The 57,671-nt window shown below is 62.4% G+C and carries 44 protein-coding genes (1 of these 44 running past the window's edge); 26 read left to right on the top strand and 18 right to left on the bottom strand.

The window, feature by feature from the left end; all coding sequences use genetic code 11:
- A protein-coding gene (locus tag J4E58_RS22850; RefSeq protein ID WP_087092155.1) for a DUF5801 repeats-in-toxin domain-containing protein crosses the window boundary here: on the top strand, positions 1-11 show its 3' portion. Its footprint begins 8,800 nt before the window's first position; 11 of the gene's 8,811 nt are visible here — the last part of the coding sequence; its start codon lies beyond the left edge, outside the window; the stop codon is at positions 9-11.
- Positions 12-255: 244 nt separating this feature from the next.
- Here the strand turns inward: J4E58_RS22850 and J4E58_RS22845 are convergent, their stop codons facing one another.
- The 5 genes from J4E58_RS22845 to J4E58_RS22825 form a co-directional block, all read right to left on the bottom strand.
- A complete protein-coding gene (locus J4E58_RS22845) occupies positions 256-972 on the bottom strand; it encodes a LuxR C-terminal-related transcriptional regulator (RefSeq protein WP_087092156.1) in 717 nt (238 codons plus the stop codon).
- A gap of 573 nt (positions 973-1,545) precedes the next feature.
- Positions 1,546-2,943 carry a TolC family outer membrane protein gene (locus J4E58_RS22840; RefSeq protein ID WP_172963036.1) on the bottom strand — a complete coding sequence of 466 codons (1,398 nt, stop codon included), beginning with the start codon at positions 2,941-2,943 and terminating at the stop codon, positions 1,546-1,548.
- 3 nt (positions 2,944-2,946) lie between these two features.
- The gene (locus tag J4E58_RS22835; protein ID WP_087092158.1) at positions 2,947-4,260 is read right to left on the bottom strand and encodes an HlyD family type I secretion periplasmic adaptor subunit; all 1,314 of its coding nucleotides are present in this window, start codon (positions 4,258-4,260) and stop codon (positions 2,947-2,949) included.
- Positions 4,253-6,028 carry a type I secretion system permease/ATPase gene (locus J4E58_RS22830; protein WP_087092159.1) on the bottom strand — a complete coding sequence of 592 codons (1,776 nt, stop codon included), beginning with the start codon at positions 6,026-6,028 and terminating at the stop codon, positions 4,253-4,255. Before J4E58_RS22830 ends, J4E58_RS22835 begins: the two co-directional genes overlap by 8 nt.
- A gap of 478 nt (positions 6,029-6,506) precedes the next feature.
- Positions 6,507-7,400, bottom strand: a complete 894-nt coding sequence (locus J4E58_RS22825) for a DMT family transporter (RefSeq protein WP_087092160.1) — start codon at positions 7,398-7,400, stop codon at positions 6,507-6,509.
- Between the two features lie 159 nt (positions 7,401-7,559).
- Between J4E58_RS22825 and J4E58_RS22820 the strand changes: the two genes are divergently transcribed.
- The 6 genes from J4E58_RS22820 to J4E58_RS22795 all read left to right on the top strand — a co-directional run bounded on the left by J4E58_RS22820 (position 7,560) and on the right by J4E58_RS22795 (position 14,731).
- Complete coding sequence (locus J4E58_RS22820; protein WP_087092161.1) at positions 7,560-8,993, top strand: PLP-dependent aminotransferase family protein; 1,434 nt, start codon at positions 7,560-7,562, stop codon at positions 8,991-8,993.
- 416 nt (positions 8,994-9,409) lie between these two features.
- Positions 9,410-10,099 (top strand): class I SAM-dependent methyltransferase, encoded by a 690-nt coding sequence (locus tag J4E58_RS22815; protein ID WP_087092162.1) that lies wholly within the window; start codon positions 9,410-9,412, stop codon positions 10,097-10,099.
- A 13-nt stretch (positions 10,100-10,112) separates the two neighbouring features.
- Positions 10,113-11,042, top strand: coding sequence for an isopenicillin N synthase family oxygenase (locus J4E58_RS22810; RefSeq protein ID WP_158247362.1), 930 nt, complete (start codon positions 10,113-10,115; stop codon positions 11,040-11,042).
- 24 nt (positions 11,043-11,066) lie between these two features.
- The gene (locus tag J4E58_RS22805) at positions 11,067-12,434 is read left to right on the top strand and encodes an NAD(P)-dependent oxidoreductase (RefSeq protein ID WP_087092164.1); all 1,368 of its coding nucleotides are present in this window, start codon (positions 11,067-11,069) and stop codon (positions 12,432-12,434) included.
- The gene (locus J4E58_RS22800) at positions 12,431-13,534 is read left to right on the top strand and encodes a mandelate racemase/muconate lactonizing enzyme family protein (RefSeq protein ID WP_087092165.1); all 1,104 of its coding nucleotides are present in this window, start codon (positions 12,431-12,433) and stop codon (positions 13,532-13,534) included. Before J4E58_RS22805 ends, J4E58_RS22800 begins: the two co-directional genes overlap by 4 nt.
- A 36-nt stretch (positions 13,535-13,570) precedes the next feature.
- A complete protein-coding gene (locus J4E58_RS22795) occupies positions 13,571-14,731 on the top strand; it encodes an aromatic ring-hydroxylating dioxygenase subunit alpha (RefSeq protein ID WP_087092166.1) in 1,161 nt (386 codons plus the stop codon).
- Here J4E58_RS22795 and J4E58_RS22790 read toward each other — a convergent pair.
- The gene (locus J4E58_RS22790; RefSeq protein ID WP_087092167.1) at positions 14,714-15,619 is read right to left on the bottom strand and encodes a LysR substrate-binding domain-containing protein; all 906 of its coding nucleotides are present in this window, start codon (positions 15,617-15,619) and stop codon (positions 14,714-14,716) included. The two genes, J4E58_RS22795 and J4E58_RS22790, sit on opposite strands and share 18 nt — an antisense overlap.
- A 91-nt stretch (positions 15,620-15,710) precedes the next feature.
- Between J4E58_RS22790 and J4E58_RS22785 the strand changes: the two genes are divergently transcribed.
- Genes J4E58_RS22785 through J4E58_RS22765 form a run of 5 tightly spaced genes read left to right on the top strand, consistent with a single transcriptional unit; the run spans position 15,711 to position 23,897 of the window.
- A complete protein-coding gene (locus J4E58_RS22785) occupies positions 15,711-16,646 on the top strand; it encodes a DMT family transporter (RefSeq protein ID WP_087092168.1) in 936 nt (311 codons plus the stop codon).
- 37 nt (positions 16,647-16,683) lie between these two features.
- The gene (locus J4E58_RS22780; RefSeq protein ID WP_087092169.1) at positions 16,684-20,763 is read left to right on the top strand and encodes an SDR family oxidoreductase; all 4,080 of its coding nucleotides are present in this window, start codon (positions 16,684-16,686) and stop codon (positions 20,761-20,763) included.
- Positions 20,760-21,767 (top strand): NAD(P)-dependent alcohol dehydrogenase, encoded by a 1,008-nt coding sequence (locus J4E58_RS22775; RefSeq protein WP_158247361.1) that lies wholly within the window; start codon positions 20,760-20,762, stop codon positions 21,765-21,767. Before J4E58_RS22780 ends, J4E58_RS22775 begins: the two co-directional genes overlap by 4 nt.
- A 27-nt stretch (positions 21,768-21,794) precedes the next feature.
- Positions 21,795-22,427, top strand: coding sequence for an adenylyl-sulfate kinase (cysC, locus tag J4E58_RS22770; protein WP_256583199.1), 633 nt, complete (start codon positions 21,795-21,797; stop codon positions 22,425-22,427).
- Positions 22,428-22,454: 27 nt separating this feature from the next.
- Entirely contained in the window at positions 22,455-23,897 is a 1,443-nt protein-coding gene (locus tag J4E58_RS22765) for an FAD/NAD(P)-binding protein (protein WP_087092171.1), read from the top strand.
- Between the two features lie 507 nt (positions 23,898-24,404).
- Here the strand turns inward: J4E58_RS22765 and tagQ are convergent.
- The 12 genes from tagQ to tagH form a co-directional block, all read right to left on the bottom strand.
- The gene (tagQ, locus tag J4E58_RS22760; protein WP_087092277.1) at positions 24,405-25,343 is read right to left on the bottom strand and encodes a type VI secretion system-associated lipoprotein TagQ; all 939 of its coding nucleotides are present in this window, start codon (positions 25,341-25,343) and stop codon (positions 24,405-24,407) included.
- Between the two features lie 144 nt (positions 25,344-25,487).
- The gene (locus tag J4E58_RS22755) at positions 25,488-27,152 is read right to left on the bottom strand and encodes an SUMF1/EgtB/PvdO family nonheme iron enzyme (RefSeq protein WP_256593402.1); all 1,665 of its coding nucleotides are present in this window, start codon (positions 27,150-27,152) and stop codon (positions 25,488-25,490) included.
- 55 nt (positions 27,153-27,207) lie between these two features.
- The gene (locus J4E58_RS22750) at positions 27,208-28,395 is read right to left on the bottom strand and encodes an ABC transporter permease (RefSeq protein ID WP_087092173.1); all 1,188 of its coding nucleotides are present in this window, start codon (positions 28,393-28,395) and stop codon (positions 27,208-27,210) included.
- Positions 28,395-29,111: an ABC transporter ATP-binding protein gene (locus tag J4E58_RS22745; protein ID WP_087092174.1), complete on the bottom strand. Its 717-nt coding sequence runs from the start codon at positions 29,109-29,111 to the stop codon at positions 28,395-28,397. The genes J4E58_RS22750 and J4E58_RS22745 overlap by 1 nt, the downstream gene beginning before the upstream one ends.
- Complete coding sequence (locus J4E58_RS22740; RefSeq protein WP_087092175.1) at positions 29,111-32,179, bottom strand: serine/threonine-protein kinase; 3,069 nt, start codon at positions 32,177-32,179, stop codon at positions 29,111-29,113. Before J4E58_RS22740 ends, J4E58_RS22745 begins: the two co-directional genes overlap by 1 nt.
- 28 nt (positions 32,180-32,207) lie before the next feature.
- Positions 32,208-32,933, bottom strand: coding sequence for a PP2C family serine/threonine-protein phosphatase (locus J4E58_RS22735; RefSeq protein ID WP_007930444.1), 726 nt, complete (start codon positions 32,931-32,933; stop codon positions 32,208-32,210).
- Between the two features lie 34 nt (positions 32,934-32,967).
- Positions 32,968-33,660 (bottom strand): type VI secretion system-associated protein TagF, encoded by a 693-nt coding sequence (tagF, locus tag J4E58_RS22730; protein ID WP_087092176.1) that lies wholly within the window; start codon positions 33,658-33,660, stop codon positions 32,968-32,970.
- Positions 33,657-37,169: a type VI secretion system membrane subunit TssM gene (gene tssM / locus J4E58_RS22725; RefSeq protein WP_087092177.1), complete on the bottom strand. Its 3,513-nt coding sequence runs from the start codon at positions 37,167-37,169 to the stop codon at positions 33,657-33,659. Before tssM ends, tagF begins: the two co-directional genes overlap by 4 nt.
- The gene (locus tag J4E58_RS22720) at positions 37,166-38,533 is read right to left on the bottom strand and encodes a DotU family type VI secretion system protein (RefSeq protein WP_087092178.1); all 1,368 of its coding nucleotides are present in this window, start codon (positions 38,531-38,533) and stop codon (positions 37,166-37,168) included. The genes tssM and J4E58_RS22720 overlap by 4 nt, the downstream gene beginning before the upstream one ends.
- 6 nt (positions 38,534-38,539) lie before the next feature.
- Positions 38,540-39,874, bottom strand: coding sequence for a type VI secretion system baseplate subunit TssK (gene tssK, locus J4E58_RS22715; protein ID WP_087092179.1), 1,335 nt, complete (start codon positions 39,872-39,874; stop codon positions 38,540-38,542).
- 21 nt (positions 39,875-39,895) lie between these two features.
- Positions 39,896-40,366, bottom strand: a complete 471-nt coding sequence (gene tssJ / locus J4E58_RS22710) for a type VI secretion system lipoprotein TssJ (protein ID WP_087092278.1) — start codon at positions 40,364-40,366, stop codon at positions 39,896-39,898.
- A gap of 107 nt (positions 40,367-40,473) precedes the next feature.
- The gene (tagH, locus tag J4E58_RS22705) at positions 40,474-41,877 is read right to left on the bottom strand and encodes a type VI secretion system-associated FHA domain protein TagH (RefSeq protein ID WP_087092180.1); all 1,404 of its coding nucleotides are present in this window, start codon (positions 41,875-41,877) and stop codon (positions 40,474-40,476) included.
- Between the two features lie 365 nt (positions 41,878-42,242).
- On the opposite strand from tagH, the gene tssA reads away from it, so the two are divergent.
- From tssA to J4E58_RS22635, 14 genes are all read left to right on the top strand, one after another.
- Positions 42,243-43,289, top strand: a complete 1,047-nt coding sequence (tssA, locus tag J4E58_RS22700; RefSeq protein WP_219735360.1) for a type VI secretion system protein TssA — start codon at positions 42,243-42,245, stop codon at positions 43,287-43,289.
- A 65-nt stretch (positions 43,290-43,354) separates the two neighbouring features.
- Entirely contained in the window at positions 43,355-43,870 is a 516-nt protein-coding gene (tssB, locus tag J4E58_RS22695; RefSeq protein WP_087092181.1) for a type VI secretion system contractile sheath small subunit, read from the top strand.
- A gap of 15 nt (positions 43,871-43,885) precedes the next feature.
- Positions 43,886-45,379 (top strand): type VI secretion system contractile sheath large subunit, encoded by a 1,494-nt coding sequence (gene tssC, locus J4E58_RS22690; RefSeq protein WP_053261652.1) that lies wholly within the window; start codon positions 43,886-43,888, stop codon positions 45,377-45,379.
- Positions 45,380-45,476: 97 nt separating this feature from the next.
- Entirely contained in the window at positions 45,477-45,965 is a 489-nt protein-coding gene (locus J4E58_RS22685; protein WP_009044340.1) for a type VI secretion system tube protein Hcp, read from the top strand.
- Positions 45,966-46,040: 75 nt separating this feature from the next.
- Positions 46,041-46,472: a type VI secretion system amidase effector protein Tae4 gene (locus tag J4E58_RS22680; RefSeq protein WP_172963038.1), complete on the top strand. Its 432-nt coding sequence runs from the start codon at positions 46,041-46,043 to the stop codon at positions 46,470-46,472.
- Complete coding sequence (locus tag J4E58_RS22675; protein WP_087092183.1) at positions 46,469-46,912, top strand: hypothetical protein; 444 nt, start codon at positions 46,469-46,471, stop codon at positions 46,910-46,912. Before J4E58_RS22680 ends, J4E58_RS22675 begins: the two co-directional genes overlap by 4 nt.
- A 163-nt stretch (positions 46,913-47,075) precedes the next feature.
- A complete protein-coding gene (tssE, locus tag J4E58_RS22670) occupies positions 47,076-47,591 on the top strand; it encodes a type VI secretion system baseplate subunit TssE (protein ID WP_007923472.1) in 516 nt (171 codons plus the stop codon).
- Positions 47,588-49,447, top strand: a complete 1,860-nt coding sequence (gene tssF / locus J4E58_RS22665; RefSeq protein WP_087092184.1) for a type VI secretion system baseplate subunit TssF — start codon at positions 47,588-47,590, stop codon at positions 49,445-49,447. Before tssE ends, tssF begins: the two co-directional genes overlap by 4 nt.
- The gene (gene tssG / locus J4E58_RS22660) at positions 49,429-50,463 is read left to right on the top strand and encodes a type VI secretion system baseplate subunit TssG (RefSeq protein ID WP_062822735.1); all 1,035 of its coding nucleotides are present in this window, start codon (positions 49,429-49,431) and stop codon (positions 50,461-50,463) included. Before tssF ends, tssG begins: the two co-directional genes overlap by 19 nt.
- Positions 50,456-53,179, top strand: a complete 2,724-nt coding sequence (gene tssH, locus J4E58_RS22655) for a type VI secretion system ATPase TssH (RefSeq protein ID WP_087092185.1) — start codon at positions 50,456-50,458, stop codon at positions 53,177-53,179. Before tssG ends, tssH begins: the two co-directional genes overlap by 8 nt.
- Positions 53,180-53,209: 30 nt before the next feature.
- A complete protein-coding gene (locus J4E58_RS22650) occupies positions 53,210-55,435 on the top strand; it encodes a type VI secretion system Vgr family protein (RefSeq protein ID WP_087092186.1) in 2,226 nt (741 codons plus the stop codon).
- An 18-nt stretch (positions 55,436-55,453) separates the two neighbouring features.
- On the top strand, positions 55,454-55,900 hold the full coding sequence (locus tag J4E58_RS22645; RefSeq protein ID WP_087092187.1) for a DUF6484 domain-containing protein: 447 nt from the start codon (positions 55,454-55,456) through the stop codon (positions 55,898-55,900).
- 15 nt (positions 55,901-55,915) lie between these two features.
- Positions 55,916-57,028, top strand: a complete 1,113-nt coding sequence (locus tag J4E58_RS22640) for a DUF2169 domain-containing protein (RefSeq protein WP_087092188.1) — start codon at positions 55,916-55,918, stop codon at positions 57,026-57,028.
- Positions 57,025-57,671 (top strand): beta-ketoacyl synthase N-terminal-like domain-containing protein (locus tag J4E58_RS22635; protein WP_310650740.1); only part of this gene is annotated, 647 nt, incomplete at its 3' end. The genes J4E58_RS22640 and J4E58_RS22635, both read left to right, overlap by 4 nt.

Below are 57,671 nucleotides of genomic sequence, written 5' to 3'. Positions count from 1 at the left end.
GCAGCGTCTGAAACCTCGCACATGCGAATGAAAGCGAGGGTGGCCTGGAAACCACCCTCGCTTTTTTTTGCCGCTACCGTCCGAAACACTCTCACTCGCCTCCACGCCAAACGCCCAGGCAGCCCAAGGCTCACAGAGCACGGCGACATGCCTGCGCATTCATGGGGCAGGAAACGACGAGAACGGCATCACCCTCGATCCGGGCAGCCTGGACAGCGACAAGGACAGCCACAGGGCTGCCTTGTCTTGATCAGCTCATTTCAGTTCCACCCACGTGGAGTCAGGCGGTTCTTCGTTGTCGGTGAGCCCGTGCTTGAGCGCATACATCAGCAAGTCGATGCGGTTGATCAGGTTGAGCTTCTGATAAATGTTGCTGAGGTGGTTGTGCACGGTGTGCTCACTGATGCCCAGGCGCTCGGCGATGCTCATGTATTTAGCGGACGGGTCGCCAACGATGGCGCGAATCAGCTCCCGCTCGCGCAGCGTCAGCCGCGCCTGCTTCGCCTGCTCCAGGTTGCATCGCACGGGTATATGCCGGGTCGCGGCATAGCCGGAAAGCCCGCCGGACCAGGCGCGGTCCAGTCCAGCGTCGTGATGGTGGACCTTGATGATGGCCCGGACGATCGATTCCGTCGGGTCTTCCGCCAGCACGATGCCGCGCGCGCCCGCCTCGATCGCCTGGGCAACCGGAACGGATTCGTACAGGCCCTTTAGCACCAGCAATTTCATTTCCGGGCTGCGGGTCAGCCCTGCGACGACCTCCAGGGGGTTCAGCGCATCCGGAAAGAAACTGAAAAAGATCACATTGGGACGCAGCTGATCGGCAAGGTCCAGCGCATTGGTGTAGGTGGTGGCCTGGCCACTCACCTCCATCCGGGGCCTCCTCGCATTGATCAAATCATGGAGCCCCATAAGCACGAGGGGGCGGCAATCGATCAGCATCACGCGTATCGTTTTTGTATGGTCTGGCATGATCTTCCTGCCTCCCCTTGAAAAACGATGACCTTCATACGCGTTGGCCTTCCTTGATCGGCCACTCGCTCTTGAAGGACGGATGCGAGCGCCGAAAGGCTCTGAAACGTGCCCGCCCGGGTCTTGGCGACCCGGGGTACAGGCAGAAATTGCGGAGGTTTCCCACAGCCGGGCAAAGCTATCGAAACGGCATAAATAAGAATAACTATCAATAGTTTGCACGTGTCGCAGGGCATCCGCGAGCCCTCAACTGAGTCTAGGCCAGCCCACTGCGCTGCCTGCCAACCCATCCGTCGGTCTTCGACCCAAGCCTGGTGCGGGTCGCTGGGCCGAGGTTGCTCTGGGGCGCCCTATCCCCCGCAAATCAAGCTCTTAGGCTCGCCACGAGCGAGCGGCGGGCAAAGTCGGATCCAACCAGGCTCGTCAAGTAACAGACGAATGGCGCGCAGATAAGTCAGTAGGTAATGAGAGCGTCAATTTATCGACGGGACCGGCAGCGCCATTAAATCACCGGTTCAACGCCGGTCCTCTGCGCAAGCGATTCTTCAGCCGGGGCAGAAATGCCCCGGTGCCTTACTCCTGGTCCTCGATGCCAACGCCCATGGCCTGGCCGGCGCTACCGGGACTCAGCCAGGCATTCACATTCTCGACACTTTCGACCGGTGGTTTTCCCGCCCAGCGATTGAGGGTGAAGACGTTGCTGAGGAACTCGTATTGCGTCTTGAGCAGGTCGCGCCGGGCGCGGAACTCGTTGCGCACGCTGGTCAGTACATCGACGGCGTTGACCATGCCGTAGCTCAGCCCCTTCTCCGCCGCCACCCTGGACAGCTGTGCCGAGGCCAGGGCCGAACGACTGGCGTCGATCTTTTCGCCGTTCGAATTGGCCGTCAGGTAGGCGCTGGTGATCTCCTTGACCACCCGGCGCCGGATCGCTTCCAGCTGCTGCTCGGCGACCAGTTGGTCCTGGTAGAGCCCACGGACCCGCGCCGAGGTCGAGCCGCCGCTGTACAGCGGCACCTGAACGCCGATACCGGCGACATAACTGTCGGTGCGGGGCGCCAGGGTATTGTTGTAGCCCTCGTTGGTCTGTTGCGCGCTGAGGTTCAGGCTCACCGTCGGATAGTGCCCGCCCTTGCCACTGCGCAACGCCGCGTTAGCGGCTTCGGCGCCGCTTTCGCTGGCCTTGAGCGTCGGGTTCAGCTCCATGCCATCGCGCACCCAGGACTCCAGGCTCTGCGCCGAAACCCGCAGTTGCGCGCCATCGCGAATCCGGTTGAGCTTCTCCTTGACCGGCCGGCCGACGAGCTCCGCCAGCGCCTCGCGACTGATGCGGGCCTGGTTGCGGGCATCCAGTTCCTGGGCCGCGAGCAGGTCCACCCGGGCCTTGAGGTCGAGCTGGTCGGTAATCATCGCCAGTTGCTTTTCGTACAACGCGTTGACCCGGTCCAGGCTCTTTTGCGTGGTCCGGCGCTCGGCCCTCACCAGCTCCAGCTCATCCTCGGCCGCCAGCGCGGTGAAATAACGCCGCGCCAGCTCCACCGCGGCCTCGGCCTGGGCGTCCAGCGCTTCGGACTCGGACTGCTTGGCCAGGCTCTTGAACTTCTGGTAGTTCTCCCACGCGGCCTTGTTGTAGAGGTACTGGCGCAGCACCAGGCTGTAGCTTTCGCTATCGAAGCTGCGCTGCTGTATCAGGTCGTTTTCCTGGTGGATCCGGTTCGCCCCGGCATTCAGCGACAGTTGCGGCAACAGCGACCCCAGCGCCTCGCGTTGATGTTCCTTGCCGGCCTGCGCTTGCGCAAAAGAGGCCAGGACCTGTGGATCTTCCAGCCGCGCCTCGCGGTACAGCTGCATGAGGTCGGTGGAATAGGTCGAGGCATTGACCCCGGTTGATGTTCCTGCAGCGGTTTGCGCCAAGGCGGCCCCCGCTGCAAGCATGAATGCACTCCCTAGCAGAATTGACGACGCTCCCACGGATCACTCCTCGATCATTGATTGAGACATCACATCCCGGGCCGGCTGCATCAGGTACTGCAACAGCGTGCGCTGCCCAGTGACGATCAACACGTCCGCCGGCATCCCCGGCAACAACTTGCGCTCCCCCAAGGTACGCACGCCGTGCTCGGTGACCCGGACCCGCGCCAGATAATAGCCAGCCCCGGTCTTTTCGTTGGTCAGCCGGTCGGCCGAGACACTGCTGACCTCGCCTTCGATCACCGGCGTGGTCGAGCTCTTGAACGCGCCGAAACGGATATCGGCACGCTTGCCGATGGCGACACGGTCGATGTCCACCGGCGCCACCTGGGCCTCGATGACCAGTTCCGACACCGAGGGCACGATGTCCAGCAAGGGAGTCGCCGAACGCACGACACCGCCAATGGTGTGCACCGTCATGCCAATCACCATGCCCGCGTCGGGGGCGCGGATGACGATACGGCTGAGGCGGTCTTCCAGGGCCGAGGTTTTCTCTTGCAGGTCGTAGATCTTGGTCTGCACCTCGGCCAGCTGCTTGGCCACGTCGGAATCGAAATCCTTGTCGACCTGGAGGATCTGCAGCTGGGTTTCGTTGATCTGCAGGCGCGTCCTGTCGATGGTGGAACGGTGATCGGCCACCTCCGACCTGAGCATCCCCAGCTTACGGTCCTGCTCGAGCAGGCGTTGCTTGTCGACGAACCCCTGCTTGAGCAGCTCGGACAATTCGCCGATTTCACCGCTGTAGGATTTCTCGAGTTGCACCTTGACCGCGATCATCGACTCCAGGCCCTTGATCTGCTGGTGCAATTGGCCGATGCGCTCGCGCAGCACCGATATCTGGCCCAGCCGCGAGCCCCGCCGTGCGTTGAATACCTGGGTCTCGCCCTGGCGCGCTTCCTCTCCCCGCACATTGGCGGGATCGATCACCGGCCCGAAATCGATCGCCGGCAACCCATCACGCTCGGCAATCAGCCTCGACTCCATGGCCCTGGCCGCGCTCAGCAGGCTTTGGGTCGCCTCGTACTCGGAGCGCAGCTGGGCATCGTCGAGGATGATCAGCGGATCATCACGTTTGACGATGTCGCCATCATGGGCCAGCACCGATTTGACGATGCCGCCTTCCAGGTGCTGGACCGTCTTGCGGTAAGTCTGCACGGTGACCACCCCCGGCGCGTAGGCGGCACCGTCCAGGGGCGCGAGTGCCGCCCAGGTGCCGAACAGGCCGAAGGTCACGCCGACAATGCCCATGCCCAGGCGGTGGGCCTTGCGATCGGACACCGGCAGGTCGGAAAAGCTTTCGATTTGACGACTAGGCATAGGATTCACCGCCATCGTCCTTGCGGGCATCGATCGATGCCACGTTGGTCACCACCGGTACTGGCCCGGCATGTTTGGGTACCGGCGGTTGCTGCCCGCTGAGTTCGGCCAGCACTTCCTCGCGCGGCCCGTAGAGGCCGACAACCCCGGCTTTCATCACCAGCAGCCGGTCGAGTTGCGACACGATGTTGGTGCGGTGGGTAATCACGAACAGGGTCGCGCCGGTGTGCTTGATCTGCCCGATGGCGGCCGCCAGGGCGCGATCGCCGACCTCGTCGAGATTGGAATTGGGTTCGTCGAGAATGATCAGCCGCGGATTGCCGTACAGCGCGCGGGCCAGCCCGATGCGCTGGCGCTGCCCTGCCGAGAGCATGAAGCCCTCGCTGCCGATGACGGTGTCGTAGCCATCGGGCAACAGCAGGATCATTTCGTGGACGCCAGCGGTCCTGGCGGCCTGGATGACCTTCGCCGAATCGATCTCGGCGAAGCGGGCGATGTTCTCGGCGATGCTGCCCTCGAACAATTCGATGTCCTGGGGCAGGTAACCGATATACGGGCCAAGCTCATGCTTGTCCCAGGCGCTGATGTCCGCGCCATCCAGCCGGACCACCCCATTCTGCGGCGACCAGACGCCGATCAGCGCCCTGGCCAGGGTCGATTTGCCTGAGGCGCTCGGGCCGATGATGCCCACTACGCAACCGGCCGGTACGCTGAAGCTGATGTTCTTGAGGATCGGGGTGTGCGAGCCAGGCGCCGCGACAAACAGATTCTCGACCTGCACCTGGCCCTCGGGCGCCGGCAAGGACAGACGCTCGGGTTGCGCCTGTTGCTTGCCGAGGATGTCGTTCAGGCGGTTGTACTGCGAACGGGCCGCGATAAAGCCCTTCCAGCTGCCGATCATCAGGTCGATGGGCGCCAGTGCCCGCCCCAGCAGCACGGCCCCGGCGAACACCAGGCCGGCCCCCACCTGATGGTCCACCGCCAGGTAGGCCCCCAGGCCCAGCACCAGCGATTGCACCAGCAGGCGGAAAGTTCGCGAAAGCGTGGTGACCATGCCGCCCCGGTCGCTCGCCAGGGATTGCAGCAGCAGAACGTTTTTTTGCCGGCGCCCCCAGCGATCCATCAGGGTTTCCAGCATGCCCATGGACTCGATGACTTCGGCGTTGCGCAGGTTCTTGGTGGTATGGAGGGTCGCGCCGATATGCTCCCTGTTGGCCTGGGCCAGTACCGGCCCCGTGAGCTTCTCGTTGACGAAGGCGAGCACTATCAACAGCAGCGCGCTGCCCGTCGCGACCCAGCCGAACCAGGGGTGGAACAGGAACATCACGGCGATATAGATCGGCAGCCAGGGCGCGTCGAAAAAGGCGAACAGACCGCTGCTGGATAGAAACTGGCGCAAGCCCGTCAGGTCGTTGAGCGACTGGGCCGAGGCATCCATGCCGCCGCTGTCCAGGGCCCGTTTGAAACTGGCCTTGTAGACCTGGCGACTGAGCAGCACATCCAGCCGGGTACTGACCCGGACCATGATGCGCGAACGAACCCATTCCAGGGAGCCGAGGGTGATCACCAGCAGGGTCATGATCAGCGTCAACATGGCCAGGGTGGTCAGGCTGCCGCTGGTCATCACCCGTCCATACACCTGAAGCATGTAGAAGGTCGGGACCAGCATCAGCGCATTGATGAAGAAACTGAAAAAGCCGACGAAAACAAAGCTGTCTCTACAGACCTTCAACGCATTTTTCAGACTGTTTTCAGGTGTGCTTTGCATTGAAACCTCTGCTCGAAAGGCCAGCCTTTGTGGAGCTTAGATCATGCCGAACAGCTGCGCGCAGCCATTGGCCGGTTCGCCTCGGACAACCGGCATGCCCCCGGCAACGGCCCGGCGCGCGAGCACGCGCAAGAGCCCCGCGGCTTGGAGACCGGAGGGCTCTGGTACGGGCTATTGGCGCCATAGTGGGCGGATTGTAGGTGGCTGCAGCAGGGGCGCCGCGGAATGCCGGGACAGGCTTTCCAGGCGCGCGACAGGTTCGCCGCACACCTGCTCCGCCCTGGAGAATCCGATTGTCGGTAGCGACAGCTGCAGTGCGCGCAGCGCCTGGGTATCCCGATGAGTCTAGTTACTGGATTGGCCGGCCGGCCTTGCGATGACCAGCGGTGTGCTCGTAGCGGATAACAGGTACGCGGGAGGAGGAGCTTCTATCTGCAAGCGGCTGATTTCGATCGGAGGGCTGCGGGCCAGAGATTGGTTATCTGCGCCATCCGCGAAGCCGTTCTACCGGCAATTTGGTGATGGCAAAGCCTGCCAGCAGCAACAGCGAATAGAGGATCAACTGTCGAGAGATGGGCGTGCCTTCGTACCAGGCGCCGATAAGGACGGCGAATACTGGAAAGATGATGAATACGAACGACAGAATTACTGGGCTCAAGCGTTTGAGCAGGAAGAAGTAGACAATGAAGCCGCCCACGGAAGCCAGCAGACCGAGATAGGTCAATGCCAGCCAGGAGCGCTGCGTCACGCTGGCAAGATCGGGATGTTCCAGCACCAAGCCAGTCATGAACAGCCCCAGCCCGGCAATGCCGATCGGTAGAGTATTGAATGTAATGACCCCTATCTCGGCACCTCTCTGCTTGGTAATGACATAGCAAAGAGCGTGCATCACCGCCGCGATCAGGATAGCGATCACTCCGAAAAGCTCCGAGTAATCGAGATGCAGCCCCTGTGTCTTGATAATCATGAACAAGCTGCCGAAGCCAATGGCTATGCCGACAACTTGCGAAAAAAATATCTTTTCTCTCAAGAAGATGGACGAAAAGATCAGGATGAAGACCGGCATGCTGCTGAACAAAAGTGCCGTCAGCCCGGAAGCAACATACTGCTCGCCGTAATTCAGCAGGTAATACGGCAAGCTGAAGTAACACAGGGTAACGAAGATGAAAAACCCGAAGTTCTTGCGGGGGAAAAATATCGATTCGCGCCGTACCCACGCAAACCCGAGGAACAGCGGAAAGGCGATCAAAAAACGCAAACCTGCAGATGTCAGTGGTGGCACGCTCTCCACCGCTATCTTGATGCCAAGCCATGTGGTCCCCCAAATGAGACAAACCACAAGAAAGAGCAATGTGGTGACCAAGCCCGCCATCCATCTCCCTGCTGCAGGTTGATCCTGCACTCCCACGCTAATTGACATGTTTTTATTTGGCTCTTAAGGTAAGTTATTTAAGATTGATCTGATTTATTCACAAGAATATTCTTATCAACTCAATACATTGACTCGATATCAGGTTAATTTGAGGAAAATATGTCTGTCAAACCCGTTATTGACACCGATTCAATTTTCAAAAATGCCCTACGAGATGGCCCTGGGCCTAAGTACATGCGGCTTGCTCAGGGCATAGAGCAAGCCATCAACAACGGCGCTATCGGACAAGGCCTCAAACTTCCGCCACATCGCATCCTTGCCGACAAGATTGGCGTTACTGCCGGAACAGTCAGTCGAGCCTATTCAGAATTGGAGCGCATGGGGCTGGTCATGGCGCGGGTGGGCGATGGCACCTTTGTTCGTGCATGCGAGCAGGAACGTCCTCGCGATGTCGGCTTCCGCAATTTCATCGAGGCGCCGGATGAATGCCACGATATGAGTCGCAACATGCACATCCCCGGAATGGAAGCCACGCTGCTGGCGCGCACAATGGCGCAGTTGTCAGGAGATGTGGAGCGGCTGCAGGAATTGATGCTCTACACGCCAGATACGGGTATTCAGCGCCACCGGCAAGCGGGCGCCCAATGGCTGGCGCATGGCAACTTCAGGTCATCGGCCGAGCAGATCCTCTGCGTTAATGGCAGCCAGCACGGCCTGCTGACCGTCCTCATTGCAATGCTGCGTGCTGGAGACACGCTGGTCACAGAACACCTCACCTATCCAGGCCTCATCAGCGTCGCTCGATTTCTGGGTATCAAGGTCCTGGGTATAGAAATGGATGAGGAAGGGTTGATCCCTGCATCGCTTGCTGAGATTTGCAGCATCAATCGAGTCTCCGCCTTGTACTGCACGCCGACGATACAGAATCCGACGACAGCGATTCTCAGCCCCGAACGCCGTAAAGAAATTGCGCAGATATGCCGCGAACACAATGTGCTGATCATCGAGGACGAAACCCATGGCGTGCTGATGCAGGACAGGCCAATACCAATCAGCATGTACGCACCTGAGCGCGGGATCATCATCAGCAGCTTGAGCAAAGGAGTAGCCGCGGGGCTTCGGGCTGGATATGTCCATGTACCGCAGGCATTGGTAGGGCGCCACGCCGCAGCGATTCGCAACAGCTGCTGGATGGCCTCGCCACTGCCCCATGAGATCGCCTGCCTCTGGATTGAAGATGGCACTGCACGCTCACTGTTGCATCAGCAGATAGCGGAAATGGAGCGCCGTAAGCAGGCGGTCGAAAAACTACTGCAAGGACTGACCTACCGAACCCATCAATACAGCCCTCACTTCTGGATCGAGGTACCGGCTCCCTGGCGCGCATCGGAAATCGAGCATTCACTACGCCAGCGCAATCACCTGATCTCGATCGCAGATGCCTTCAGCATCGGTAAAGGCACAGTTCCACAATTCGTCCGCGCGAGCGTCAGTAACGCCTCTGGCGGTGATCAGGCACTACATGATGGGTTCGCGATGCTCGCCCAGGTGCTGCGTCATGGGGTCAGTCAAGAGTCGTCGATGCTGCTATAGCGTGCGTGCCAGTGCCCCATGGGGCCATACATAACTGGAGCGGAAACGAGACTCGCAGCTGGCGTCCGATCCATTAAAATCTGATGTCATTGCTCATCGGTCTGGGGCCGCTGGCAGCAACACAAGCGTTGAGTCAGCTGCTCCACAATCAGCCCCAATAGTTAAGTGGCTAACAGTACCGACTACAAGCGCCCGGCGATCGCACTGTCATAAGAGAGTATTGCACCAAAGATATCCGCCAGACGGACCGGTAAACAAATAGGCATGCATAACATCCGGTTAACCATGCAGGGCAAATTGAAGAAGAAGTCATCTATTCGACCTTTACAGCACAGCAGCCTGCGAACAAAAATGGACAACCAGCGCAGTCACCATGACTAATTCAACCTGAAAAACAATTTTCCGGAGAATACAGAATGGCCAGCGGAAACCACGCGATAAAAAGCTCAAACTTCCTCCCGACTACGTCGGTTAACCGGGCGCTAAACTTCAATCGCGATTACTCTCTCCTGAAAAATTATTACGAAACATGGGCAGCCGATTATGACAACGATGTGTCCGAAGAAAACTATTGCGGACCCAGCATACTCAGTGATCTTTTCGAATCTTTAATTAAAAAAACAAATTTTACAACTGCAGAACTACGCCCCCCCTTGCGTATCATGGATGCCTGTTGCGGAACTGGGCTCGTGGGAAAGCAGCTGGCACAGCGCGGCTTCCAAGCTATAGATGGCTGCGATCTTTCACCTGCTATGACTGATCTGGCGCGTCAAACCCAAGCTTATAAAGCGCTCTACGGCGGTGTGGACCTCACTGATACTAATGTTCTTATCGCTGAAAATAGTTATGACGCAACCTTGTGCTGTGGGGCGTTTATCGAGGGGCACTTACCCGTTGAGGCCATCCACGAACTTATCCGAATCACTTCTACAAACGGGCTCCTTCTGTTCAGCACACGCTGCACGTTTTATGAAACAGAACACTTCGAAGAGTTACTGACAAACCTGGTAAGTTCCAAACACCTCACTCCTCTGCCATCTTTAATGAACGCTCCTTACCTGGATAATGTTCACGCTAACTACTTGGCGTTTGAAGTCACCAAATAAACAGGAGTCGAGCATGGACGCCCTGAATAGTATTTCACTTGAAAAACTTGACTCACTCCAAACTCAGAGCGAAATCTTCCGACTGCGTAATTGTTGTATTAATGATGGATTCTTCTATCTAACCGACCACGGAATTAATCCGTCATTCATAGATGACGCATTAATCGCGGCGCGGCGGTTCTTTGCGCTGCCGCTTAGGACGAAGAATCTGTTTTCCCAAGATCGCCAACTCGTCAATCCCAATACCTGCCGAGGATATGTGCATACCTTCGGGGAAACCTTGCATGCCCCGACCGGCCCGGACCATAAGCAGCACTTCGACATGGGCAGGGAAGCACCAGCCTGTGATAGGCCCTTCACTGGCCCGAACTTGCTACCCAACGAGGCACAAGCTCCAGGTTTCGCCAAGGCGATGCTCGCCCTGCAGAATGAAGTTATGACCAGAGTACTACCCCCGCTGCTGCGCGGCCTGGCACTTTCGTTAGGACTGGACAGACTGTTTTTCGAGCCTTTTTTTTCCGATCCAGTCCTGATTCAACGGGCGTTGTATTACCCACCTCAATGCAGTGGCGCAGGCAAACACACCGACAACGGCATGTTTACTCTGCTGTTTCAAGATGCCAATGACGCCTGCGCCCTCAGCGCTTTTTCTCGGGGACGCTGGATTGACGTACCGCCTCGGGGCAACGAGGTGGTGGTCAACTTGGGGGACATGCTGATGAAGTGGAGCAATGGCCTGTTCACCAGCACACCTCACCAGGTAATGCATCGTGCAGACGACGGTAGGGTGTCACTGCCATTTTTCCTGTATCCGAACATCGACGCTGTCTTTACCCCTATAGGCGGTGACCAGGTCGTCGCCTGCCAGCAGATGATGCTCGAGAACTTCAACTCAATCTGGGTATCTGGCCAAGGCGCCGGTAGGGCCCGTGAGTTCGCCTGAATCCGCCCATGCAGGAGAATTGATATGCAAGCTGCTGCGCCGAAAATCGGCTTTATTGGCACCGGAAATATGGGCCGCCCCTTGATAGAACGCCTGTTGAACGCCGGCTATGAAGTTCAGGTGTATGACATTGACCCTACACACGCCCGTCCGATCATCGACCTGGGGGCTCATTGGAAAGCCACCCCCGCGTTGTGCGCTAGCAATTGCCAGATTGTCGTGACCTGCCTGCCGCTGCCTCACCATGTGCTTGAGACCATGACTGGCCCAGACGGTGCGCTGGCCGGAATGACGGTGAATACCGTGTGGATCGACACCTCAACCACTGACTATCACAACACCCGTCACATCGCTGCGCTGGCTAGGAGAAAGAAAATCTTCAGCCTGGAAGCGCCAGTCAGCAACCTATCCCACATGGGAGTGGATTTCGCCAATGTGTGCTTCTACATCGGGGGTGATGAAGGCGGCTATCGACTGAGCCAAGTCATGCTTGAAACTATGGGCCGCAAGTCATTTTATGTGGGTGAGATCGGCGCCGGGCAGTCGGTCAAGTTGCTCACCAACTTACTGTTCTATGCCGCCACCGCGGTTTGGGCCGAATTACTGGTATTGGCCCGAGCCAACGACATTCCGCTGCATTGGCTTTGGGATTTCGTAAAGGTCTCGCGAGGCAACTGCTTTGTCAGCAATCAACTGACTCCCTTCATGCTCGACGCCAGCTACGATCATTCCTGCACCTTGGAGATCACCGTCAAAGACATGAATCTCACCGAGGCGCTGGCCGATGAGTTGGGGATAGCCATGCCGCTAGGGCGCATCATTGCCCAGCGCTATCGCCAAGCCGGTGCACTATTCGACACCCAGGACAACCACGTCAAAGTGGCAGCACTGAGCGAACGGGAAAACGATATACGCCTGGCGCTACCCGATTTCCAGGCACCCTCGCCTTACGGGGCCAACCGCAACTACCGCCACAACGGTGCTTTTGTTGAGGACACCCTCGGACGTATCACCCCGGTACTTCCGGAGACGTTTCATTCCGGCATCACCTTCACCGATAACAACAAGATCAAACTGGCCTCACACCTGGTGGAGTTCCTGGCGTGTGTCAATAAGATCATCCTGGACGAAGCCAGTGAAATTGGCACCGCCATGGGACTGTCTGCCTCACTAGTCGAGCAGGTAGTGAACTGGAGTTGCGGCCCCAGTTGGGTGGCTGAACATCTAGACACCTATGAACCATGCTACGACAGCATCGCAGCGGTAGGCGAACAATTGCAGGCGCTGCGGCTGACCGTCATCGAGCAAATCTTTCGACACTCAATCTTGGGCTCCCCATTCCCACCCAGAGATGTCGGCCATACCCTGCACAAGGGAGCGATCACTCAATGAAGATCATCTCTATCAAGGTCTTTCAATTCGATGTGCCACTCAAGGAAAAATACAGCCTCAGCGGTGGCCGACTGCAATATGCCTCACTTGACACCACGATCGTCTTGGTAACGACCGACAGCGGCCTGGTAGGCGTCGGCGAAAGTTGCCCATGGGGCGCCACCTACCTTCCGGCCTACGCTAAGGGTGTACGGGCCGGCATCGATGAGTTGGCGCCACACCTGTTAGGGGAAAATCCCTTGCATCTGGATCAGCTCAATGAACGCATGGATGTAATGCTACCGGGTCATCCCTATGTAAAAGCTGCGATTGACCTAGCGTGCTGGGACATTCTAGGCAAGCACTGCCAACTACCGGTGTACACCTTGCTCGGCGGCCGATTCCAGGACTCGGTCGCCTTGCAAAGCAGCATTCCCACCGATGATGCCGCACAGATGATGGCGCATCTGGAGCGTGCCCGTAATCAAGGGTATCGCACCCACTCCTGCAAAGTCGGCACCGGTATAGACGATGACGTGGCGCAGATCAAATACCTGCTCGACCAGCGTGTGCCCGGCGAGGTCATCACCTTCGACGTCAATCGCGCCTGGACGGTCGCCGAGGCCGTCGCCGTGATGAACAGCGTGGCGGACCCAACGGTATGTTTTGAACAGCCTTGCGAGTCCATGGACCAGTGCCGGGCGGTGCGTGAACTGACCCGCAACCCGATCATTCTCGACGAGTCCATTGTCACCTTCGCCGACCTAGTACAGGCCCAGCGCCAGAATATCGCCCAACTGATCGGGCTAAAAATTGGCCGAGTCGGCGGTTTGACCAAGGCCCGGCAAATGCGGGACTTCTGCATTCACCACGGCATCCGAATGAACATCGAAGATGTAGGCGGTACGCAGGTTTCCGACAGTGCGGTAATGCACCTGGCCGCTTCGACGCCTCGCCGCTTTCATCGCGCCAGCTGGAATTGCTGTCGGCACCACGAGGTGCAATTGGCCGAAGGCAGTTTCGATATCCGCCAGGGCCGTGCCTACCTGCACGACAGCCCGGGTCTAGGGCTGACGCTTGATCCACGGCAGTTCGAATGTCCCATCGCCCAGTACAGTTGATCTTCACTGACTTTCAAACTGATTCATGGAGGCTCCATGTCCAGCGCTCCTTTATCCTTGCACCAGCCTCGCGGGTTCGACGTCGACCCGTTTGCATCCTCCACATTGCCCAGCGAGCACTACGTCGACAGTCGATTCTTCGACCGGGAAATGGAACTGATTTTCTCCCGGACCTGGCAGTACGTGTGCCACGTTTCGGCCCTTCCCAATGCAGGCGACTACCACGTGCGCGACCTCGGTCGACAAAGCGCCCTGGTAGTCAGAGACAAGGACGGCTCGCTTCAAGCCTTTCACAATGTCTGTCAGCATCGCGCCCACCGGCTAGTAGAAGGCAGCGGCCACGTCCCCGGACTGTTGACCTGCCCTTACCATGCGTGGAGCTACAACACTCAAGGGCAGTTGATCAGCGCCCGTAAGTCCGAACACCTGAAGGATTTCTGCACTGATCAGGTTCAATTGGCAGCGGTACAACTAGAGGTATTTTGCGGCTTTATCTTTATCAACTTCGATCCGCACGCTGCGTCCATGCAGGCTTTGTTGCCTGGTCTTGAAGAGTCAATCCGAGCCTTTTCTCCCGCGCCGGAAAAACTGTTCCACGCCTACTCCAAGGACTACAGTGTTCAGTCCAACTGGAAAGTATCCGTGGAGAATTACTCGGAGTGTTATCACTGCCCGATGTGCCACCCCACCCTCTCGACGGCCACCCTTGACCTCAAGAGTTACCACCTAACGATCCACGAGCACTATCACGCGCATATCAGCAGTGACAGTGGCGCCAACCAGGGCTATACGATGAAGCAAACATCACCTCAGTCCCGGCAGTTCGGGGCCTGGTATTTATGGCCGAACTTTTGTCTGGAAGTCTATCCAGGGGGGTACATGAATGTGTTGCACCACGTGCCTATCGCCGTGGATAAAACCCTGCAAGTGGTCGAGTGGTACTGTGCTACCGCTACCCCCTGCCGGGAAGAAGAGGAAGTCATCGACTTCGTCGCCGTGATCCGGGAGGAAGATATTCCCCTATGTGCCAGCGTACAACGCGGTTTGAACAGCGATGGTTATCACCAGGGTCGCTTTATCGTCGATCCGGGGCTGGGTGCCAATAGCGAACATGCCGTACACGATATCCAGAGAAAAACCCTGACTGCACTGGGTCTGCTACAGACGGCCAGCGCTGGCTCAATCACTGAAGGATGACTTTAGCCAGTCCAGCAACTGACGGGCCGGTGGGCTGAGGTTGGTGTCGCGCCATTTATACACACTGAGGGCCTCCGGCAGATGGACCGACTCGGAGAAAGGCCGCACCAGCTCACCACTGGCTAGCATTTTCTCACTGGTACGGCGCCACCCCAGAGCAAAACCAAAGCCCTCGACACAGGCCTGCATCATGACCGGATAACTGTCGAAGAATTTGCCCTTGGGCTCCCCTATCTTGATGCGGAACTCACTGAGCCAATCGCTCCAGGTGCTCCAGTCTTGCGGTACGGCGACGTGGTGAAGCAGGGGCAAGTCAGCCAGGTCTTCCAGACTCGGCGGCTGGGTGGCAAAAGATGCTAAGTATCGAGGGCTGCAGACTGGAAACACTTCATCACTCAAGGTGAACAGCGCCGTGTGATCGCCGAATGCTCGGCCTGAGGTCTGGATAGCAATATCGAACTTTTCAGCAGTTTCGGTAATAGGTTGGGTGGAAGCGTTAAGGCGAACTTCTATATCCGGGTACTTTTTATGAAGTGATGGAATATTAGGTGTCAGCCAGTAGAAGGCTTCGCAAAGTTGAACCACAAGAACAACTTCACTGTTATCGCGACCTTTTTTTAAGTCTTCAGCCCGGGACGCAATTCCCAGAAATGCCGTGCGTACCGCGTCACGAAACTCAACACCCGCGGCAGTCAGAAATACGGCGCGGTTTCTACGGATAAACAAGGCCACACCAAGAAATTCCTCCAGGGAGCGTATCTGCTTGCTGATCGCTGCCTGGGTGAGATGCAGCTCTTCGGAGGCTTTGGAAAAGCTCTCTAGACGGGCCGCTGCTTCAAAAGGAACAAGGCTGGAAAGTGGAGGTAGTAAGCGTTTGAAATTATCCATAATTTTCATTCCTTCTGCGTAACCATAAGTCACTTTAAATACAACCAGCGCTCAATCAGTATTCTCAAGGCCGATCACATAAGGAAAAGTCATGTCAGCAAGTACAACTGTTACGGCCGCCGAGAACCGACAAAGTATCCTCATTGTCGTGGGTTCAGTGTTTTTGTTGTCGGTGTCAGACGCCATTATCAAGGCAACCAGTGCCGATACCTCGATGTGGCAGTTGTATGTGATTCGCTCTCTCCTGGCCATAGGCATGCTGGTGGCATGGCTGGTCCACCGTCGCGGCGCAACGCAACTGTGGCCGCTTTCCCCATTTTGGGTGGGGATAAGAAGCCTGCTACTTGCGTTGATGTGGATCGCTTTTTACGGCGCACTACCCTTCATCAGCCTGACCATTGCCGCGTTGGCAATCTATACGACACCGCTGTTTATCGCTTTGTTCTCGGCAATCTCATTGAAAGAGAATGTCACCTCGCGCAAATGGCTCGCCATTGTCTTGGGGTTTGTGGGGGTGGTGGTGACGCTCGGGCCAAGCGCCGATGATTTCAACACATGGACATTATTGCCAATTCTCGCGGCCATTCTGTATGCGCTGGCGATGGTCGTGACCAAGGGTAAATGCGCCAACGAGGAACCAATGCAGTTGGCTCTGACACTGAATATTGCACTGCTGCTGATCGGTATCGCGGGCAGCATGGTGGTAGCGCAGACCGGCCCGCATTTCCCCTCTGATGAGGGAATGAGGTTCTTGGTAGGAGACTGGTCGGCCATGAACGTTAGCGATTGGTGGGTGATGGTCCTTCTGGCAATTCTGATGGTGCTGGTCAGTACCGGTATCGCCCGAGCCTATCAGGTCGGCGAGACATCGATCATCGGCGCGTTCGACTACACCTACTTGATTTTCGCTATTGCCTGGGGCGCCCTGCTGTTCAATGAAATGCTCAACGGCCGGACCGCTGCTGGCCTTGTCCTTATCTTGCTCTCAGGCTTCATCCTGCTGAAAAACCCCGCTGCCAAACGCTGACTACTTCACATGCACAGGCCTTACCAAGGAGCTGTTTATGCTGACGTCACCTCATCCCCTGCCCAATGTGATTCTATGGGCCGTTTCCCGGAGCCGGTCTACTGCTTTCGAACGGGCCGTGATGCAGCACCCGGACGTCAGGGTTCTGCATGAGCGACTGTCTGAGCCGTTCCTGGCGCGGCATTTTCCGGACAAGCATGTGCTAATCGAACATACCCGTCAGACCGATCATGGACTGCCCGGCATTACTGGTTACACCGAGGCGATGGGACTGTTGTGTGAACATCCTGCTCCGCCCCAGCGCTTGCAGTTTTCCAAGGAGATCGCCTACTTCTTCGATTTCCAGGCCATCAACGGTGCGTGGCTGACGGGATTCAAACATGTATTTCTGGTGCGCCGACCACTGGACGTCATGCAGTCGCTTTACCGGGTCAGTCAGAGCGGCGGCACCACCTATTTTGATGCTGACGAATCAGGGTTCGATGAGTTAGCGCGCATTCATGATCTGGTGCTTGGACATTGCGACTCTAGTCAGGTGTTGTACCTGGACAGCGATGCCGACTTAATGAGCGATCCTCAAGGCACTTTGATGCGCTTCTGCGATTTTGCTGGCATCGACTTTTCACCCCGTCTGTTGAGCTGGGCACCGGAAAAGGTCGAACAATGGCAGTTTTTCAAAGGCTGGCATGACGATGCCGAGCGCTCCTCCGGCTTCGCCCAAGTGGCGCACCCTGCGATGATGTTCCCGGAAGCGGTTGAACGCACGGCACGGAACAAACAGTCCATCTACAAGTTGTTCCAGCTGGCAGCCACTTGGCAACGCCTGACATCCACGCCGGACCACCTCTATTGTCTATATGAGCCGGCCGCTGCACGCCTGCAAGTGTTGTTGATTGTTTCGACGAAGAAACAGCAAATACGCGCCCTGCAATGGGCAGCGCACCTGCTCGATGACTATGCCGTATGGCTATGGGATAAGCCCGAACCGTCCCACTTTGATGCAATCACCCGGGAGGTCGAACTACTGCAAGCTTTACCTCTGGTGGCGCTGGTACCCGATGAAGACCCCATTTCCCTTGGGTTCGTGCAACACCTGGGGAGTCGTCTGCTATGCCTTATCGGCCCGGACAGTCTGCAAGCACGGCAGACACAGGTCCCCTTGGTTGCTGTTGATCGATTCAACCCGAACCTGGATGAAGTCAACTCACTGATTGCTCAGAGCGTACATGCGGCAACCCAACTCAGCCGGGAGTTGCAGATCGCGACCAATCGCCTTAACTGCCAAACCAATTATCCCCAACTGTCTTGGAACGAACACCTGTCCGCATTGCTACAAGACGCCCCCGACAGCATCGTCGCTATCACTCCCCAGCAGAGTCTCAGCGCCCGAGACCTCAATGATCATGCTTGTCGCTTGGCCGAACGCCTGGCTCAGACCTGTCCTAAGGCTGGGTGGGTCGCCATTCGCCTGGACAGGGACTTGCGCACCTTGGTCACCATGACGGCCTGTAGTCTGCTAGGTTGGCCCTACCTGGATATCGCTGATTGGTATGGCGTGGACGGCACTACCAAGGCCCTTGCTAACCTCGAGCCAGTGGTCGTGGTGGGTGATGCACGTACCCTCCAGGCACTACCTGGAAGCTATCGAACCCTGCTGCTGGACAACCTGCCTGCCCTGACCGGAGAGGCCCCAATAGTTCGGGCGCAACCCTTCGGTACCTTGGCCTATGGCTTGCTGACCTCGGGTACCACCGGACCAGCAAAGGTTGTAACCATCGATGAAAGCGGCCGCCTCGACTCTCTGGCCTTTTGGCAAAAATACATCAGACCCGGAGACCGCATTGGCCTCAATGCCTGGATGACCGGTTATGTGTACTACCCCATTTTCAGTGGTGCGGTCGCATGTCTGATCCCGGACACAATGGTGTTGGCCCCACAGGCACTGAGAAACTTTGTCCGGGAGGGCCGGCTCACCCAACTAATGATCACTCCCAGCTTGGTCGCGGGCTTGCTCCAGGACAAGCGTGCTTTCCAACAGGCCTTTGCCGGCGTGCACACCCTGTGGTTGAGCGGCGAACAGTTGCCACCAGCTACCCGCATGGAGCTCATACGTTACCTGCCCCAATGCCTGGTGCTGGATCTGTACGGTTCGAATGAAGCCGGAGATGTTGCGCTATCAAGCCCGGACGGTCGCTTGCACTTTACCCCCGACACCCAGGCGTACGTATTAGATTCGACGCTTGAATGCGTTCCTCTGGGAGGGCAAGGCGAGCTTTACGTGAACAGTCCGGGACTTAGCCCGGGCTATCTCAAGGACGATGCCGCCAACCGCAAGGCATTCGTGACCAATCCCCTGGCAATCGTGCAGCCGGATCTGGCTCGACGGCTGCTGCGAACCGGCGATGTTGTACGACTGACCGAGGCCGGCGGTATCGACCTTATGGGCCGCGCCACGACTCATTTGAAGCTGCGTGGCTTCAAGATTTTCAGTGCCGATGTGGAACGGGTCTTGATGTCTCATCCTGAGGTGCAAAATGCCTTGGTAACTACCCGGGGTGACGGTCCTGATATACAACTGATCGCGTTTGTCACACCAACCAATGTCGGACATCCACCTCCCGGCAGCACGCTACGCCAGTGGGCCGGCCAGTACCTGCCCGCCTTCAGCGTGCCGCTGGCATTCTTTCTGGCCCCCTCGATCCCTGCTGGGGCCAGCCAGAAGCGCCTCAATGCACAAGCGCTACTTCAACAAGCTCTGGCTCCCCTGCCAGACAACGAACAGCCGCTGACACCACTCCAAATCCAAGTGGCTGAGTTATGGGCCGATTGCATGAATCTCCAGGGCGTCACCTTAGGGCCGGACAGCGACTTTATCGACATCGGTGGCAGCCTGTTGTTGCTGGATTTGATGAACCGCATCAACCGCACATTCCAGTCTGACCTTTCCATTGTCGATATCACTCGCAACGCGACCCTGGCAGGAATTACTGAACAGCTAACTCATCGGCTTCAGGGTGCGCCGATCCGTGAAGCGAATTTTTCAATCAGTGCCGAAGCCGAACGGTACTTGACCCGGTTGAGTGCAACCGCGCCGCCCGTAGCGCCACGCAAAGCGCGACGAACAATCCTGGTCACGGGGGCAACGGGGTATCTGGGGCGCATGATCGTCCGCGAGTTACAACAGACGCAAGGCGTGGAGAGGATTCTATGTCTGGTGCGTGCCAATGATTCGGCCCACGCGCAGCGACGGGTGGCGGAGCTGGGTCGGGTCGAAGGCTTGGCCGGAGATCTGGGGCAAGCACAGCTTGGTCTGGCGGACGAGGATTACCAGCGGCTGCACGCGGATGTCGATTGCATCATTCACTGCGCAGCTGACGTCAACTGGCTCAAGCGCTATGCAAGCCTCGCCGAGATCAATGTTGGCGGTTTGCTTCAAATGCTCGACCTGGCGGCGCTGGGCGGCGCCGCTCTCGTGTTCGCCTCGACCCTGCCGGAGGCGGTCCCGACCACGGGCTACAACCGAGCTAAGCTGGTGGCCGAACAGGTGGCGATGGCGTTCTGCAAAAACCAGGGAATCAGGCTGAGCATCCTGCGATGCGGTGACATCAGTGCCCCCGCTCGGGCCTACGCCTCCTCCCCCATCAACCCGGACGATTATGTCGGTCTGATGATTCGCAGCTGTCTTACGCTCAAGGCCTGGCCAGAGGAAAGAAGCTGGTCCCTGAACCTGACACCAGTAGATTATGTCGCCCAGGTTTTCGTCCATACCGCTCTCGGCAACCCGGTGATGGACTCGTCGCCGATCCAGCATCTGTACAACCCCGCACCGAACACCCAATGGGTTCAACTCTGCGCCTGGATGCAAACGCTGGTGGGGCAAGCCCAGTTCGCCGCTCTTCCCCTAGCCGAATGGCAAGCCAGACTCAGGAGTCTGTCACCTGGCAACACCGTCCTGCAACGCACCTTGCTGATCCTTCCGATGATCATCGATGACTTTATCCACTTCAACCATCCGGCCCCTTTGCAACTCGACCACCTGAGTTGCCCCGTGATCGATGCCGAATGGACCCAGCAGTACCTCACGGCGCTCAACCTTTACACAGGAGAGACCCCATGACGCGCACCACCACCGGATGGGCGGCCTATCGCCCGGGTTCGCCACTAGAACCTTTCACCTATTCACGTCCGGATCCGACTGCTAATGAAGTAGAGATCCAAGTCACCCATTGCGGGGCCTGCACCAGTGACTTGCATTTGATCGAAGGTAATTGGGGCGAAGCCTCCCAATACCCGCAAATTTGTGGTCATGAAGTGGTGGGACGGGTGGTCCGCACCGGATCGTCGGTGGCCAACCTTGCCCCAGGGCAACGGGTCGGTGTTGGCTGGTACAAGGGTGCCTGCCTGGCCTGTGAATGGTGCTTGAAGGGCGAGGAGCAACATTGCCCGAACGTGGTCCCCACGTGCAGTGATGGTCATCGAGGGGGGTTTGCCGACTTCCTGACCTGCGATGCACGATTCGTGTTTGCGATCCCCGAAGCCCTACCCTCTCATGTGGCTGCGCCGCTGTTTTGCGCAGGGCAAACCGTATTTACCGCGCTGCTGCGCGGCACACGACCGGAAATGCGGGTCGGGGTATTGGGTATCGGGGGGCTCGGCCATCTGGCCATTCAGTTCGCCGCCAAGTTCGGTTGCACCGTGACCGCGCTGTCGAGTTCATACGACAAAAGAGATCAGGCCATGGAGCTGGGGGCACGCTACTTCCACACCTTGGACCCGGCCACGTTGCAGGCCCAGGAGAACTCCCTGGACTTCCTGCTAATTACTGCCTCCAACGATCAAGACTGGGTTCGCGCCATGGCTTTGTTGCGGCCCCACGGCACTCTGTGTTTTGCCGGAATGCCCAACCCGGTGACATTGGACATTGCGGCCATGACGTACAAGACCTTGACCGTCAGCACCGCCAACGTCGGCGGGCGTCACGACATGCTGCAGATGCTGGCGTTTGCAAGTGAGCATCACGTGTGGCCTCTAGTGGAAACCTACCCGGCGGCACAAATCAACCAAGCTCTGGATGCCCTGCGCAACAACGAAGTGCGCTATCGCGCAGTAATTGAATTCTGACCGTCATCAGCCCCACGGAGATATCTCATGCCTTCTTCGCTGGCATTGCCTTTAAAGGTCCATCCAAATCCGGATCTGGTATCCCACTGCTTCGAGATTGAACGCCAGGACCAGTCCAACCTTAAAGGTCACCGGTCTCTTCTGTTGTGGTTCACCGGCATGTCCGGCGCAGGCAAGTCATGTATTGCCAGCCGGGTCCAGGCCAACCTGCATGTGAACCGACTGCATACATGTCTATTGGACGGCGACCGACTTCGCCAAGGCTTGACCGCCGACCTGGGTTTTGCCGATGACGACCGTAAGGAAAACATCCGGCGTACGGCCGAGGTGGGCAAACTGATGGTGGACGCAGGAGTGATCACCTTAGTGTGCCTGATCTCGCCGTTCGAACAGGAACGTCGCATGGCCAGAGCGCTGTTCGACCCCAGCGACTTCATTGAAATATTCATTGATGCACCACTCCATGTCTTAGAGCGGCGCGATCCCAAGGGTCTTTATGCCAAAGCTCGAAAGGGCTTGATCAAGAACTTCACCGGAATCGACTCACCCTATGAACGACCAGTGTCTCCCGACATTGTGATCGACAGCGCAACCTCCTCTGTCGAACAGGCTGCGCACACCATTGAAGCGTTCCTGCAGAATCATCGACTCAGGGGTTAGCCGGCACATCAGCAACGGGTAAATATCATGAAGACTCTGGTTATCGTCGGGGCTGGCTTTAGCGGTGTGGCCACCGCGGCACAGATCATGCGCAGCGGCTGCACCGGTCTGCAGATAATATTGATAAACCGCACAAGAGCCATGGCGCGAGGACTGGCCTATGGCACCAATAGCCCCCTCCATCTGTTGAATGCAAGCGTCGGTAGAATGAGTGCTCTGGAGGACGTGCCAGACGACTTCCTGAAGTTTTGCAAAAGCCGACAGCATGGTGTCGACAATGCTTCGTTTGTTACTCGCAGTCTTTATGGCAGCTACTTAAACGAGGTGCTCGACGAAGCTGAACGACTGAATCCAAGCGTGCCGTTGTTGCGGCTTGTCGCGGAGGTCACACATTTACATCCTAATGGCCAAGGCGCCCAGCTCAACCTATCGAATGGCAGTACGCTCAAGGCGGATCATGTAGTGCTCGCCTTTGGTAACTTCCCACCCGCCGACTGCTGCAACTTGAATAAAACCCTGCGTTCACAGACCTACCTGCATAATCCCTGGGAAGCGCCCATACCCTTGCCACCTGATCCGGACTCCGCCGTGTTGCTACTCGGCACCGGCCTTACGGCGATTGACGTGGCGTTGGTGCTGCTTCAGCAAGGCCACCGCGGACCGATCCATTTACTGTCTCGGCGCGGCCTGATGCCCTTGGGCCACCTGCCTATCGCCACACCTCCTCTACCTCGCCTTGTATACCTGGGACGCGGCTCCCCCCGACGACTGATGGCGAAGCTCCGCCAGTTGGTCAAGGACTATCAGCACCAAGGTGGCGACTGGCGGGGCGTGATCGACGACCTTCGCCCTTGGGTACAAAAACTCTGGCGCGCCATGGATAGCGCGCAACAACGGCAATTTTTGCGTCATGTCCAACCTTGGTGGGACATCCATCGTCATCGCTTGGCTCCGGTTACGTTCCAGCACTTCCAACAACATCTGGACAGCGGGCAACTGGTTCTTCATGCCGGCAGACTGAGCAATGTTGCGCTGCTGGGCAAGGCGCTGATTGTCGACTTCCAACGACGCCGTGACCAAACAACGGAATCCCTTAAGGTAAGCAAGATCATAAATTGCACTGGACCCAATATCGACATCCATCTAGTCGATGATCCCCTCGTCAATACCTTGCGAGAACAAGGTCTGATTAGTGAAGCCCCGTGTGGCTTAGGGATACTGGTGGACGAGCAATTGCGTGTACAAAATCAAGAAAACCAACCGACCCCGTGGCTGAGCTACGTGGGACCGATGCTCAAGGCACAGTATTGGGAGGCCACGGCCGTTCCCGAGCTTAGGCGATTCTCTTTTGGGTTGGCCACACGACTGGTGGCAGAACTGGCAAGTGGGCCAGTGGCCAATTGGGTTGATCCTTCGCCTCGCGTAGCGCATCAAGGTGAAGTGGCTCGCAGTGCAAATCGAGGTAAGTAGGCGAGATGCATACAACGGAAACACGCGCGCAAAAAAAGCCAATGGCGCGGGAAACGAGACTCGCATCTAGCCATCCGCCCTATTGAAATCAAAGGGAAAAGACCGGTGACGACCGCCATATCCGCAGGTTTTTTCGCCATGATGGCCCGCCCGTTCCGGTGCACTGATGGTGTGGAAGATGCTAACCATCAGATGCCATCCTCCCGAGACGGGGTATTAACCTTTTGAAAGGACACGATCGTCCTGGCATGCAGCTTGACCGAAACGGCCTGCCGCTACCGTCGAGCGGACAGCAAGGCTCTGGAACAAATGCAAAGCCTTCTGGATCAGGCACCCGTGATGATGCGTGTCCGTCGTCAAACAGATTGAGCTTCCAATCGGCTCACCCAAACCCTGGAAAGAGGCCCACCACCTCTTTGCCAGAGTCCTCGACCGGGCGATCAACGTGACGAGCCAGATACCTGCCGGCGATGGCCATAGACAGGATCCCACTCCCCCTTTCCCGCATCAGGCTTTCGAGCAGGCAGGCGGTGCCCAGTCACCCATGTCGGGGTTGCTGCACACGTCGTTGACCATGGTCTGGCCACGAGCGGCGACTTTCTGGCCTTCCGCACGCTTGGCCGTGGCTTGCTGCAAGGTGCGCTCGGTGGTGACGGCTTCCTTGGGCACATTCGTCTTCGTCGCTGTCTTGGTGCTGGCCTTCTTGCTGGCCGCCTTCTTATCGGTGGCGGCCGGAGGCTTCACGGCGGCCACCTGAGCAACGTCCTGGCGTTGCACACCGACCGTCTGCAGGTCTTTCTCATAGGCTTGGGTGTAGACATCGATGCTCTCGCCGGCACGCCCGTCCGCGGCGGCCATCAGCTCGTTGGTTTCCTTCAGGCCGCTGACGATCTCGGCCAGACGCAGGCGCCCTTCACTGTCGCCGATCTTCTTCGTCTTGCGCGCATTGAGCAGTGAGGTGAACTCGCGCTGGTAGCAGTTCTGCGCGGTACGGGTGTAGCTGATGCTGCGGTCGATTTCGCCGCTACTCTGGTCGAAGTCGCTGGCGTAGGAAGCAATGCGCGCACGGTCGTCGCTGATCTGCTTCTGGCGTTCGCTGTAGTAGCCGGTCGCGCCCCCGACCAGGGCCCCGGCGGCGGCGCCTATCAGGGCATTGCGGCCGGCATCGCCGCTATTGCCGACCAGGGCCCCGGTCAGGCCGCCGAGCAGGCCACCGGCAATCGCGCCGGTGGCCACCGACTTGGTCATCGACTTGTCGGAACTGCGCAGTTGGCTGACCGGCTCATAGCATTGCGGGTAGTACTCGACCTTGGTTTGGGCCGCGACCTTCGAGCTTGGAGCCCCGAAGCCCGCGCATCCGCTCAGCAGCAGGGCGCAGCAGACCACGCCAGGCAACGGCAGGGTACGAGCCAGGGTCGAAGCGCAGTTCTTGAGTGAAGTATCCATGGTCATGTCTCTCCTTTTTGTGCGTATCAATTGCGTTTCGGCTTCGACGCAGAGTGAGCGCTGTCCCACGTGAGCGAAGCCTGCCGATGCTACATCCAGCCTAGCGGGTCTTCGCCGCCACCGACGACCGTTCCGACACCCTGCTCAGGGGGCAAGAAGCTCCTTCAGGATCGTCTCCGGATCGGCTCGGTGCTGCTGGCGAAACTGCCCCACGTGCCTGACGAAAAGCGTGGCACGGGCCATGAGGCTTTTTCCCAGCACCGGTTTGTGATTGAGCTCTTCCCGGGTCCGCTGGAACTGCGTCTGGATCACCTCGTCGGTGTAGCGCGTTCCGGTCGCCAGGTTGTCGATGTAGATCGCCAGGGCACCCTCAAGCGCACTGCGCCCATTGGCGATGGCCGTTTCATAGAGCTTGGCGGTGGCTTCGTCCTGGGCGGCCCGCGCCTGATCGCGATCCTTCTTCAGGTTGGTCAGGCGAATGTTGTAGTTGTTGACCGTCTCGGCCACCAGGGCCGCCGACTGGATCAGGTTGCCTGCGGCCTCCTCGCGCTGCCGGGCGATCAGCGACACATTGCGCTTGAGCTCTTCGTTCACCCGCGCTAGGCGGGCCTGCAGGTTCGGGTCGGTGCTGCTGGCGATGAGACTGTCCAGTAACTGGGTCGGGTCTTCGGCAGCCTCGATTTCATCGGTCAGTCCCGCCAGGCGGCCTTCCTTCTGCCACTGCTCGAACAGTTCATCAAAGCGTGAGCGCGGTGCCGACAACGCGCCCAGGGCCACCCGAAAACCGGTGGTGGCGTTGCGCTGTTCGCTGCCGTCGGCGGCGAACAGCGGGTATTCCCGGCGCATGCCGGTGAACAGCGTCAGCTCGCCTTCCAGGTAGTTGCCGCCCTTGACCACAAAACCGCCGTAACTGCCCTGGCGGCGACCGGCGTGGACCAGTTGGAAGGACTCCTGGACCATCTCCGCGGCATTGCCGATCACGTCGAACAATCCCAACGGATTGGGCTTTTTCAGCCCGACCGGCAACAGCCGCGCGCCCTGCCCCGTGCCCCCGGCGACCTGGCTGAACACCGCCCAGTCCCCTAGCGGGCCATCGCTGTCGCTGCCTTGCACCTTGCGCGGAAACAAGCGCGCCTCCAGCGCCTGGCGGCTGACCGCATGGCCACCGCGGGCGGCGAATTCCCACTCCACTTCGGTCGGTAGGCGGACGAAGCCCATCCCGCCGTCCTCGGCCGCTTTGCCGCGGCCGCTGACCGGCAACCGGTCGCGGTGGTACTTGAGCAACCAGGCGCTGTACACCGCGGCAAAGCGCTCGGCCTCGAGGCGCGACAGCTTGACCTTGGGCAAGCGCGCGGACATGTCGCTCATGGGGGCGCAGGCTGGTGCCTCGCCCTGCCCGGCCAAGGCCGCCTCCTGGGCCATGACCAGGGCGTATTGGCGCTCGGTGACCTCGTATTTGCCGACAAAATAGAACATCGGCTTGAGCAGGCTGTCGGCCTCACTCTTGGGCAGGGTCGGGGCGATTCGGGCTTGCCAGTCGGCCGGCAGGTCGTCGAGGACGAACTGACCGTTGATGTAGTCGCGCCGATAACCGGAGATGAAGGATTGCCGGTAGCCCGGATCGTCATCGCTGAAGGGATAGCCGAGATTGACCTCACGGTCGTCCAGGGTGCCCTTGGCGAGGACATAGACGTAGCGGAACACCAATTCGCCTTCGCAAGGCAGCGGCAGGCTGAGGTCATCGGGCAGCGGTTTCGGGTTATCCGCAGGGGCGTCCTGCGCCTGCGCCGCGCCGGCCAGCGCCAGCATGACCAGAGCCTTCAGCCAGACCAGGCCCCTCCGCCAGACCAGAACCCTCCGCCAGTTAGACATCGCGCAGTCCTTCCGATGCTTCGATCCGCGCCGCGCGCCAGCCACCGGAGGCCGCCGCCAGCAGGCAGCAGAGCAGCGTCAGCAGCAGGGCCAGCAGGTAGTGGACCGGCAGCAGCCGGCAGGCGAACTCCCCCGTCGCCGGTGCGAACAGCCGGTTCAGCCCGGTTTCGGCCATGCCGTACAAGCCCCAGGCCAGCAGCAGGCCGAACACCCCGGTGTACAGCGCCTGCAGTACGACGAAGGCGATCAGGGCGCCTGTCGAAAAACCCAGCAGGCGCAACACCGACAAGGCCCTGCGCTTGCGCTCGACGGCGGCCAGGGCGCTGGCGGTCATCGCCGCGAAGGCCCCGGCCAGGGCCAGGCTGGCGATGACCCAGAACACCAGGGTCAGGTTGTGGCTGAGGGAGCGCACCTGGGCGATGACGCCGGCCTGGGTCGCGACTTCCAGCTGGCGCTCGGCGAAATACCGGCGCAGGCGCTCCACGCCGTCCAGGTCCGCGGCATAGAGACGGAACCCCGGATACACCCGCGCCCTGTTCGCTTGTGGCAGGTACCCAGGCCAGGCCAGGCCATCGCGGTAGTCTTCGGCGGCTTCCAGCAGGGCCAGGGGCGCGAACAGCGCATCGCGCTGGAAGGCCGCGAGTGGCAAGACCCCCTGCACCCGCAGGCGGACGCGCTGGTATTCCTGGCGCCCGCCGACCTGACGGCCGAACGCGGCGCTCAGCATGTCGCCGCCCTGGACCCCGAGTTTCTCCGCCGCCCGCTGGCTGAGCAGTACCTGATCCGGCGCATCGGGCAGCAGCGTGGGCGCCACCAGCGGGTCGCCCGCGGCGGTGGGGATCATCTCGACCGTCAACGCCTGGCCGGCCGCGTCCGGGTAGAGGTCGGCGGTCGCGGCGATCTGTCGGGTACGCGGCACAACGAAGGCCACTTCGGGACGCGCGGCCAGCTCGGCGATGGCCTGGGCGCTGAAGCGCCCGCCGCCCATGGGCACCACTTCGCGCACGGCGGGGTCGCGCTCCAGGCGTTCGGTCAGGGTGGTGACCAGGCCGAACTTGAGGCCGAACAGCACCAGCAAGGGCGCGAGCACGGCGACCAGGGCCAAAACCGCGCAAACCGACAGGCGCACCTCGGCGCGGTAGTCGTGCCAGGCCAGCAGGGCCATCAGGGCAAGCCGCATCAGCCACCTCCCGCCAGGGTCGCGGTGACCCCGCCATCCGCGCCGCGCTGCACCTGCAAGGGATGTAGCTGCAGCCCGACGCGCCGGGCCAGCGCCTCGTCATGGGTGGCGACCAGGATGCACACGCCGCGCTCCTCGGCCTGGGCCACCAGCAGTTGCATGACCCGTTCGGCGTTCAGCGGGTCCAGCGAGGCGGTGGGCTCGTCCGCCAGCACGATGCTCGGCCCATGGGCCAGGGCCCGGGCGATGCTCACCCGCTGGCGCTGGCCCACGGACAGTGCCGCCGGCAGCTTGTGCAACTGGTCGGCGATTTCCAGCTGCTCGGCCAGGCGCCTGACCGTGGCATCGGCCGGCAGGCCGAGCAGCGCCCGCGACAAGCCGATATTGCGCTGCACGTCGAGAAACCCCAGCAACCCGCCCGTCTGCAGCACATAGCCCATGACCCGGCTGCGCAGCCCGGCCAGCACATCCTGGCGGCCGCTGCGCCAGAGCCCGGCGACATCCAGCGTACGGTCGTCGGCGTGGCATTCGAAGACACCACCCGGGTCCGGGGACAGCACCAGGGCCAGCAGGTCCAGCAGGGTGCTCTTGCCGCTGCCGCTGGGGCCTACCAGCGCCAGGCGCTGGCCCGCTCGCAGGTCGAGCCGGGGCACCACCAGGCTGTAGCGCTGTGGTCCCTCGCCGCGGGTCTTGCGAATATCTCTGAGCTTGAGCATCAGGGCAGCGTCGCCAGGGGTACGCGGTACAACGCATCGCCCGGCTGGGCCTCGCCGAAGCGGACCCAGTTGGCGCTGTCGTTGTGGAAAGTCTCGTACAGGCGGATCTTCGACTCCAGCTCGTCGATGAAGTCCTGCTGCTCGGCCACGCTCAGGGACAGCCAGAGGTCCTGGGTCATAGTCAGCGATTTACTGCGATACGGCAGGCCGTCCAGGTACTCGCCGAGGATGCCGCCTTCGACCAGGTTGCCGCCCTGCTTCAACCGCGTCGGGTCGCGGCTCATGTGGGCACTGGCGCTGGCGATTTCCTGGAAGAAGTCCTTGGGCGAGGTCTGGGTACGGCGGGCCGCATCGACGATCAGTTTCAGCGACTGCTGCAGGTCGTTGAGCTGCAGCTTGGTCAGCAGCACGCAGACCTGGAAGGCCGGCAGCGAGGGGTTGGTCAGGTCATGGTCGGAGGTCCAGGCGGTGATCAGCTGCGGTGCACGGACCGCCGACTGGCGACCGAGAAAGTCCATCTGCATGGCGTAGCCGATGGCCGTGGCCTTGCTCGCGACGCTCGGTGCCCCCTGTGGCGGCGGCAGGCTCGGCAGCTGGTTGTTGCGCGCCTGATGCACCTGTTCGGCGAATACCGAGCCGATCTCGGCGACCGTATCGCCGAAGCGACCGACATCGCCGCCCGCCACCGGAATGTACAGGTCGCCGATCTGCGGGTTGGCGTCGGCCGTCAGGCTGCGGTACTGCTGCTCGGCGAAGTCATGGTTTTTCCGGCCCGCCTCGGTGCGCAAGTGCAGCGCATAGAGCTTGATCCGTTTACTGAGGGCGGCTTCGCGCACCTCGGCTTCGTTCATCTGGGTGTGCCCCAGCGGATCGTTCTTGCGCAGGGCGCCAGCGTCGGTGACCAGCAGGATCAGCCGCCCGGCATAGGGACTCCAGTCCATGCCCTCGACCGCCGCCATCACACCGGCGAAGGCATCTTCATTGAAGGCGTGGCTGGATACCTTGGTGGCCTTGACCTGGCCAGCCAGCTCGAGGAAGCGCTGTGGATCACGGCCCTGCTCCAGGCTCACCAGGGTTTGCGCCACATATTCCAGGCCCGGGGTTTTCTCGACATTGCTGCGAAACCCCACCAGGCCGAAGCTGACGCTGTCCAGGTCGCCACGGCTGGCGATCTGCCGGTGCAACGCCTGCACCACCTGGCGCACCCGGTCGATGTAGGGCTGCATCGACACCGAGGTGTCGACCACCAGCACGATCGCCGTGCGAAAGGCATCGCTGGCGGCCTTGGCCGCCCCCCCGGCCTTGCCCAGGGGCGTATTGCCAGGGTCGATGGAGGCCACATTGAGCAACTGCACCGGCTGACCGTCGGCATCGAAACTCTCGCGGGCCTCGAAAATCGGCAGCAGGTAGAACTGGTCCTGGGGGATGGCGCTGGCCACAGGCTCCAGCGCGACGATCTGCGGGTCCACGCTGCCTTCGTTCTGCGCCTTGTGCAGGGCCGCGCGGGCCTGCGCCGTGTCCGCCAGGAACCGTTCGAGGGTGCTTGCTTCGCGCAGGAACATGACCGGCGAACGACCGGAGCGCTCGGTGAATTTCAGCACCAGGCTCTGCTTCCAGTCGCTGACCTGCTCGGCCGGCAACCAGCCATCGCGCTGGCCATCGCTGGCGGCGCCGACCTCCAGCCAGGTGCCACCCGCCACCGCCTGGCGCTGATAGACATACAGCACCGAGAACGCCGGCAGCGCGGCACCGCTGGGCGCCGCTCCCGGCTGGCTGGATACCTGTGCGCCGGGCTTGCTCAGCACGCGCTGGAACAGGGTTTTCTTGCCCGGCATCAGCAGCGGCCGGTCGCCGCCGTCGGCGTTCGTCGTCAGCGGCGGTTGCGCTGCGCTGGCCGTCTTGGCGGGCGAGTCCTGCACCCCGCCGCCAGCCGGCGTTTTCTTGGCCTCGACCTGACCGTTTTCCGGTTCCGCCGGCGGCGCCGAGCGCAGCCACCAGTAGCCCCCGCCAGCCAGGGCCAGTGCGCCGGCCACGGCCACACCGAGCAGCGCCAGCAACGGCCCGCGCGACCCGGCCGGCGGCTCCGCACCGAGGCTTGCGGCCTGTTCGGATCTGGCCGTGGCGGCTGGCTCAGGCTCTGGCGCAGCGAGCGGCGGCATGTCCAGGGAAACCGGCGTCATCCCGCCCAGGCCGGTCGTCGCGGATTGGCCGGCGGCCGCCGCGGCGGGCAACGGCAATGGGCGGATCTGCGTCGCCTCGGCATCGGCCGGCCCGGCGGGCGGCAGGTTGTCCAGCGCGGCGATCAGGGCATCGGCATCGGCAAAACGCTCGGCCGGGTCCTTGGCCAGCAGCTTGCGCAGAATCCCCTGGTAACGGCCGTGGGTCATGGGCAGTTCGGGCAGCGGCTCGGTCAAGTGGGCCAGGGCCGTGGACAGCGAGTCGCTGCCGGTATAGGGCAGCTTGCCGGTGAGTATCTCGTAGAGCACCACCCCCAGGGCGTAGAGATCGGTGCGCCCGTCGATCTGCTGGCCGCGGGCCTGTTCAGGACTCATGTAGCTGGGTGTGCCCACGGCGAAACCGGCCTGGGTGAACTGGGTGCTGTCCTCCAGGGACTTGGCGATGCCGAAGTCCGAGAGCACCGCCGAACCGTTGGCGCGGAACAGGATATTGGCCGGCTTGACGTCCCGGTGCACCAGGCCCTGGGCATGGGCATACCCCAGGGCCAGGGCGATCTGGCGCAGGTAGACCAGTCCCTGCTGCGGGCTGAGCCCCTCGGCGATCCGTTCCTTCAGCGTCCCGTTCGGCAGGTACTCCATGGCCATGTAATAGAAGTGGCCGGCATTGCCGATGTCGTAAATGGTCACGGTGTGCGGGTGGGAGAGCCGCGCCAGGGTCTTGCCCTCGCGCAGGAAGCGCTCGCAGAAGCTGCGGTCGGCGGCCAGCGCGGCGGCCATGACCTTGAGCGCCACCTTGCGCTCCAGCGAGCGCTGGGTCGCCAGGTAGACCGTGGCCATGGCGCCCTCGCCCAGCTCGCGCTCGATCCCATAGCCGGGAATGTCCATGTCCATGCTCGAGCGTTCTTCGGCTGATGCGTTTTCAGTGGGCATTGACGACTACCGCCGTGATGTTGTCGGGAGCGCCCCGGGTCAGCCCCAGGTGCACCAGGCTGCGGACCACCTCATAGGGGCTCGCGTTGCCCAGCACCTCGCGCAGTTCATGGTCCTCGACGGTCTTGGTCAGCCCGTCGCTGCACAGCAGGAAGCTGTCGCCGGGACGCACCTCCAGGTCCACGGCCGAGAGTTCCAGCCGGTCCTGGGTGCCCACGGCGCGGGTGACGATGTTGGCCATGGGGTGCTCCCGAGCCTCGTCCTCGCTGAGCAGCCTGCTGTCCAGCAACTCTTGGACATAACTGTGGTCGTGGCTGATGACCTCCAACTGGCCCTCGCGCAGGCGATACAGGCGGCTGTCGCCGGCCCACAGGCAGGTGGCCTTGTCTGCTCGGGCGGCCAGCAGCACCAGGGTGCTGCCCATGATGCCGACACCGCGCTGTGCGGTTTCCTGGCGAACCGCCGCGTTGGCCTGCTCCAGCCCCGCCCGCAACGCCTGGACATAGGCCGCCAAGGAGGGCTCGGGCGGGATGGCGCGCAGCGTATCGACGATCAGGCTGCTGACGAAATCGCCCGCCGTATACCCGCCCATGCCGTCGGCCACCACCCAGAGGCCGGCTTGCACCGCATCCAGGCAGGCGTCCTCGTTGACCTGACGCACCATGCCGACATGGCTGTGACTGGCGGATTCGTAACGCGTTACGGCTGACGACATGCCCTGGCTCCCGAAATGTCCCTAATTTCCAAAATCAGCTCCCGAAATCGAACTGCGCGGTTTGCGCAAGCGACGCGTAGCCGCCCTCGCCCAGCAGAAAACCGCTGAAGTCCTGCGCCGCCGGCAACCCCTGGCAACGCAGCAGGCCAGCGGCGACCCGTCCGGAGCCCTTGCCCCACCAGAGGCTCGCGCCCTCGCAGGCATGCTGCATCAGCACCGCCCCGCGCGCCGCCGCAGTCGTGGCGGCGAAGCGCACCTGCCCCTGCAGCCCCGGCATGCCCGGCACCTGGGTGCTACAGACCGGGCTACCGAGGGCCGGCACCGCGGCCTCGAAGGCCTCGACAGCGGCCTCGGGCTCCAGGGTCGAGAGCAACAGGACCTCGGCGGCCTCGAACCAGTCATCCGGGCCGGCCACCAGCGCGCCCAGATCGGTCTCGGCCTCCAGCAGCAGCGCGATGGTCAGCGGGAAGTAGCGCCCGACCCGGTCGACGCTGGGCATCATCACCCCCACCGCCGCCTCACTGCCGAGCAGGCCCGGCGCCACGGCAAAGCGCCACAGCGGGCTGACCAGGTAGGCGTCCAGCCAGGCCGCCCCCAGCGCCGCCTGGCTGCTGGCCATGCCGGCGGAGAGCCAGGCATCCCAGCGCTCGATAAAGGTCGGCGACAGGCCGCGGTGGATGAAATCCCCGCGGCCGGCCAGTTTGCCGTAGAAACCCGGGCTGCTCACAAGCGCTCCGGCAGGCTGAAGCCGGACACCAGCCGCCCCTTGAACGGGTTGAACGCGCTGCTGGCGCGCAGTTCGCAGGAGATGCTCGCAGTGTCGACGCGCATGCGCAGGGTAAAGCGGTCCGGGGCATTGCCCTGGGTCAGGTCGGACTGCTCCAGCAAGCGAAACCAGGCCCAGGGTCCCTCCAGGGTCAGTCCCGAACGACCGGCGCTGGTGGGCGGCGTGACGGACAGGCGCACCACCCCCAGGCTGTTGGGGCTGGGCCATTGCATCGCCATCGGCCGGCTGGGGCCATGGTCGTAGCTGAGCTGCTGGCCGTCCAGGTCGAGCAGGAACTGGCTGATAGAGGCGTCCATGGCCACGGGCTTGAGCTCGAAGCGTACCGCCGGCTGGGTGCCTCCGGCGCGGAAGTAGGCATCGCGAATGGCCGCGGCGCGTTGGAAGGTTTGCAGCACGCCCGGGCCGATGCCGAGTTTTTCCGCGGCGCCCGGCTGCCAGCGCCAGTTGCTGGTCGAGGTGTTGACGTAGGGTTGCAGGTACTTGCGAAAGTAGTTGTCCATCACCCCGCCCACGCCGAAGAAGTTGCCGAAGTCCTCCAGGGTGGCCTCCCGCGAACTGGAGTTGACCAAGGGATAACGGCCGGCCAGGGACTGGCGGTAGACATTCACCACCTCACTGATCCAGGCCGCGTTCAGCTGGGTGCGGATGCTGCCCATCATGCTGCTGGTGGTGGCGCTGACCACCGAGTTGACCAGCTTCTGCACCAGTGGCGGCTGACGCTCGGCGCCGAGCTTGACCCGCGATGCAGTGGCCACCGCCTGGTTCTTCGCCTCGCCCAGCAAGGCCTCGCCGCTGGCGCCGCTCATGGCGCTGACCTGCACATACAGCTCATTGAGCTGGGCCAGCAGATCGTCGATCGGCGCTGGCCCATCCCCATGGCTGGTCACCAGGCTATTGAGCTCGGCGAAGCGCGCGGTGATGGGGTCGACCTGCGAGGTTGCCGACGAATCTTCCTGGGCCGCTTGGCCGACCAGCGAGCCGAGCTGCTGCTTGAGTTTGTCCACGGTGCCATCGGCGGCCTTGAGCTTCTCGGCCAGCAGGCGATCTTCTTGTTGCAGGTTGGTTTCCCTGGCCACCGCATCGAGCAGTTTCTTCAGTGGCGAGTTTGGCCCGGAGAGCACCCGCAGCACATCGGCGGCCTGGGCGATGCCGTTGATCGCGACGAAATCGAGATCGCCGAGCAGTGTTTCCCATTGGTTGAGGAAATCCTGGAAGTACAGGGCACGCACCTCCAGGGCCAGGCTGGCGACATCCTGGTTGTCGTTCAATGGCCGGCCGAGTACCCACTGTTCCTCGGCCAGGGCGCCGGACTGGCTGAGACTGGCGACCATGAACGCCTGGCGGTAGCCACGGTAGGTATAGAAACCGGATAACGGATCGCTCAGCGGCTTGCCGCTCTTGCGCGTGAACACCAGGGCGGCGTCGCGCCCGGCCGCTTCGCTGAGGCGAAAATCCGCTACGCCCTCGGGCAGTTTCTGGCGTTTCACCCGGCTGTAGACCCGCTGCGCCACGGACATCTGTTGCAACTGCCGACGCAGGTCGGCCAGCAGTTCCTCATCCAGCCTCGCCGGCGGTGGCTTGTGGGCGAACAGCGCATTGAGATGCTCGGCCAGGGCCAGGCGCTGTTCCGGGGCCAGGTCGCGCGGCAGGCTGTGGTCCCAGTCGAGGTTGATCCAGGTCTTGATGGCATCGGCGTCATAGTGCTCGGCGCTGGCCAGCATCAGGTAGACCTTGAGGCCTTCGTAGAGAAACTCGGTGTTGCCGCCGCTGCGCAACTGTTCCTCGATGCGGGTCAGCAGACGCGGCGCCAGCACCGCGATCAGCAGCTTGCGGTACACGCTGGCGGCTTCGGCGCCGAGCATGTCGCCCTGGAACAGGCCATAGCCTTCGGCCCAGGACAGCGAATTGTCGGCGACATGGCGAACGGCGTTGAGCAGCGGCAGCACGGCCAATACCTCACGCTGCGCCGGGCTGAGGGATTCGACCTGCCCCTTGAGCGGCGCCAGGCGTGCGTCCACCTCGGCGATATAGGCCTGGTTGGCGCGGTAGCTGGCGACCCAGATGGCCGTCACCGTCAGCAAGACCAAGGCACTGGCGGCGAGTACGCCACGATTGATCCAGCGATGCCGGCGCTCGACCTTGGGGTTACTGCCGACCAGGCCGCGCTCGCCGAAGGCGACATCGCGGAACAGGCGGGTGATGAAGTAACTGCGGCCTGTGCCGGTCTGGCGCGCCAGGTGCTGGCGATCCAGGTTCATGCTTTGCGCCATGCTGCCGATCAGACGGTCGATGGGGCTGCCTTCCTGGGTGCCGCTGGTGAAGTACAGCCCGCGCAACAGCGCCCGCTCTTCATAGGGATTGGGCTTGAATACCCCCTCGAGGAAGGACGACAGGTTGTGACGCAACGCCGCGAACTGCTGGATGAAGCCGTAGATCAGATCGCGTCGATTGGGGTCGCGCTCCTGTTGCAGGCGCTCGACCAAGCGCTCGGTAAGACGCGCCTCGAGGGCGGTGAACTCCTCGTCGAAACGGGCCAGCGGGCCTTGGGGGCTCTTGCCATCGTCCAGGGCAAAGGTGACGCCCCAGACCTGCGCGCGCTCTTCCTTGCTCAGCGCATCGAAGAACTCCATGAACCCCGGCACCAGGTCGAACTTGGTGAGCATCACGTAGATCGGGAAGCGCACACCGAGCTGGCTATACAACTCCTGCACCCGCGTGCGGATGGCCCGGGCATGGGCGCTGCGCTCGGCCTCGCTGCCCAATAGCAGGTCGGACAGGCTGATGGCGACGAAGACGCCATCGATCGGCCGGCGCTTGCGCTGGTTCTTCAACAGGTCGAGAAAGCCCAGCCAGGCCGCCTTGTCCACCGCCGCATGGCTGTCCTGGGTGGTGTAGCGCCCGGCAGTGTCCAGCAGCACCGCTTCGTCGGTGAACCACCAGTCGCAGTTGCGCGTACCGCCGACTCCGCGGATCGCCCCACTGCCCATCTGTTCGGCCAGCGGAAAGTGCATCCCGGAATTGACCAGCGCGGTGGTCTTGCCCGAGCCCGGCGGGCCGATGATCACGTACCAGGGCAGCTCGTAAAGGTTGCGCCGCTCGTTACCGCCGAGCTTGCTGCGCTTGAGCAATTGCAGCGCTTCGTCCATGCGTTGCTTGAGGGTCGCCAGCTCTTCGGCGGTGGCGACGCTGGCCGCATCCGGCGCTACCGCCGCCAGGCCCTGCATGACCTTGGCGGCGTTGCGCCGGGCCTGGACGATGCGCAATACGCGCACACCGATCCAGGCCAGGAACAACAGGCCGATCAGCGCCCAGCGTACGGCCGCCGGGGCCAGGGGTTCATAGGCGGCGACGATGATCAGCGGACCGAGGAACCAGATCACCAGGCTCAGGGCGAGCAGGCCGAGCAGCGGCACCACCCAGCGCACCAGGAAATTGATAGAGGCCTTCACTGGTTGCCCTCCGCTAGCACGGTGATCTCCACGCGCCTGTTCCTCGCGCGTCCGGCGGCGCTGTCATTGGAGGCGACAGGTTCGGCGTCGCTGCGCCCTTCGGCGGTGAAGCGCTCGGGTTGCCCGCTGCGGGCGGCGAGGATCTCCATCACTTGCTGCGCGCGATCCTGCGACAGCTTCCAGTTCGAGGGGTAGCGCAAGGTGGCGATCGGCCGGTTATCGCTGTGCCCGGTGACCTGCACCGTGCCCTTGATCTGGCGCAGGGCATCGGCGACGCGCAGCAGCAAGGGCTGCAACTGTTCGGAAATGCTCGCGCTGCCCGAGGCGAACAACTCGTCGCCACGGATGGTCACCACCGAGCGATCCAGCGCATCCTCCACGGCAACGCGCTGGGCCTTGATGTCCTCGGCGAGGAAGCGCGCCAGGCGTGGGCGTTCGATCAACCTGGGTTGCTGCGGTGGACGGTCGATGGCTTGCACCGGGATCTCGCCCAGGGCGTGGATATTGCGAAACACCGGCTCGGCGTCGGCCGCCAGCTTCAGGCGCAAGCCGAACAGCAGCAGCAACAGCACGGCCAGGCAAATGGCCACGCCAACCCAGGGCGGCAGGAACTGCGACAAGCGATCGCGCACCACGCTGAGCCCCCGCCAATGCGGCGACAGCTCGCGCTCGAATTCGCCGCGCACGCTGCGAATGGTCGCGCTGGTGCGTTCGCGCAAGGCTTCCAGCTGGCTGCGGCCGTCATTCATGACCCGGTAACGGCCCTCGAAACCCAGGCAGATACAGAGGTACAGCAGCTCGAGAATGTGCAGGCGCTGCTGCGGGTTCTGCAGACAGTGTTCGAGCAGCTGGAAGACTTTTTCGCCGCCCCAGGCTTCGTTGTGCAGGGTGATCAGCAGGCTCTGTTTGCCCCAGTCGCTGGTACTGCCCCAGGGGGTGCTGAGGACCGCCTCGTCCAACGCGGTACAGAGCACATAACGGCTGAGCATCACCTCATCCTGGGCGACGCCGGCGGCGCGCGCCTGCTCCTCGAACTGGCGCAGGTAGGCCAGCAACTGGGCGCGCAGGCTGGCCGGTTGCGGGTGAGCGAGGGTACTGCGCAAGCGGGCCAGCAGCGCCAGTATCGGGCCGGCCGCCCGCTCCAGCGGGTTGAGGCCCTGGGCCAGGCTGCTCGCCACCGGCGCGCCCGGCATTGCAATGTGCGGATCGGCGGCGCTGGCGCCATCCTTCCTTGGGGCAGAGGCATCGACGGAGCGCCCGCCAGGCCGCGGCATGATCAGGGTATGGTCGTTGCCGCCCGGCGAGGCGCCGCCTGAAGTGCCGCCTATGCCAGAGCTGCCGAAGGGATCATCGATCGGGTGCATGGCGAACTATCCTCGAATGGCCCAGAAGGCCAGGTTCAGGCCCGGGAACTGGCCGGCAATGTGAAAGGCGAATCCCCCTGAGTGGACCAGCTGTTTCCAGTGTTCGCTGCCACGGTCCAGTTCGAAGTAGCTTGAACCGGCGTGATAGGGAATCTGCCGCGGCGCCACGGGCATGGACAGCAAGGCGATGCCGGGCAACTGCAGATTGACCAGGTCGCGGATGTGTTCCACCGAGCCGATCTTGGCCTGCTGGGGGAAATGCGTGCGCAGGGTTTCGGCCGGCACCTCGGCACGCACCACCAGGACGAAGCTGGCCATCTCCAGCAAACTCTTGTCGGCCAGCATCGCCACATGCACGCCGTAGGATTTCTCGACGATGGGAATCGGCGTGGCGCGGGTATCGATGACCATCGACAACGCTTGCCGCAGGTCATGCATCACCGGGGCGAAGCTGCTCGCCAGGTCGTCGTGGGCATAGGCCGGGTAGTCGCTGGGGCGACGCCCGGCAGCGGAAAAGGTGGCGAACTCCCCCGCCAGGCAGACCGCCTCGCGATAGAAGTCCTGCGGGTGCAAGGGGCTCAACCGGGCCAGGTGGCTGAGCAAGGGCTCGGCGCGATTGACCAGTTGCAGCAGCAGAAAATCGGCGATCTCCGAGGCGCCGCCGGCCCCCGAGGCCACCACCCGACCGGCCAGGGCCTCGCCGCGCTGGTGCAACAACCCTTGCAGCTCGCTACGAAAGGCCGCCAGCACGCTGGAGGCGGCCACATCGAGCAGCGGCGCGATATAGTCCTCGTCCAGTTGCACGGCATTGTCCGCACGTTTTTCCAGCACCCGGAGCAAACCGAGGCAGGCATATTCGCCGAGGCCGTCGCGCTCGGTCAGCAGGCGCAGGGCTTTGCCGCCGATCGCCAGCGACGCCCGGCTCTCGAAGGCGGCGTTGTCATCGCGCACTTCCCGCACCTGGCTGATATAGCGCGCACCGCCCGGAGCTTCGCCCTCCCCCACGGTGTCGCGGCTGCCGGCACGCTTGAGCGGCAAACCCAGGAAGACCTGCGCATCGCGCAAATTGTCGTTGACGTTCAGTGGCGGCGGCGGCAGATCGTCGCCGGGAATGTCGAAAGGCGTGCCATCGGGTAGCACCCCGCGCGCGCTGACAATCGCCACCTTGCCCTGGCCGAGCAGGGACTCGTCGATGCGCAGCTCGGAGAACCCCCAGCCCCCGGCGCTCAACGGGCGGCAACGGCCATCGATCAGGGCTTCCATATAGCGATCATGCTGCTGGAGATGCTGCGGCCGCAGAAACATTCCTTCGGACCACACCACACGGTTATTCCAGGACATGGACTGGCTTCCTCGACAGGACTAATTCGCAGGTTTCGTGGCGGCCGCGCTGATCGCCCTGGCTGTCAGGGAAACCGTCAATGGCGTGGTTTCATGGCTCGGGATATTGATCATCTGGCGCCACACGGCGCTGTCCAGTTCACGGTAGGACACCACCAGGCCGAGCAAACGGCTCTGCTCGTCGAGCGTGCGCTCCAGGGTCAGCCTTTGACCCGGCTGGATCAGTAATTCGTCCTGCGCCACCAGGTCCGCGGACAAGGTCGCGCCGGTGGCATTCACCAGGGAGAAATAGTCGGCGCGACTGAAAGCGCCACCGCTCTTCAACTCATACAAACGCACCCGCACCGGCGTCGCCTGGCCGCCCGCCGAAAGATTCAGATCGGCAGCAGCCTGGATATGCATGACAACGACAGTAGGCGCAGCGGGCGGCGGCGGACTCGAAGCACAGGCCGTCAGCAGTAGTACTGTTGCGAACAACAAGAACTTTGGCATGTCGTCCTCCATGACGTTTATTATTCCAAATCGAAACTACCGATCGCCAAACAAGATCAACTCACTATTTAATAGCCATTAGCCTTTATCCAACTAACCGATGGCGCTCAGCCTTTTCGCAACTTGGTATTTTGTTCCTCATAGGCACGACTGAATTCGCGCCCGAACAAATCCTCGAAATCATCTTCGGCCTCCCTGGAAATACTCGCATAGAGTTCCGTGAACAACTCCCAGTATTGCGCTTGACGTCTACCGGGCAGCAAAGCGCCAATAGCCGAAGGTTGACTTAAACGCGCTTCCAATACCACGGGCTGAAAACGCTTGAGCAGGTGTTGGATCGAGGCTTGCACGCCCGCCATGACGGCCAGTTGATGCGCTTTCAGGTCGTCGAAGCTTTCCTTGATCGCCTGGTCGGCCGGCATGAAGGCCTGGTTGCCGGAACGCAGCAATAACAGCAGCGCCTCATCGACATTGGGGGCGAATTTGAGGGGGTTGTTCTCCACCGGGCGGATCATGGTCTGGGCCATGCGGAACTCACCCTTGAGGCTGGCACGGGCGCGCAGCACCTCGATCAACCCCTCGACCATATGCCGGTAGCTGCGGCCGATGGCCTCCATTTGCGCGCGGGTTTCGCCTCTGTCGATACGCAAGTGCTCGAGCCCCGCGCCCCTGAGAAAGGCGTCCAGCCCCTCCTCCTTGTCGCCCCCGATTGCCGGCGCCGGAGGGGCAACCGCGGCCCGTTGCAAGGCCGGTTCGGGTGCGCTGCCGGCCCTGTTCTCCGATACCTCTGGCAATGGTTGCGGCTGGGCCTGCGCGGTGGCTTGCACAGTGGCCGGCGCCGGGCCCGCCCCCAGTTCGGTGAAGGGGTCCCAATCCGCCGGAATCGCCGGTGCCGCGCCGGTTTCGCGGGCCGCAGGGGTGCTCGGGCGTTGTGGCTCAGGCGGGCGAAAATCATGGCGTTCGGGCGGCACGTGGTCGGCCAGGGCCGGAGGGGGGACGGCCGGGGACGCGAGAAAATCGAACAGGTCAGGCTTGGTGTCCAGGGGCGAACCGCCCGCATGGATCTGCACCCTGGCGGGGGGCGCCGCCGCTGCGCCGGGCATCTCGCCGGGCGCCTGGCGCTTGATCAGCGCATCGAAGCCGGTAAAGGGATCGCTCATCCCGGGCGCGCCGTTGGCGATCTGCGGGGCGCCGTTGATCTGCACCAGGATGTCGTACTCGCCGACGCGCAGCAGTTCGCCGTCGCGCAAGGGTTCGCTGTTGCCGCGGTGCATGCGCACGCCGGCATTCACCAGCTGTACGCCATTGGTGCTGGTGTCGGTCAGGTAGTAGGTGCCGTCACGCAGTTGAATGACGCAATGCTGGCCGGACACCAGGCGCTCCGGGTCTGGAAGTACCCAGTCGTTCTCGGGGTTGCGACCGATTTTCAGCTCACCGCGATCAAGCTCGAACTCCGCGCGTTGGCCAGGGGTCAGCTTGTGATAACTGGTGATTGTCAAACGCAGCGGCATTGGAACTCCTTGTACGGTATTGCTCAATAACAACAGCTCGGGCATGCCAGCGAGTGCAAAGCGAGTATAGCCCCCTAAAAGATTTCCGTGTCCTCAAAGTTCCTGCGCTTATATTCGCTTTTTTCAAATAAGCCCTATAACAAAAGAAACTAAAAAAACCACCGCCGACCACCTATCTTCAAACATCATAGTGTTCCCCACTGGTCGGAGAGTTTCTTGACAACAATTGAACTGGGCTAAAACTTCAGGTCAATTGTTGAATTAAGAAATGACGCCAGAAAGTGGCTCTGGATAGAACACTCATCCGCAGCAAAAGGGATTTAGTCGTGCGCTCACCCTGACCGGGCGCCGATTGCCGGGCCGATATGGAGATCACGTCCGTGGTGGATGTACAGCGCTTGTTGGAAACCATTTCCCCCGACTCCCCCTGTGGCGGCGACCTCGAGTACGACGCCGCCTTTCTCGAGCTTGAGCGCACGGCGCAAGGCCAACCCGAACGGCAGATGGGCGATGCCGTGTTACCCGCCGCACCGCCGGAATGGCGCCAGGTCCGCGACCTCTGCGTCGAGCTGTTCACGCGCAGCAAAGACCTGCGCATCGCCAACTACTTCCTGCAAAGCGCCATTGCCCTGCACGGCTTGCCCGGCCTGGTGCAAGGGTTACAGCTGATCCAGCAGTTGCTCGCGCAGTATTGGGACGACCTGCATCCCAAGCTGGATGCAGAAGATAACAATGACCCCACCTTTAGGATCAACGCCCTCGCCGGCCTCAACGCCGAGCCGGTCATTCACCTGCTCTGGGGCATGCCGCTGATCAGCTCGCGGGCATTTGGCAGCGTCGGCCTGCGGGCCGCGCTGAATGCCGCTGGCCTGCAGCGCTTCGCCAGTGAAAGCCTCAGCCCGGACCAGCTCGGTGCGGCCTTTCAGGACTGCGCGGGCGAACAGCTCGAGGCCTGCCGCGCCGCCCTGAACGATGCCCATGGCACGCTGTTGACCATAGAGCGCGAGGTCAACGAACGGGTCGGCTCCACCCACGGCGCGGACCTGGGCACGATCAAGCAACTGCTGCGGCATGCCGTGCAAATCATCGCCGAGCACGCCCCTCAGCCAGGCGCTCCCGGCGCTCCCGGCGCTGTCGCGCAGGCCGGCGAGCCTGTCGATGCCACCATGTCCTCGGCCCCCGGCGCCGCCGCGCCGCGCATCGCCGGTGAGATCGGCAGCCGTGACGATGTGCTGCGCAGCCTCGACCGGATCCTCGGTTATTACGCCAGGCACGAGCCCTCAAGCCCCGTGCCGGTGCTCCTGAGCCGCGCCAAGAGACTGGTCAGCGCCGATTTCGCCACCATCGTGAGCAACCTGATTCCGGACGGCTTTTCCCAGTTCGAAAAATTGCGCGGGCCCGAGGGTGAATAGTCCGAGTGAAAACGCTTTAACCGACGCCAATCCAACACAGCCGCATAGGCAGCGCAGGAGGAAAAATGGCTAACACCAGCAGCCAGAAATTCATCGCCCGTAACCGTGCTCCCCGGGTGCAGATCGAGTACGACGTAGAGCTTTACGGTGCGGAGAAGAAGGTGCAGTTGCCCTTCGTCATGGGGGTGATGGCCGACCTTGTCGGCAAGCCTGCCGAGCCGCTGCCGGCGGTGGCCGACCGCAAGTTCCTGGAGATCGATGTCGACAACTTCGACTCGCGGCTCAAGGCGATGAAACCGCGGGTGGCGTTCAACGTGCCCAATGCCCTGACCGGGGAAGGCAACCTGAGCCTGGACATCACGTTCGAGAGCATGGACGACTTCAGCCCTGCCGCGGTGGCGCGCAAGGTCGATGCCCTCAACCAACTGCTCGAGGCCCGCACCCAGCTGGCCAACCTGCTGACCTACATGGACGGCAAGACCGGCGCCGAGGACATGATCATGAAGGTGATCAAGGACCCGGCGCTGTTGCAGGCGTTGGCCAGTGCGCCGAAACCGACCGAACCCGAGCCGCAAGCCTGACAGAGGACGCAGACCATGGCCGAATTGATGAAAGACCCGCAGGCCCAGGCAGACGCCGCGACCGCACCGAGCGACTTCGCCGCCTTGCTCCTGCAAGAGTTCAAACCCAAGACCGAGCACGCCCGCGAGGCGGTGGAAAGCGCCGTGCGCACCCTGGCCGAACAGGCCCTGAGCAAGACCGAGCTGATCTCCAACGACGCGATCAAATCCATCGAATCGATCATCGCCGCGATCGATGCCAAGCTCACCGCGCAGGTCAACCTGATCATGCATCACGCCGACTTCCAGCAACTGGAAAGCGCCTGGCGCGGCTTGAGCTACCTGGTCAACAACACGGAAACCGACGAGCAGCTGAAGATCCGCGTGATGAGCATCGCCAAGGGCGACCTGCACAAGACCCTGAAGAAGTTCAAGGGCACCGCCTGGGACCAGAGCCCGATCTTCAAGAAAATGTACGAAGAGGAATACGGCCAGTTCGGCGGCGAGCCGTTCGGCTGCCTGGTGGGCGATTACTACTTCGACCAGTCGTCGCCGGACGTCGAGCTGCTCGGCGAGCTGGCCAAGGTCTGCGCGGCGATGCATGCGCCCTTCATTAGCGCGGCCTCGCCGACGGTGATGGGCATGGGCTCCTGGCAGGAGCTGTCCAACCCGCGCGACCTGACCAAGATCTTCACCACGCCGGAATACGCTGCCTGGCGTTCGCTGCGCGACTCCGAGGATTCGCGCTACATCGGCCTGACCATGCCGCGCTTCCTCGCCCGCCTGCCCTACGGCGCCAAGACCGACCCGGTGGACGCCTTCGCCTTCGAAGAGGAAACCAACGGCGCCGACAGTTCCAAGTACACCTGGGCCAACTCGGCCTATGCCATGGCGGCGAACATCAACCGCTCGTTCAAGCTCTATGGCTGGTGCTCGCGGATTCGCGGCGTGGAGTCCGGCGGCGAGGTGCCGAACCTGCCGACGCACACCTTCCCGACCGACGACGGTGGGGTGGACATGAAGTGCCCGACCGAAATCGCCATCGCCGATCGGCGCGAGGCGGAGCTGGCGAAGAACGGTTTCATGCCGCTGCTGCACAAGAAGAACACCGACCTCGCCGCCTTCATCGGCGCCCAGTCGCTGCAGAAGCCGGCCGAGTATGACGACCCCGACGCCACCGCCAACGCCAACCTGGCGGCACGCCTGCCCTACCTGTTCGCCACCTGCCGCTTCGCCCATTACCTGAAGTGCATCGTTCGCGACAAGATCGGCTCGTTCAAGGAAAAGGACGACATGCAGCGCTGGCTGCAGAACTGGATTCTCAATTACGTGGACGGCGACCCGGCCCACTCCACCGAAACCACCAAGGCGCAGCACCCCTTGGCCGCGGCGGAGGTGGTGGTCGAGGAGATCGAGGGCAACCCCGGTTACTACAGCTCCAAGTTCTACCTGCGCCCGCACTACCAGCTCGAAGGGCTCACGGTATCGCTGCGGCTGGTATCCAAACTTCCATCCGCCAAGGCGGTTTGATTCATCTCAGGAGGCATTCGCCGTGGTGGCGGGTGCCCTGCGACGCAGCGTGGCGAATCACTGGCACACAGTGGTGCAAACCACTTAAGGAGGCATGATGGCTGTTGATATGTTTATCAAGATCGGCGACGTCAAGGGCGAGTCCCAGGACAAGAACCACAAGGAGGAGATCGACGTGCTCTCCTGGAGCTGGGCCATGGCCCAGTCCGGCAACATGCATGTGGGCGGTGGCGGCGGTGCCGGCAAGGTCAATATCCACGACCTGACGTTGACCAAGTGGGTGGATAAATCCTCCCCCAACCTGATGATGGCCTGCTCCAGCGGCAAGCATTACGACGAGGCCAAGCTGACGGTGCGCAAGGCCGGCGGCGACGATCCGGTCGAGTACCTGACCATCACCCTCAAGGAGGTGTTGGTGTCCTCGATCGGCACCGGCGGCAGCGGCGGCGCGGATCGCCTGACCGAAAACATCGCGCTGAATTTCGGCCAGGTGCTGGTCGACTACCAACCGCAGAAGCAGGACGGCTCCAAGGACGGCGGCCCGGTCAAGTACGGCTGGAATATCCGCCAAAACGTCAAGGTGTGACGCCAGCCACCCTGCAGCCCTGCCGCAGGGTGCTCGGCTTGTACCAGGGGCCACGGCGCAACAGGAGGTTCGATGATGGCCAGACCCGCGTTCATCAATCTGTGGAACAACTACCCGACTGAAAGCCAGCCTTGCGATGGCGGTTGGGAAAATCAGTGCGCGATCCGCCTGAGCATTACGCTCAACGCCGAGCGAAGCATCCTCGTGGATGGCCACACCTATTCGGAACCGCGCTGCAGCCACGGCCACGCCCGCGGTGCCGAGTCGCTGGCGAACTGGTTGTGGCGCCAGCACCTGGGCCGGCCCAGCATCTTTACCGATGCGGCCAAGGCCAAGCTGCAGCTCAATGAGAAGAACGGGATCATTTTCTTCAAGGATTGCTTTACCCGCAGCGGCGAGAGTCGCGCGGCCGGCGACCATATCGATCTGTGGAGCCGCGGTTTCACCAAGACCTACGACGACCCGGCCAACCACTCCGCCCAGGTGTGGTTCTGGGAGCTGTCATGAATCGGCACCTGCTGCGCCTTATCGTCGCGGGCCTGGCGGGTTTGATGTTGCCCGCCTGCGCGCAGAACCCGGCCGATAACGCCACCCAGGCGCGCTTCCTGGCCCGGGATCTGCTGCTGGAAGAGCGCAATGGCAACTGTCGTGTGCTGGTCCCGCAGCAACCCGGCATCGACCTGAGCCTGAAATGGCCTTGCCAGTTCCACCGTGACCCCAGCGGCATGCTGCGCACCAAGCAGGTCGGTACACGCCAGGTGATATTGGTGGAAAGCAGCGAGCCGTTGCCCTCGCCCAGTCGGGATTGCCGTACCGAGATCCAGGCGCTACGCAGCGGCTCCGGTCAGACTCTGGAAGCCTCGGCGGCGGTGAGCCGGGTGACGGCCTGCCCGCCCTTCCAGTGGGATGAGAAAATGTTTATCGGCTTGTTCGAACCCGACGTTTGACCGCACGCCAGGGCTCGGTTCGAAGCCTGCGAACTAAACCTGCGAATAAGGAGATGGCAATGGACGCCGAACAGCCGATGTGTGCAGGTCAGTTGGGCGGCGCCTTGCGGGCCCTGCGGGATCAACTGCACAGCCTCAGCTTCACCGACAGGGATAACCGAAGATGGCCGAGCTGACCCTGCAAGAACGCCTGCAACCCTCGTTGCTCGATCGCCTGACCGACGACGATCCGCACAACCCGAAAGAAGCCGCCGAGCGCCGCGTCATGTCGATGTCCCAGCTGAAAGCTTGTGTGCTGCGCGATCTGGCCTGGCTGTTCAACACCTGCGTGCTGTTCGATCCGGAGCAGGCCGCGCAGATGCCGGCGGGCAACTCGGTGCTGAATTTCGGCCTGCCGCCCCTGGCCGGACATACCGCCTCGAGTGTCGATGTACAGGCCATCGAAGCCTTGTTCAGCGACACCATCGCCGCCTTTGAGCCGCGCATCCTCAAAGGCTCGTTGAAGGTTCGCGCGCAACTCGACGGCAATGACATGAGCCACAACGCCCTGAGCTTCGAGATCGAGGGCGATCTGTGGGCCGAGCCGGTGCCCCTGCGCTTGCTGCTCAGCACCGCCCTCGACCTGGAAACCGGACACGTCAAGGTGACGCCGGCCGAGCCCGTCAGGAGACGCCGATGAACCCGCGCATGCTCGAGTATTACAACCAGGAGCTGCAGCATATCCGCGAGAGCGCCGCCGAGTTCGCCCAGGAGTTCCCCAAGATCGCCAGCCGCCTGACCCTGTCCGACCTCGAATGCGCCGACCCCTATGTCGAGCGTCTGCTGGAGGGCTTCGCCTACCTGAGCGCGCGGGTCCACCTGAAGCTGGATGCCGAATACCCGACCTTTACCCACAATCTGCTGGAAGTCGCCTACCCCCATTACCTGGCGCCAACGCCTTCGGTGGTGGTGGTCCAGCTGGTCGCCGACCCCAACGAGGGCTCGCTGACCAGCGGCTTCACGGTCGAACGCCACGCCGCCCTGCGCGGCCAGCTGGGCCATGGCGAGCAGACCGCCTGCGAATACCGTAGCGCCCATGCCGTGACGCTGTGGCCGTTGCAGGTCAGCCATGCCGAATACTTCGGCAACCCGGCCGCGACCCTCGGCCGACTGGCCGCCAGCGAACCCAAGGCCAAGGCCGGGTTGCGCCTGCGCCTGCGCTGCGGCGCCGGGTTGCCGTTCAACGCCCTGGCGCTGGACAGCCTGCCGCTCTACCTCAACGGCGCCGACGAGCAACCTTTCCGCTTGTACGAGCAGTTGCTCGGCAACGCCTGCGCGGTGTTTATCAAGAGCATCGATGGCGACTGGGCCGAGCGCTTGCCTGTGGAGAGCCTCAAGGCGCGCGGCTTCGACGATCGGGACGCGGTGCTGCCGGTGGTGCCCCGGGCCTTCCAGGGGTATCGCCTGCTGCAGGAATATTTCGCCCTGCCCAATCGTTTTTTGTTCGTCGACTTCACCGGGCTGAGCGCCGGTGTGCAGCGCTGCGCCAGCCAGGAACTGGAGGTGGTGGTGCTGTTCGATCGTCTCGACAGCACCCTGGAAGGCACGGTGTCGGCGACCCAGTTCGTGCCCTTCTGCACCCCGGCGGTGAACCTGTTTGCACGCCGCACCGATCGCATTCACCTGAGCGAGCGGGTGCATGAGCACCAGGTGATCGCCGACCGCACCCGGCCGCTGGATTTCGAGATCCATTCCCTGACCCAGGTCACCGGCCATGGCAGCGGCCCCGAGCAGCCGTTCCAGCCGTTCTACGCGATCCGCGATCCGCTGCGTTATGGCCGCGAGCAGGCCTACTACATCGTCCGCCGCGAGCCGCGTCGCTTGTCCAGCCAGCAACGGCGGCGCGGGCCACGCTCGACCTATATCGGCAGCGAAACCTTCGTCTCGCTGGTGGATGTCAACCAGGCGCCCTATCGCCATGACTTGCGCCAGCTCGGTCTCAGCGCCCTGTGCACCAACCGCGACCTGCCGCTGCTGATGCCGGTGGGTACCGGCAAAAGCGATTTCACCCTGGAAGACAGCGCCCCGGTGCTGGCCGTGCGCTGCCTGGCCGGGCCAAGCCGGCCGCGGCCGAGCCGCGCGCACGATGCCAGCGCCTGGCGGCTGATCAGCCAGCTGTCGCTGAACTACCTGTCGCTGAGCGAACAGGGCCAGGGGGCCGCGGCGCTGCGCGAACTGCTGCGCCTGTACGGCGACCCCGGCGATGCGGCGCTGCAGTTGCAAATCGAGGGCCTGCGCCAGGTGCGCAGCACGCCCTGCACCCGCCGGTTGCCGATGCCGGGACCGATCGTGTTTGGCCGTGGCCTGGAGATCAGCCTGGAGTTCGACGAAAACGCCTTCCGCGGCACCGGCGTGTACCTGCTGGGCGCGGTGTTCGAGCGCTTCCTGGCCCGTTACGTGTCGATCAACAGCTTCACCGAAACCGTACTGCGCACCACCGAGCGCGGCGAAATCATGCGATGGCAGGCGCACCCCGGATGTCGACCGAACCTCTGAAACCGCTGCACAGCATCGAGCGGATGGCCGACGAGCCCTGGGCCTACGACTTCTTCCAGGCGCTACGGCGCATCGAGTGCGAGGCCAGCGACCGGCCGCGCATCGGCCATTCCCTGCGCTTGCACGACGACCCGCTGCGCCTGGGGCAGAAACCCGACTGCGGCTTCGCCCCCTCGACCCTGGCCAGCATCGAGACCGGCCCCGAGGGCGCCGCGCCGCGCATCGAGCAGTTGTTCTTCGGCCTCACCGGGCCCAATGGCCCGCTGCCGCTGCACCTGACCGAATACGCCCGCGATCGCCAGCGCAACAACGACGACGCCAGCTTCACGCGCTTTCTCGACGTGTTCAATCACCGCCTGTTATGCCTGTTCTACCGCGCCTGGGCCGAAGCGCGGCCGACCGTCAGCCATGACCGCCCCGCCCACGACTACTGGTCGATGCGCCTGGCCGCGCTGTCCGGGCGGGGCATGACCAGCCTGCTCGGCCAGGGCCCGATCGCCGACTCGGCGCGCTACCACTTCACCGGCCACCTGGCGGCGCAAACCCGTTACCCGGACGGCTTGCGCGCCATCCTGGAAGACTATTTCGGCGTGCCGGTGAGCATCGAGGAATACGTCGGCCAGTGGCTGGAGCTGCCGCAGCGCAGCCAGCTGGGCGTGGCGCTCTGCTCGCTCGGCAGCGACCTGAGCCTGGGCACCCACGTCTGGGATCGCCAGCATAAATTCCGCATCCGCCTGGGGCCCTTGAGCCTGGAGCAATACCGCCGCCTGCTGCCCGGCCAGGAAAGCTTCGGCGAACTGGCCGCCTGGGTCGCCGAGTACCAGGGCGAGGAGCTGGATTGGGAAGTCAATCTGCTGCTGCGGCACCAGGAAGTGCCGCGCATCGATCTCGACGGCCAGACCCGCCTGGGCTTCGACACCTGGCTCGGCAGCCCGTCGACGGATGCCGGCGACCTGCTGCTGGCCCGCGAATACGCCAGCCATACCACCCCCTCAAGGAGCAGCGATCATGAGTGAGATCAGCCGCGCCGCGCTGTTCGGCAAGTTGAACAGCCCGGCCTACAAGGCCATCGAAGCCGCCACTGTGTTCTGCAAACTGCGCGGCAACCCCTATGTGGAGCTGGTGCATTGGCTGCATCAGTTCCTGCAATTGCAGGACGGCGATTTGCACCGCCTGGTCCGCCAGTTCAGCCTCGACCCGGCGCGCCTGTCCAGGGATATCACCGACGCCCTGGACCGCCTGCCGCGCGGCTCGACCTCGATCACCGACTTGTCCTTGCAGGTCGAGGAAGCCGCGGAACGCGGCTGGGTCTATGGCAGTTTGCTGTTCGGCGAAAGCCAGGTGCGCGGCGCCTACCTGGTCGTCGGCATGCTCAAGACACCGAGCCTGCGCCACGCCCTCTCGGCCATCTCCCGCGAGTTCGACAAGATCAAGGTGGAGAACCTGATCGAGCGCTTCGACGAATACCTCGGCGACTCGCCGGAAAACGGCCTGGCCGCCAGCGACGGTTTCAACGCCACCGCCGCGCCGGGCGAAGCGAGCGGTGCCCTGGCGCCCAGCGCGCTGGGCAAGCAGGAGGCGCTCAAGCGCTTTACCCTCGACCTCACCGAACAGGCCCGCAGCGGCAAGCTCGACCCCATAGTCGGGCGCGACGAGGAGATTCGCCAACTGGTCGACATCCTCATGCGCCGCCGGCAGAACAACCCCATCCTCACCGGCGAAGCCGGGGTCGGCAAGACCGCGGTGGTCGAGGGCTTCGCCCTGCGTATCGTCGCCGGCGACGTGCCGCCGAGCCTCAAGAACGTCGAACTGCGCACCCTGGACGTCGGCCTGCTGCAAGCCGGCGCGAGCATGAAGGGCGAGTTCGAGCAGCGCCTGCGCCAGGTCATCGAGGATGTGCAGGCCTCGCCCAAGCCGATCATTCTGTTTATCGACGAGGCCCATACCCTGGTCGGCGCCGGCGGCGCGGCCGGTACCGGCGATGCCGCCAACCTGCTCAAGCCGGCCCTGGCCCGTGGCACCCTGCGCACCGTGGCGGCAACCACCTGGGCCGAATACAAAAAGCACATCGAGAAGGACCCGGCCCTGACCCGGCGCTTCCAGGTGGTGCAGGTCGACGAGCCGTCCGAGGCCAAGGCGATCCTGATGATGCGCGGCGTCGCCTCGACCATGGAGCAGCACCACAAGGTGCAGATCCTCGACGAGGCGCTGGAGGCCTCGGTCAAGCTGTCGCACCGTTATATTCCGGCCCGGCAGCTGCCGGACAAATCGGTGAGCCTGCTCGACACCGCCTGCGCGCGGGTCGCCATCAGCCTGCATGCGGTACCGGCGCAGGTGGACGACAGCCGTCGACGCATCGAGGCGCTGAGCACCGAGCAGGCGATCATCGGCCGCGAGCAGGCCATTGGCATTGCCATCGGCACTCGCCAGCAGGAGGTCGAGGCGGCCCTCGCCGAGGAACGCCAACGCCTGGCGACCCTGGAAGGTCGCTGGAGCGAAGAGAAAGCCCTGGTCGATGAACTGCTGGCGACCCGCGCCACCCTGCGCGCCGCCGCCGAACCGCTGGACGACAGCGGTAGCGAGGCCGATACGCCATCGCTACAGCTGGCTGAAGCCGAACGCACGGCATTGCGCGACAAGCTCAGCAAGCTGCAGAGCCGCCTCGCCACCTTGCAGGGCGAAAGCCCGTTGATCCTGCCCACCGTGGATTACCAGGCGGTGGCCGCGGTGGTCGCCGACTGGACCGGCATCCCGGTCGGACGCATGGCGTGCAACGAAATCGACACCGTGCTCAGGCTCGACGAGCACATGAAAAAACGCATCATCGGCCAGGACCATGCCCTGGCGATGATCGCCAAGCGCATCCAGACCTCGCGCGCCGGGCTGGACAACCCCAGCAAACCGATTGGCGTGTTCCTCCTCGCCGGCACCTCGGGCGTGGGCAAGACCGAAACCGCCCTGGCCCTGGCCGAGGCCCTGTACGGCGGCGAGCAGAACATCATCACCATCAACATGAGCGAGTTCCAGGAGGCGCACACCGTCTCCACCCTCAAGGGCGCCCCGCCCGGCTATGTCGGTTACGGCGAAGGCGGCGTGCTGACCGAGGCGGTCCGGCGCAAACCCTACAGCGTGGTGTTGCTGGACGAGGTGGAAAAGGCCCACCCGGACGTGCACGAAATCTTCTTCCAGGTGTTCGACAAGGGGGTGATGGAGGACGGCGAAGGCCGCCTGATCGACTTCAAGAACTGCCTGATCCTGCTCACCACCAATGCCGGCACCGAGATGATCGCCAGCCTGTGCCGCGACCCGCAACGGCTGCCCGATCCCGATGCCATCGCCAAGGCGCTGCGCGAGCCGTTGCTCCAGGTGTTCCCGCCGGCCCTGCTCGGGCGCCTGGTGACCGTCCCCTACTACCCGCTGAGCGACGCGATGCTCAAGGCCATCACCCGCCTGCAACTGGAACGGATCAAGCGGCGCGTGGAAAGCGGGCACAAGGTGCCCTTCGCCTACGACGACAGCGTGGTCGACCTGATCGTCTCGCGCTGCACCGAGATCGAGAGCGGCGGACGGATGATCGACGCCATCCTGACCAATACCCTGTTGCCGGATATGAGCCGGGAGTTTCTCACCCGCATGCTCGAGGGCAAGCCGCTGGCGGGCGTGCGCATCAGCCAACGGGACAATGCGCTGCATTACGCATTCGACCCGCATGTTGGCGAGACGACCGACTGACGCCCGAACGCGAGCCGGAGGAAGCCGTTTATGGCAATCACGCAAAGCACCCGCCTGGTGCAGGTCGACAGCCCCCTCGGTGGCGAGGTCCTGCTGCTGCAGGGCATGGAAGGCAGCGAGGAGCTGGGGCGGTTGTTCCATTACGAACTGGACCTCACGTCCGAAGATCGGGCGATCAAGTTCGACCAGTTGCTGGGCAAGCCGATGGGCCTGACCCTGGAGCTGCACGGCGGCGGCAAACGCTACTTCCATGGCATTGCCTGCGGCTGCCGGCAACTGACCGGCCACGGCCAGTTCGCCGGTTATCGGGTCAGCCTGCGGCCCTGGTTCTGGCTGCTCACGCGCACCTCGGACTGCCGGATTTTCCAGAACAAGACGGTGCCGGACATCATCAAGCAAGTGTTCCGCGACCTCGGTTTCTCCGATTTCGAAGACAACCTGAGCGGCAGTTACCGCGAGTGGGAATACTGCGTGCAATACCGCGAAACCAGCTTCGACTTCATCAGCCGGCTGATGGAGCAGGAAGGCATCTACTACTACTTCCGCCATGAGAAAGCGCGTCACGTGTTGGTGCTGGCCGACGCCTACGGCGCCCACTCGACGGTGGCCGACTACGCTTCGGTGCCCTTCTACCCGCCCGATCAGCAGATGCGCGAGCGCGATCACTTCTACGACTGGCAACTGGCGCGGGAAGTCCAGCCGGGCTCGCTGGCGTTGAACGACTACGACTTCCAGCGCCCCGGCGCCAGCCTCGAAGTGCGCTCCAGCGTGTCGCGCAGCCACAGCAACGGCGACCATCCGCTCTACGACTACCCGGGCGAATACGTCCAGAGCAAGGATGGCGAGCATTACGCACGCACCCGCATCCAGGCCATTCACAGCCAGTTCGAGCGCGTGCAGTTGCGCGGTCGGGCGCGTGGCCTGGGCTGCGGGCATCTGTTCAAGCTGACCGGCTACGAGCGCGCCGACCAGAATCGCGAATACCTGGTGGTGGTCGCCCGCTATCAGATCCGCCAGGAGCTTTATGAAAGCGGACAACTGGACCTGGCCGAGCAGTTCACCAGCGAACTGGACTGCATGGATGCCAGCCAGGCCTTCCGCCCCCTGCCCCTGACGCCCCTGCCGATTGTCCGCGGGCCGCAGACCGCCAGGGTGGTAGGCCCCGCTGGCGAGGAGATCTGGACCGACCAGTATGGCCGGGTCAAGGTGCATTTCTATTGGGATCGCCACGACCAATCCAACGAAAACAGCTCCTGCTGGATGCGCGTGTCGCAGGCCTGGGCCGGCAAGAACTGGGGGTCGGTGCAGATCCCGCGGATCGGCCAGGAAGTGATAGTCGGTTTCCTCGAAGGCGACCCGGATCGCCCGATCATCACCGGCCGCGTCTATAACGCCGAACAGACCGTGCCCTACGAACTGCCGGCCAATGCCACCCAGAGCGGGGTGAAAAGCCGCTCGAGCAAGGAGGGCTCGCCCGCCAACTTCAATGAAATCCGCATGGAGGACAAGAAAGGCGCGGAGCAGTTGTTCATCCACGCCGAGAAGAACCAGGACATCGAGGTCGAGAACGACGAGACCCACTGGGTCGGCCACGACCGCAGCAAGACCATCGACAACGACGAGACCGTGCACGTCAAACACGACCGCACCGAAACCGTCGATAACAACGAAACCATCACCATAGGCGTGGATCGCAAGGAAAAGGTCGGCAATAACGAGACCATCTCCATCGGGGTGAACCGCACCGAGAATGTCGGCAGCGACGAGAAAATCACCATCGGCGCCAACCGCACCGAGAAGGTGGGCAACAACGAGACCATCACCATCGGCGCGGACCGCACGGAAAAGGTCGGTGCCAACGAAACCATCAGCATCGTCAGCAACCGCACCGAGGACGTGGGCGGCAACGAGACCATCGACATCACCGGCAACCGCAACGAAACGGTCAAGGGCAACGAAGGTATCGAGATCAACGGCAACCAGAGCACCCAGATCGGCAAGAACGAATCCCGCGACGTATCCCAGAACCGCACCACCAACATCCAGCAGAACGACAGCCTGGACGTCGGCAAGAACTTCTCCCTCACCGCCGGCGACTCCATCACCCTGACCACGGGCGCGGCCAGCATCACCATGAAGAAGGACGGCACCATCATGATTCGCGGCAAGGACATCACCATCGACGGCTCCGGCGCCATCAACATCAAGGCCAACAGGAACGTTGTCGTCAAAGGCCAGAAGATCCTGCAGAACTAGCACAGTGGAGGTGTGTATATGACGGTCCAGCACCCACTACCCATACAGGCCCGCATCGACGCAGTGGTCATCGGCACCCTGCTCGAGCTGCCGCACGCCAGCGCGCCCAGGGTCCTTTACCCGGGTTGCCCGGATGCCAGCGGCGTCGTTGCCCGCTGCACCGCGCGGCTCGGCCCCGCGGATATCGGCGGCCAGGTGGCGCTGATGTTCGAAGGCGGCGACCCGGCTTGCCCATTGGTGATCGGCCGCCTGCTCGGCCCGGATGCCCCGCCCGAGCCAGCCGCCAGCGTGCGGCTGGACGAGCATTGCCTGGAGCTGAGCGCCGAACGCGAGATCGTGCTGCGTTGCGGCAAGGCCAGCATCACCCTGACCCGCGCGGGCAAAGTGATCATCCAGGGCGCCTACCTGTCCAGCCGCTCCAGCGGGGTCAACCGCATCAAGGGTGGTTCGGTGCAGATCAACTAGACAGGTATCCGGCCTATGGAACTGCTCAACGCCAGCCAACTGCTTGCGGCCTATACCCTGGGCCTGGCGCCCGATGGCCGCGAATCCCTGGTAGTGGTGGCCAAGGGCACGTTCAACCTGCCCCTGGACGGCCGCGCGGCCACCCTCGCCGATACCCAGCAACCGCTGCTGATGGCCGACACCTTCCTCGGCGAGCCCGGCCTCAGCGCCCCGCTGCAGGAAATGGACTTCGCCCCGGTCAAGCCATGCTGCGATGTCCTGGTGCGCGGCAAGGCCTACGCCCCAGGCGGACGCCCCGTGACGCAGTTGACCGCGGGCATTCGCATCGGACGAATGAGCAAGGCCTTTTCCGTCCTCGGTCCACGGCAATGGCAATCGGGGCTGTTGGGCGTTGCTCCCGGCTTGCCGCAGCCGTTTACCGAGCAGGACATCTCCTACGCCCGGGCGTTTGGCGGTAGCCATCCGATCGCCAACGACCCCCAATTGCGCCATTGCTACCTGGACAATCCGATCGGTTGCGGCTGGTACCCGCGCAGTGCCGACAATGCCGACATCGTCGGCATGCCGATGCCGAGCACCGAGGAGTTGGGCAAACCGATCGACAGCCCCTCTGGCGACTTCCGCCCCATGGCCCTCGGCCCCCTCGGTCGTGGCTGGCCGCAACGCGCTCGCTTCGCCGGTACTTACGACGAGGCCTGGCTGGCCGACTGCTTTCCGTTTCTGCCGGCGGATTTCGACCACCACTACTTTCAGGCGGCCCCCGACGATCAGCAAACCCACTACCTGCGCGGTGGCGAGGATGTGCTGTTGCTCAACCTCACGCCCCAGGAGCGCGCGGGCTTTCGCATTCCCCAGATGGAGGTGCCGGTGACCTTCTTTCTGAAAAAAGGCGGTCACGAGACTGTGCAAGCGGTGATCGACACCCTGCTGATCGACACCGACACGCAACGCGTCGAGATCACCTGGCGCACCAGCCGCCCGCTCAAACGCAACCTGTTCGAAATCGCCCAGGTGCTGGTGGGCACCATGTCCACCGGCTGGTGGCGCGCCCGCGAACTGGGCAAGGATTACTACCCGTCGCTGTCGGCTCTGGTGAAAGCCAAACGCACGCCCGAGGAGACGCCCTGATGGCCGCACTGTGCATCATCGGCTCCGGCATGGTCAGCGCCGTAGGCCTTAGCGCCCCCGCGAGCTGCGCGGCGATCCGTTGCGCTATCGATAACTTCCAGGAAACCCGCTTTATCGACCGCGGCGGCGAATGGCTGATCGCTGCCAGCGTGCCCCTGGAACAGCCCTGGCGCGGGCGCAGCAAGCTGATCAAGATGGCGGCGCGGGCCATCGCCGAGGCGCTGCAGGGCACGCCGGGCGTCGACCCGGAGAAAACCCCGCTGCTGCTCGGGGTGGCGGAGGCCGACCGTCCCGGCCGTCTCGACGGCCTGGACCTCAGCCTGCTGCACGACATTGAGCATGAGCTGGGCCTGCGTTTTCATGGCAGCTCCAATGTCATTCCCCGTGGCCGGGTCAGCGGCGCGGTCGCCCTGCTCAATGCACGCAAACTGATTTATCAGCAAGGCCATCGCCACGTGCTGGTCGCCGGCGTCGACTCCTTCCTCAGCGGGCCGACCCTGGCCGCTTTCGAAGAGCGCGAACGCCTGCTCACCAGCCAGAACTCCAATGGCTTTATCCCCGGCGAAGGTGCCGCCGCCGTGGTGGTCAACGCCCCGACCGCCAGCGAAGCACCGCAGCTGGCCTGCATCGGCCTGGGGTTCGG

The sequence above is a fragment of the Pseudomonas sp. FW305-25 genome, assembly GCF_017351415.1.
Lineage (GTDB): Bacteria > Pseudomonadota > Gammaproteobacteria > Pseudomonadales > Pseudomonadaceae > Aquipseudomonas > Aquipseudomonas chlororaphis.
This window is presented reverse-complemented; position numbering and strand designations above follow the sequence as displayed.

Bases quoted from the DNA above. Each gene is read 5' to 3' on its own strand.
- J4E58_RS22845 (WP_087092156.1), bottom strand. From the start codon at position 972: ATGCCAGACCATACAAAAACGATACGCGTGATGCTGATCGATTGCCGC.
- J4E58_RS22835 (WP_087092158.1), bottom strand. From the start codon at position 4,260: ATGCCTAGTCGTCAAATCGAAAGCTTTTCCGACCTGCCGGTGTCCGAT.
- J4E58_RS22830 (WP_087092159.1), bottom strand. From the start codon at position 6,028: ATGCAAAGCACACCTGAAAACAGTCTGAAAAATGCGTTGAAGGTCTGT.
- J4E58_RS22825 (WP_087092160.1), bottom strand. From the start codon at position 7,400: ATGGCGGGCTTGGTCACCACATTGCTCTTTCTTGTGGTTTGTCTCATT.
- J4E58_RS22820 (WP_087092161.1), top strand. From the start codon at position 7,560: ATGTCTGTCAAACCCGTTATTGACACCGATTCAATTTTCAAAAATGCC.
- J4E58_RS22815 (WP_087092162.1), top strand. From the start codon at position 9,410: ATGGCCAGCGGAAACCACGCGATAAAAAGCTCAAACTTCCTCCCGACT.
- J4E58_RS22810 (WP_158247362.1), top strand. From the start codon at position 10,113: ATGGACGCCCTGAATAGTATTTCACTTGAAAAACTTGACTCACTCCAA.
- J4E58_RS22805 (WP_087092164.1), top strand. From the start codon at position 11,067: ATGCAAGCTGCTGCGCCGAAAATCGGCTTTATTGGCACCGGAAATATG.
- J4E58_RS22800 (WP_087092165.1), top strand. From the start codon at position 12,431: ATGAAGATCATCTCTATCAAGGTCTTTCAATTCGATGTGCCACTCAAG.
- J4E58_RS22795 (WP_087092166.1), top strand. From the start codon at position 13,571: ATGTCCAGCGCTCCTTTATCCTTGCACCAGCCTCGCGGGTTCGACGTC.
- J4E58_RS22790 (WP_087092167.1), bottom strand. From the start codon at position 15,619: ATGGATAATTTCAAACGCTTACTACCTCCACTTTCCAGCCTTGTTCCT.
- J4E58_RS22785 (WP_087092168.1), top strand. From the start codon at position 15,711: ATGTCAGCAAGTACAACTGTTACGGCCGCCGAGAACCGACAAAGTATC.
- J4E58_RS22780 (WP_087092169.1), top strand. From the start codon at position 16,684: ATGCTGACGTCACCTCATCCCCTGCCCAATGTGATTCTATGGGCCGTT.
- J4E58_RS22775 (WP_158247361.1), top strand. From the start codon at position 20,760: ATGACGCGCACCACCACCGGATGGGCGGCCTATCGCCCGGGTTCGCCA.
- cysC (WP_256583199.1), top strand. From the start codon at position 21,795: ATGCCTTCTTCGCTGGCATTGCCTTTAAAGGTCCATCCAAATCCGGAT.
- J4E58_RS22765 (WP_087092171.1), top strand. From the start codon at position 22,455: ATGAAGACTCTGGTTATCGTCGGGGCTGGCTTTAGCGGTGTGGCCACC.
- tagQ (WP_087092277.1), bottom strand. From the start codon at position 25,343: ATGGATACTTCACTCAAGAACTGCGCTTCGACCCTGGCTCGTACCCTG.
- J4E58_RS22755 (WP_256593402.1), bottom strand. From the start codon at position 27,152: ATGCTGGCGCTGGCCGGCGCGGCGCAGGCGCAGGACGCCCCTGCGGAT.
- J4E58_RS22750 (WP_087092173.1), bottom strand. From the start codon at position 28,395: ATGCGGCTTGCCCTGATGGCCCTGCTGGCCTGGCACGACTACCGCGCC.
- J4E58_RS22745 (WP_087092174.1), bottom strand. From the start codon at position 29,111: ATGCTCAAGCTCAGAGATATTCGCAAGACCCGCGGCGAGGGACCACAG.
- J4E58_RS22740 (WP_087092175.1), bottom strand. From the start codon at position 32,179: ATGGACATGGACATTCCCGGCTATGGGATCGAGCGCGAGCTGGGCGAG.
- J4E58_RS22735 (WP_007930444.1), bottom strand. From the start codon at position 32,933: ATGTCGTCAGCCGTAACGCGTTACGAATCCGCCAGTCACAGCCATGTC.
- J4E58_RS22720 (WP_087092178.1), bottom strand. From the start codon at position 38,533: ATGCACCCGATCGATGATCCCTTCGGCAGCTCTGGCATAGGCGGCACT.
- tssK (WP_087092179.1), bottom strand. From the start codon at position 39,874: ATGTCCTGGAATAACCGTGTGGTGTGGTCCGAAGGAATGTTTCTGCGG.
- tssJ (WP_087092278.1), bottom strand. From the start codon at position 40,366: ATGCCAAAGTTCTTGTTGTTCGCAACAGTACTACTGCTGACGGCCTGT.
- tagH (WP_087092180.1), bottom strand. From the start codon at position 41,877: ATGCCGCTGCGTTTGACAATCACCAGTTATCACAAGCTGACCCCTGGC.
- tssA (WP_219735360.1), top strand. From the start codon at position 42,243: ATGGAGATCACGTCCGTGGTGGATGTACAGCGCTTGTTGGAAACCATT.
- tssB (WP_087092181.1), top strand. From the start codon at position 43,355: ATGGCTAACACCAGCAGCCAGAAATTCATCGCCCGTAACCGTGCTCCC.
- tssC (WP_053261652.1), top strand. From the start codon at position 43,886: ATGGCCGAATTGATGAAAGACCCGCAGGCCCAGGCAGACGCCGCGACC.
- J4E58_RS22685 (WP_009044340.1), top strand. From the start codon at position 45,477: ATGGCTGTTGATATGTTTATCAAGATCGGCGACGTCAAGGGCGAGTCC.
- J4E58_RS22680 (WP_172963038.1), top strand. From the start codon at position 46,041: ATGGCCAGACCCGCGTTCATCAATCTGTGGAACAACTACCCGACTGAA.
- J4E58_RS22675 (WP_087092183.1), top strand. From the start codon at position 46,469: ATGAATCGGCACCTGCTGCGCCTTATCGTCGCGGGCCTGGCGGGTTTG.
- tssE (WP_007923472.1), top strand. From the start codon at position 47,076: ATGGCCGAGCTGACCCTGCAAGAACGCCTGCAACCCTCGTTGCTCGAT.
- tssF (WP_087092184.1), top strand. From the start codon at position 47,588: ATGAACCCGCGCATGCTCGAGTATTACAACCAGGAGCTGCAGCATATC.
- tssG (WP_062822735.1), top strand. From the start codon at position 49,429: ATGTCGACCGAACCTCTGAAACCGCTGCACAGCATCGAGCGGATGGCC.
- tssH (WP_087092185.1), top strand. From the start codon at position 50,456: ATGAGTGAGATCAGCCGCGCCGCGCTGTTCGGCAAGTTGAACAGCCCG.
- J4E58_RS22650 (WP_087092186.1), top strand. From the start codon at position 53,210: ATGGCAATCACGCAAAGCACCCGCCTGGTGCAGGTCGACAGCCCCCTC.
- J4E58_RS22645 (WP_087092187.1), top strand. From the start codon at position 55,454: ATGACGGTCCAGCACCCACTACCCATACAGGCCCGCATCGACGCAGTG.
- J4E58_RS22640 (WP_087092188.1), top strand. From the start codon at position 55,916: ATGGAACTGCTCAACGCCAGCCAACTGCTTGCGGCCTATACCCTGGGC.